This is a genomic window from Frateuria sp. (genome assembly GCF_035944355.1).
In the GTDB taxonomy this organism is placed as follows: domain Bacteria; phylum Pseudomonadota; class Gammaproteobacteria; order Xanthomonadales; family Rhodanobacteraceae; genus Frateuria_A.
Map to the genome: position 1 here is coordinate 111,150 of NZ_DASZBH010000016.1, position 57,216 is coordinate 168,365.

Annotated in this window: 47 protein-coding genes and 1 riboswitch (2 of these 48 running past the window's edge); of the genes, 33 read left to right on the forward strand and 14 right to left on the reverse strand. The window is 68.6% G+C overall.

The annotated features are described in order from the left end of the window. The 3 genes from aroE to VGU03_RS13460 form a co-directional block, all read left to right on the forward strand. Positions 1-278, forward strand: the 3' portion of a protein-coding gene (aroE, locus tag VGU03_RS13450) for a shikimate dehydrogenase (RefSeq protein ID WP_327481334.1). The gene continues 559 nt to the left of window position 1, outside the view; 278 of the gene's 837 nt are visible here — the last part of the coding sequence; its start codon lies off the left edge, out of view; the stop codon is at positions 276-278. 107 nt (positions 279-385) lie between these two features. After that, the gene (locus tag VGU03_RS13455) at positions 386-2,146 is read left to right on the forward strand and encodes a peptide-N4-asparagine amidase (protein ID WP_327481336.1); all 1,761 of its coding nucleotides are present in this window, start codon (positions 386-388) and stop codon (positions 2,144-2,146) included. A gap of 129 nt (positions 2,147-2,275) precedes the next feature. Then, positions 2,276-2,779 (forward strand): energy transducer TonB, encoded by a 504-nt coding sequence (locus tag VGU03_RS13460; protein ID WP_327481338.1) that lies wholly within the window; start codon positions 2,276-2,278, stop codon positions 2,777-2,779. On the opposite strand, the gene VGU03_RS13465 is transcribed toward VGU03_RS13460, so the two are convergent. Next, on the reverse strand, positions 2,761-3,294 hold the full coding sequence (locus VGU03_RS13465) for a gamma carbonic anhydrase family protein (RefSeq protein WP_327481340.1): 534 nt from the start codon (positions 3,292-3,294) through the stop codon (positions 2,761-2,763). The two genes, VGU03_RS13460 and VGU03_RS13465, sit on opposite strands and share 19 nt — an antisense overlap. A 78-nt stretch (positions 3,295-3,372) precedes the next feature. Between VGU03_RS13465 and VGU03_RS13470 the strand changes: the two genes are divergently transcribed. Continuing rightward, positions 3,373-5,430, forward strand: a complete 2,058-nt coding sequence (locus tag VGU03_RS13470; RefSeq protein ID WP_327481342.1) for a M3 family metallopeptidase — start codon at positions 3,373-3,375, stop codon at positions 5,428-5,430. 14 nt (positions 5,431-5,444) lie between these two features. Here VGU03_RS13470 and VGU03_RS13475 read toward each other — a convergent pair whose 3' ends face one another. Beyond that, positions 5,445-5,657 (reverse strand): hypothetical protein, encoded by a 213-nt coding sequence (locus VGU03_RS13475; protein ID WP_327481343.1) that lies wholly within the window; start codon positions 5,655-5,657, stop codon positions 5,445-5,447. Between the two features lie 153 nt (positions 5,658-5,810). On the opposite strand from VGU03_RS13475, the gene xth reads away from it, so the two are divergent. The 3 genes from xth (at position 5,811) to VGU03_RS13490 (ending at position 8,326) form a co-directional block, all read left to right on the forward strand. Next, positions 5,811-6,581 (forward strand): exodeoxyribonuclease III, encoded by a 771-nt coding sequence (gene xth, locus VGU03_RS13480; RefSeq protein ID WP_327481345.1) that lies wholly within the window; start codon positions 5,811-5,813, stop codon positions 6,579-6,581. Positions 6,582-6,587: 6 nt separating this feature from the next. Then, positions 6,588-7,268: a YecA family protein gene (locus VGU03_RS13485; protein ID WP_327481347.1), complete on the forward strand. Its 681-nt coding sequence runs from the start codon at positions 6,588-6,590 to the stop codon at positions 7,266-7,268. A gap of 224 nt (positions 7,269-7,492) precedes the next feature. Then, a complete protein-coding gene (locus VGU03_RS13490) occupies positions 7,493-8,326 on the forward strand; it encodes a pirin family protein (RefSeq protein WP_327481349.1) in 834 nt (277 codons plus the stop codon). A gap of 72 nt (positions 8,327-8,398) precedes the next feature. Here VGU03_RS13490 and VGU03_RS13495 read toward each other — a convergent pair whose 3' ends face one another. Beyond that, positions 8,399-8,968, reverse strand: coding sequence for a gluconokinase (locus VGU03_RS13495; RefSeq protein ID WP_327481351.1), 570 nt, complete (start codon positions 8,966-8,968; stop codon positions 8,399-8,401). Between the two features lie 258 nt (positions 8,969-9,226). On the opposite strand from VGU03_RS13495, the gene VGU03_RS13500 reads away from it, so the two are divergent. From VGU03_RS13500 to VGU03_RS13525, 6 genes are all read left to right on the forward strand, one after another. Beyond that, positions 9,227-9,682: an SPFH domain-containing protein gene (locus VGU03_RS13500; protein WP_327481353.1), complete on the forward strand. Its 456-nt coding sequence runs from the start codon at positions 9,227-9,229 to the stop codon at positions 9,680-9,682. Positions 9,683-9,744: 62 nt separating this feature from the next. Next, positions 9,745-10,371 (forward strand): 16S rRNA (guanine(527)-N(7))-methyltransferase RsmG, encoded by a 627-nt coding sequence (gene rsmG / locus VGU03_RS13505; RefSeq protein WP_327481355.1) that lies wholly within the window; start codon positions 9,745-9,747, stop codon positions 10,369-10,371. A gap of 155 nt (positions 10,372-10,526) precedes the next feature. Beyond that, positions 10,527-11,372, forward strand: coding sequence for a ParA family protein (locus VGU03_RS13510; protein WP_327481357.1), 846 nt, complete (start codon positions 10,527-10,529; stop codon positions 11,370-11,372). A gap of 2 nt (positions 11,373-11,374) precedes the next feature. Next, a complete protein-coding gene (locus VGU03_RS13515; protein ID WP_327481359.1) occupies positions 11,375-12,244 on the forward strand; it encodes a ParB/RepB/Spo0J family partition protein in 870 nt (289 codons plus the stop codon). Positions 12,245-12,434: 190 nt separating this feature from the next. Beyond that, positions 12,435-13,151 carry a glycosyltransferase gene (locus VGU03_RS13520; RefSeq protein WP_327481361.1) on the forward strand — a complete coding sequence of 239 codons (717 nt, stop codon included), beginning with the start codon at positions 12,435-12,437 and terminating at the stop codon, positions 13,149-13,151. 70 nt (positions 13,152-13,221) lie between these two features. Further along, the gene (locus VGU03_RS13525) at positions 13,222-13,590 is read left to right on the forward strand and encodes a DUF488 domain-containing protein (RefSeq protein WP_327481363.1); all 369 of its coding nucleotides are present in this window, start codon (positions 13,222-13,224) and stop codon (positions 13,588-13,590) included. A gap of 61 nt (positions 13,591-13,651) precedes the next feature. Here VGU03_RS13525 and VGU03_RS13530 read toward each other — a convergent pair whose 3' ends face one another. Beyond that, positions 13,652-14,548, reverse strand: coding sequence for a patatin-like phospholipase family protein (locus tag VGU03_RS13530; RefSeq protein ID WP_327481365.1), 897 nt, complete (start codon positions 14,546-14,548; stop codon positions 13,652-13,654). Between the two features lie 219 nt (positions 14,549-14,767). Here VGU03_RS13530 and VGU03_RS13535 point away from each other — a divergent pair, with 219 nt between their 5' ends. After that, a complete protein-coding gene (locus VGU03_RS13535; protein ID WP_327481367.1) occupies positions 14,768-16,534 on the forward strand; it encodes an SLC13 family permease in 1,767 nt (588 codons plus the stop codon). A gap of 179 nt (positions 16,535-16,713) precedes the next feature. On the opposite strand, the gene VGU03_RS13540 is transcribed toward VGU03_RS13535, so the two are convergent. Further along, positions 16,714-17,685, reverse strand: coding sequence for a YafY family protein (locus VGU03_RS13540; protein WP_327481369.1), 972 nt, complete (start codon positions 17,683-17,685; stop codon positions 16,714-16,716). A 126-nt stretch (positions 17,686-17,811) separates the two neighbouring features. Here VGU03_RS13540 and VGU03_RS13545 point away from each other — a divergent pair, with 126 nt between their 5' ends. Together VGU03_RS13545 and VGU03_RS13550 are read left to right on the forward strand one after the other, a co-directional pair. Then, positions 17,812-18,723: a hypothetical protein gene (locus VGU03_RS13545; protein ID WP_327481370.1), complete on the forward strand. Its 912-nt coding sequence runs from the start codon at positions 17,812-17,814 to the stop codon at positions 18,721-18,723. A 99-nt stretch (positions 18,724-18,822) separates the two neighbouring features. Continuing rightward, complete coding sequence (locus VGU03_RS13550) at positions 18,823-19,638, forward strand: DUF481 domain-containing protein (RefSeq protein WP_327481372.1); 816 nt, start codon at positions 18,823-18,825, stop codon at positions 19,636-19,638. Between the two features lie 198 nt (positions 19,639-19,836). On the opposite strand, the gene hemC is transcribed toward VGU03_RS13550, so the two are convergent. From hemC to VGU03_RS13570, 4 genes are all read right to left on the reverse strand, one after another. Further along, a complete protein-coding gene (gene hemC, locus VGU03_RS13555) occupies positions 19,837-20,751 on the reverse strand; it encodes a hydroxymethylbilane synthase (RefSeq protein ID WP_327481374.1) in 915 nt (304 codons plus the stop codon). A 105-nt stretch (positions 20,752-20,856) separates the two neighbouring features. Continuing rightward, positions 20,857-21,561 (reverse strand): LytTR family DNA-binding domain-containing protein, encoded by a 705-nt coding sequence (locus VGU03_RS13560; RefSeq protein WP_327481376.1) that lies wholly within the window; start codon positions 21,559-21,561, stop codon positions 20,857-20,859. After that, entirely contained in the window at positions 21,561-22,610 is a 1,050-nt protein-coding gene (locus VGU03_RS13565) for a sensor histidine kinase (protein WP_327481378.1), read from the reverse strand. The genes VGU03_RS13560 and VGU03_RS13565 overlap by 1 nt, the downstream gene beginning before the upstream one ends. 77 nt (positions 22,611-22,687) lie before the next feature. Beyond that, positions 22,688-23,353 (reverse strand): alpha/beta hydrolase, encoded by a 666-nt coding sequence (locus VGU03_RS13570; protein WP_327481380.1) that lies wholly within the window; start codon positions 23,351-23,353, stop codon positions 22,688-22,690. A 236-nt stretch (positions 23,354-23,589) separates the two neighbouring features. On the opposite strand from VGU03_RS13570, the gene VGU03_RS13575 reads away from it, so the two are divergent. Then, a complete protein-coding gene (locus VGU03_RS13575; protein ID WP_327481382.1) occupies positions 23,590-26,010 on the forward strand; it encodes a S9 family peptidase in 2,421 nt (806 codons plus the stop codon). A gap of 118 nt (positions 26,011-26,128) precedes the next feature. Further along, on the forward strand, positions 26,129-26,365 hold the full coding sequence (locus tag VGU03_RS13580) for a hypothetical protein (RefSeq protein ID WP_327481384.1): 237 nt from the start codon (positions 26,129-26,131) through the stop codon (positions 26,363-26,365). A 16-nt stretch (positions 26,366-26,381) separates the two neighbouring features. Here the strand turns inward: VGU03_RS13580 and VGU03_RS13585 are convergent, their stop codons facing one another. Then, positions 26,382-27,236 carry a helix-turn-helix transcriptional regulator gene (locus tag VGU03_RS13585; protein ID WP_327481386.1) on the reverse strand — a complete coding sequence of 285 codons (855 nt, stop codon included), beginning with the start codon at positions 27,234-27,236 and terminating at the stop codon, positions 26,382-26,384. Positions 27,237-27,520: 284 nt separating this feature from the next. Here VGU03_RS13585 and VGU03_RS13590 point away from each other — a divergent pair, with 284 nt between their 5' ends. From VGU03_RS13590 to VGU03_RS13610, 5 genes are all read left to right on the forward strand, one after another. Next, entirely contained in the window at positions 27,521-27,763 is a 243-nt protein-coding gene (locus VGU03_RS13590) for a hypothetical protein (protein WP_414655964.1), read from the forward strand. A 74-nt stretch (positions 27,764-27,837) separates the two neighbouring features. After that, positions 27,838-28,296 (forward strand): MarR family transcriptional regulator, encoded by a 459-nt coding sequence (locus VGU03_RS13595; protein ID WP_327481390.1) that lies wholly within the window; start codon positions 27,838-27,840, stop codon positions 28,294-28,296. A gap of 23 nt (positions 28,297-28,319) precedes the next feature. Then, positions 28,320-29,777, forward strand: a complete 1,458-nt coding sequence (locus VGU03_RS13600; RefSeq protein WP_327481392.1) for an efflux transporter outer membrane subunit — start codon at positions 28,320-28,322, stop codon at positions 29,775-29,777. Positions 29,778-29,787: 10 nt separating this feature from the next. Further along, entirely contained in the window at positions 29,788-30,984 is a 1,197-nt protein-coding gene (locus VGU03_RS13605) for an efflux RND transporter periplasmic adaptor subunit (protein ID WP_327481393.1), read from the forward strand. A gap of 107 nt (positions 30,985-31,091) precedes the next feature. Next, complete coding sequence (locus VGU03_RS13610) at positions 31,092-32,615, forward strand: DHA2 family efflux MFS transporter permease subunit (RefSeq protein ID WP_327481395.1); 1,524 nt, start codon at positions 31,092-31,094, stop codon at positions 32,613-32,615. Positions 32,616-32,650: 35 nt separating this feature from the next. On the opposite strand, the gene VGU03_RS13615 is transcribed toward VGU03_RS13610, so the two are convergent. Beyond that, positions 32,651-33,184, reverse strand: a complete 534-nt coding sequence (locus VGU03_RS13615) for an acyloxyacyl hydrolase (protein ID WP_327481397.1) — start codon at positions 33,182-33,184, stop codon at positions 32,651-32,653. 271 nt (positions 33,185-33,455) lie between these two features. Between VGU03_RS13615 and VGU03_RS13620 the strand changes: the two genes are divergently transcribed. Together VGU03_RS13620 and VGU03_RS13625 are read left to right on the forward strand one after the other, a co-directional pair. After that, the gene (locus VGU03_RS13620) at positions 33,456-34,058 is read left to right on the forward strand and encodes a DUF2239 family protein (RefSeq protein ID WP_327481399.1); all 603 of its coding nucleotides are present in this window, start codon (positions 33,456-33,458) and stop codon (positions 34,056-34,058) included. A gap of 53 nt (positions 34,059-34,111) precedes the next feature. Further along, positions 34,112-35,395, forward strand: a complete 1,284-nt coding sequence (locus tag VGU03_RS13625) for an MFS transporter (protein WP_327481401.1) — start codon at positions 34,112-34,114, stop codon at positions 35,393-35,395. 12 nt (positions 35,396-35,407) lie between these two features. Here the strand turns inward: VGU03_RS13625 and VGU03_RS13630 are convergent, their stop codons facing one another. Both VGU03_RS13630 and btuB read right to left on the reverse strand, forming a co-directional pair. Next, positions 35,408-38,593: an efflux RND transporter permease subunit gene (locus VGU03_RS13630; protein ID WP_327481403.1), complete on the reverse strand. Its 3,186-nt coding sequence runs from the start codon at positions 38,591-38,593 to the stop codon at positions 35,408-35,410. 241 nt (positions 38,594-38,834) lie between these two features. Continuing rightward, complete coding sequence (gene btuB, locus VGU03_RS13635; protein WP_327481405.1) at positions 38,835-40,685, reverse strand: TonB-dependent vitamin B12 receptor; 1,851 nt, start codon at positions 40,683-40,685, stop codon at positions 38,835-38,837. Positions 40,686-40,818: 133 nt separating this feature from the next. Continuing rightward, positions 40,819-41,036: riboswitch (cobalamin riboswitch) on the reverse strand. 219 nt (positions 41,037-41,255) lie between these two features. On the opposite strand from btuB, the gene VGU03_RS13640 reads away from it, so the two are divergent. From VGU03_RS13640 to VGU03_RS13660, 5 genes are all read left to right on the forward strand, one after another. Further along, the gene (locus VGU03_RS13640; protein WP_327481407.1) at positions 41,256-44,459 is read left to right on the forward strand and encodes a TonB-dependent receptor; all 3,204 of its coding nucleotides are present in this window, start codon (positions 41,256-41,258) and stop codon (positions 44,457-44,459) included. Between the two features lie 436 nt (positions 44,460-44,895). Further along, positions 44,896-47,961 carry a TonB-dependent receptor gene (locus VGU03_RS13645; protein ID WP_327481409.1) on the forward strand — a complete coding sequence of 1,022 codons (3,066 nt, stop codon included), beginning with the start codon at positions 44,896-44,898 and terminating at the stop codon, positions 47,959-47,961. Between the two features lie 167 nt (positions 47,962-48,128). Beyond that, positions 48,129-49,721 carry a tetratricopeptide repeat-containing sulfotransferase family protein gene (locus tag VGU03_RS13650; protein ID WP_327481411.1) on the forward strand — a complete coding sequence of 531 codons (1,593 nt, stop codon included), beginning with the start codon at positions 48,129-48,131 and terminating at the stop codon, positions 49,719-49,721. 57 nt (positions 49,722-49,778) lie between these two features. Continuing rightward, positions 49,779-51,467 carry a tetratricopeptide repeat-containing sulfotransferase family protein gene (locus VGU03_RS13655; RefSeq protein ID WP_327481413.1) on the forward strand — a complete coding sequence of 563 codons (1,689 nt, stop codon included), beginning with the start codon at positions 49,779-49,781 and terminating at the stop codon, positions 51,465-51,467. A 99-nt stretch (positions 51,468-51,566) separates the two neighbouring features. Continuing rightward, a complete protein-coding gene (locus tag VGU03_RS13660; RefSeq protein WP_327482114.1) occupies positions 51,567-53,174 on the forward strand; it encodes a tetratricopeptide repeat-containing sulfotransferase family protein in 1,608 nt (535 codons plus the stop codon). A gap of 41 nt (positions 53,175-53,215) precedes the next feature. Here the strand turns inward: VGU03_RS13660 and VGU03_RS13665 are convergent, their stop codons facing one another. Further along, a complete protein-coding gene (locus VGU03_RS13665) occupies positions 53,216-53,968 on the reverse strand; it encodes a GntR family transcriptional regulator (protein WP_327481415.1) in 753 nt (250 codons plus the stop codon). A 160-nt stretch (positions 53,969-54,128) separates the two neighbouring features. On the opposite strand from VGU03_RS13665, the gene zwf reads away from it, so the two are divergent. The 3 genes from zwf to edd all read left to right on the forward strand — a co-directional run. Further along, on the forward strand, positions 54,129-55,595 hold the full coding sequence (zwf, locus tag VGU03_RS13670) for a glucose-6-phosphate dehydrogenase (protein ID WP_327481417.1): 1,467 nt from the start codon (positions 54,129-54,131) through the stop codon (positions 55,593-55,595). A 76-nt stretch (positions 55,596-55,671) separates the two neighbouring features. Next, the gene (gene pgl / locus VGU03_RS13675) at positions 55,672-56,367 is read left to right on the forward strand and encodes a 6-phosphogluconolactonase (protein WP_327481419.1); all 696 of its coding nucleotides are present in this window, start codon (positions 55,672-55,674) and stop codon (positions 56,365-56,367) included. 52 nt (positions 56,368-56,419) lie between these two features. After that, positions 56,420-57,216, forward strand: partial view of a phosphogluconate dehydratase gene (gene edd, locus VGU03_RS13680; RefSeq protein WP_327481421.1) — the beginning only. The gene runs 1,018 nt beyond the window's last position; only the first 797 of its 1,815 coding nucleotides appear in the window; its start codon is at positions 56,420-56,422; its stop codon lies beyond the right edge, outside the window.

Below are 57,216 nucleotides of genomic sequence, written 5' to 3' on the forward strand. Positions count from 1 at the left end.
GCGGCTTCGACCTCATCGTGCACGCCACCTCGGCGGGGATGCTCGGCCAGCAGTTGGAGCTGCCACGCAGCCTGGTCGGTCCGCGCACGGTCGGCTACGACCTTTCCTACGGCGCCGGCGCGCAGGGTTTCCTCGACTGGGCCCGCAGCGCGGGTGCCCGGGCCGCCTGCGACGGCCTGGGGATGCTGGTGGAGCAGGCCGCCGACGCCTTCGCCCTCTGGCACGGCCGCCGACCGGACACCGGGCCGGTCTACGCTCGGCTGCGCACGGCCGCCTGAGGGCCGGGCCGCCCTGTCCGTTCCGGTGCGCCGCTCACACCCGGGCGCCCGAGCGCGTGCTAGCGTCCGCTCGCACAGGGGGGTTACTCGCATCAGCGGAGTTACCCATGACGCAAATAGGGATGCTCGGCCGTGGCCTGTGCGGCCTCGGCCTGGTCGTAATGCTGTCGGGCACCGCGCAGGCGGCGCCGGCCGCCGCGGGATTCACCATCGGTTCGCCCAATGTGGCGGTCGCCGATCCGGCCGTGCCGCGGCCGCCCGGCAAGGCCTGCACGGTCGAACTGTTCAATGACGTGAGCTTCGACGACTTCGGCACCCGGCCTTACAGCTATGCGCCGCCTGCCGGCTGCGGCACGCACTGGAAGAAGGTGGTGCTCGAGGCGGACTTCTCGGTAACCGCCGGACGCCAGTACGACCGCACCGCCACGCTGTGGCTGGGCGGCGTGAACCTTTACTTCGGCACCACCCAGGAGCCCTCTGCCGCGGTGTCGCCGCAATGGCACGTCGAGCGCGACCTGACCGACTACAGCGCCCTGCTGCGCCAGGCCGGACAGGGCCAGGCGATCATCGGCAACCTGGTCAACAGCACCTATACCGGCGTCATCCACGGCAGCGCGCGGCTGGTGTTCTATCCCGGCGGCGGCCAGGGCGACGTGCCCGATGCGGTCTACCCGCTGGGCGCCGACCCGGTCGGCAACACCACCGTGCTCAACAGCGGCAGCGACCAGCTGGCCAAGACCTTCACGCTGCCACGCAACGTCGAGCGGGCCTACCTCGACGTGTTCACCCAGTCCCAGGGCGGCGACGAGTTCTGGTACACCTGCGTGCCCGATGCCTACGCCGCGCAGACCTCCGAATGTGGCGGCGGCAACTTCCGCGAGGCCGAGGTGAGCATCGACGGGCAACCGGCGGGCGTGGCGCCGGTGATGCCGTGGATCTACACCGGCGGCATCGATCCGTACCTGTGGCGCCCCACGCCCGGCGTGCAGACGCTCAACTTCACCCCCTACCGCGTCGACCTGACCCCGTTCGCCGGCCTGCTCAGCGACGGCGCGCCACACCAGGTCGCGCTGAGCGTGGCCGGTGCGCACGGCTACTTCTCCGCCACCGCGGCGCTGCTGATCTACCGCGACCCGCAGGCGGCACAGGTGACCGGCCGCATCGTGCGCAACACGCTCGCCGGCCAGCCGCCCACGCCGACCATCGGCAGCACGTTGGCCACCGACGCCAACGGCACCCTGAGCGGCGACATCACCACCCAGCTCAGCCGCCAGTTCACCATCGAAGGCTATGCCGACACCTCGCGCGGGCGGGTGCGCAGCACGGTGACGCAGACGGTCGGCTTCGACGACACGCAGAGCTTCCTCATCGACCCGTCCACCTACGACCAGCACAGCGTGCAGCTGACCCGCGTGGACAGCCTGAGCACTCGTCAGCGCGGGCCGCTGGCGGAAACCTACGAACAGCACGTGCGCTACCCGCTGGACCTGGACTATCGCCAGGTGACCGCCGCCGACGGCAGCCTGAGCGCCGCCACCACGGTGCGCCAGAGCCAGGAGTCGAACACCGCCCGCGGCCTGGCCGGCATCCCGCTGTACACCACGCGGCTCTCCAACCAGGTGGAAGCGGCCGACACGCTGCAATTCGACGCCAGCGGCGCGTTCACCGGCCACACGGGGCAGCACAACACGCAGCACTACCGCTTCGATGACGATCTCGGCAGCTGCTATGAGGCGTCGGTCGCCAGCACCGGCGGCCTGCTGAGCGGCTACACGCAGGGCCAGGGCTGTGCCGGCGGGCGCAACCGGCTGAGCTGGTTCAGCCGTCCGGACGGCTCGCCCGATTCGCGCGAGCACGCGCCGCTCTGACCTGACGACCTGACCTGCACGACGCGAGGGGCGAAGGAGCGTCCCTCGCGATTCCGGTCACGCCACTGACACACCCGCCCGCTACGGTGCGCGCGCCGCGCCGGAGCGCGGGTCACTGGCGATGCATGCATGTCCGTTTCCTTTGCGCCGAAGCGCCTTCCCCTGCTGGCGGCAGGCGCCCTGCTGCTCCTCGCCTGCGTGCTGCTGAGCTTGCGCTGGCCCCGTTCCGCACCCGCCGCGCCGGCCGACGACGACGGCCGCGGCCTCCTGCTCGGCTTGGCCGAGCAAGCCGAGCGCGACCATCGCCTGGTGGCGCCGGCCGGCAGCAACGCCTACGAGTTCTATCTGAGCGCGCTCGAACTGGCGCCGCAGGACGCGGCCACGCGCGAGGCGCTGCACCGCTTGTTTCCCGCCGCCACGCAGGCCATCGAGGAGACGATCGACCGCGACGAGCTGGACGAGGCCGAGCGCGAGCTGCGCCTGCTGCGCGACTTCGACGGCGACAACTACACCGTGGCGCTGCTGGCCGGCAAGCTCGCCGCCGAACGCGGGCTTGCCACGCGCCGCCACGAAGCCCGCGCGGCGATGATCCGCGCGCGCATCGCCGATGCCGCTCAGCCGGCGGCCAGGTAGTCGTCCTTCAGCCGCATGTAGTGCGCCGCCGAGTAGTGCAGCTGCTCGACCTGCTTGTCGGTGAGCACGCGCATGCACCGGGCCGGGTTGCCCAGCCACAGCTCGCGCTCGCCCACCACCTTGCCCGGCGAGACCACCGCGCCGGCGCCGACGAAGCCGTGCTTTTTCACCACCGCGCCGTCGAGCACGGTGGCATGCATGCCGATCAGGCAGTAGTCCTCGATGGTGCAGGCGTGCACCACGGCGGCGTGGCCGATCGTCACGCCCTCGCCGATCACGCAAGGGAAGCCCGGCCCGTACGGGCCTTCGTGGCTGACGTGCACGATGGTGCCGTCCTGGATGTTGGTGCGCGCGCCGACGCGGATGTAGTGCACGTCGCCGCGCAACACCACGCCCGGCCATACCGATACGTCGTCGCCGAGCGACACGTCGCCGATCACGCTCGCGGCCGGGTCGACGTAGACGCGCTCGCCGAGGGTGGGGCCGATGCCCTTGTAGATGCGCAGGTGGTTCATGCACGCATTGTAGGCGAGCGTGCGGCTTGAATTCGTCCAGGCCGGTCGCCACGCTTCGACTGAGCAAAGGAGCAACCCATGGACTCATCCAACCCGCTGCTGGCCGACCAGCCGCTGCCTGCCTTCTCGCAGATCAAGCCCGAGCACGTGACGCCGGCGATCGACGCGATCCTGGCCGATTACCGCGCCGGCATCGAGGCGCTCACCGCCGCCGATGCGCCGAAGGATTTTGACACGGTGATGCTCACCCAGGAGCGCCTGGAGCAACGCCTGGCGCACGCCTGGGCGCCGGTGGGGCACCTGCATGCGGTGGCCGACAGCGAGGCGCTGCGCGCGGTGTACGGGCCGGCCGAGGAGAAGCTCACCGAACATGCCATCGAACTGGGCCAGAACCGCGCGCTGTACGCCGCGGTGCGGGCGCTGGCCGATGCGCCCGCGTTCGCCACGCTGCCGCGCGCGGAGCGCGCGCTCGTCGAGCACGCGCTGCGCGACTTCAAGCTCTCCGGCGTGGCGCTGGAGGAGCCAGCGCGCAGCCGCTACCGCGAGATCGGCGTGGCGCTGTCGCGCCTGTCCACCGAGTTCTCCAATGCCGTGCTCGATGCCAGCGAGGCCTGGCACGAGCACATTACCGACGAGCGCGACCTGGCCGGCGTGCCCGAATCAGGCCGCGCGGTGCTGCGCCAGTACGCGGCCGAGCAGGAGCTGGAAGGCTTCCTGGTCACGCTCAAGCAGCCCAGCGTGCAGGCGGTGCTCACCTATGCCGACAACCGCAGCTTGCGCGAGCGCGTCTACTGGGCCTACCAGACGCGCGCCTCCGACCAGGGTCCGGACGCGGGCAAGTTCGACAACAGCGGGCGCATCGAAGAGATCATGAAGCTTCGGCACGAGGCCGCGCGGCTGCTGGGCTTCGCCAACGCGGCGGAGGAATCGCTGGCCACCAAGATGGCCAGCTCGCCGACCGAGGTGATGGAGTTCCTGCACGACCTGGCCCGGCGCGCCCGCCCGGTGGCACAACAGGAACTCGACGAACTGCGCGCCTGGGCGCAGGCCGAGCTGGGCCTGGACAACCTCGAGCCCTGGGACGTCGCCTACGCCTCGGAAAAGCTGCGCGTCCAGCGCTACGCCCTGGACGAGGAACAACTCAAGCCCTACTTCCCGCTGCCGGCGGTGTTGGAGGGCTTGTTCGGCCTCACCGGCAAGCTCTACGGCATCACGCTCGCGCAGCGCGACGACGTCGACGTGTGGCATCCGGACGTGCGCTACTACGACGTGCGCGATGCCGGCGGGCGCGTGTTCGCCGGCGCCTACGTCGACCTCTACGCGCGCAACGGCAAGCGCGGCGGCGCCTGGATGGACGTCTGCCGCGCGCGCTTCGACGATCAGGCGCAGCACCAGCTGCCGATCGCCTTCCTGACCTGCAACTTCGCCCCGCCCACCGAGGGCAGGCCCGCACTGCTCAAGCACGACGACGTGCTGACCCTGTTCCACGAGTTCGGTCACGGCCTGCACCACCTGCTCACCGAAATCGCGCTGCCCTCGATCGGTGGCATCGACGGCGTGGAATGGGATGCGGTGGAACTGCCCAGCCAGTTCATGGAGAACTTCGGCTGGAACCGCGAGGCGCTGGACCTGTTCGCGCGCCACTGGCAGACCGGCGAGCCGCTGCCCGAGGAGCTCTACCAGCGCATGCTCGCCGCGCGGCACTACCACGCCGGCTTGTTTCTCGTGCGCCAGCTCGAGTTCGCGCTGTTCGATTTCCTGCTGCACCTGGAATACGACCCGGCGCGCGGCGCGCGCACGATGGAGGTGCTGGAAGAAGTGCGCAACCAGGTCGCCGTGCTGCATCCGCCGGCGTGGCAGCGCTTCCCACACGCGTTCACGCACATCTTCTCCGGCGGCTACGCGGCCGGCTACTACAGCTATCTGTGGGCCGAACTGCTGTCGGCCGACGCCTTTGGCGCGTTCGAGGAACTGACCGAGCATGGCGGCAGCGCGATCGACCAGGCCACCGGCGAACGCTTCCGCCGCGAGATCCTCGCCGTCGGCGCCAGCCGCCCGGCGCTGGAAAGCTTCGTCGCCTTCCGCGGCCGCAAGCCCGAGCCGGAGGCGCTGCTGAAGAGCCACGGGCTGGCCTGAAACGGGTACCGTCCTTACGCAGGCAGGTGCTGCGGCGCCCGATGCTCGCGCGCGATGAGGCGACGGAACGCCTCGCTGGCATTGGCCCATTCCACGATGTCCACCCATGCGGGCGGTCCGACTCGGCGAAGGCCGTCGGCCAGTGGGGCACCCTGGGCGAGGATCGGCTCGGCCAGCCACTGGCGCAGGCCGACCTGCGCGCGCTGGGTCGGGCGATCGGCGAACACTGCGCCGCCGGCCAGACCGTGGCGGTCGGCTACGCGCCGGTCGCCGGCGCGCAGCGGCTGGATCCGAGCTCACCTGTCGCCGGCACTACCCACGTTCCCCCCACTGCTGCGGCTGCGGGCGTCTGGACCGGAGCCATCCCCTACAATGGACCGATGAAGATCGCCTCCTGGAACGTGAACTCGCTGAAGGTGCGCCTGCCGCAGCTGACCCAGTGGATGGGCGAGACCCGGCCGGACATCGTCGCGCTGCAGGAAACCAAGCTGGAGGACGCCAAATTTCCGGTCGACGAGCTGGCCGCGGCCGGCTACCGCGCGGTGTTCTCCGGGCAGAAGACCTACAACGGCGTGGCCATCCTGGCCCGTGGGCACGCGCCCAGCGACGTGGTCACCGACATCCCCGGGCTGGACGATCCGCAGCGGCGCATCCTGGCCGCCACCGTCGGCGATCTGCGCGTGATCGACCTGTACGTGGTCAACGGCAAGGCGGTGGGCGATCCGAAGTACGACTACAAGCTCGACTGGCTGGCCAAGGTGCGTGAGTTCATCGCGCGCGAGCACGAGCGCCATCCCAACCTGGTGGTGCTGGGCGACTTCAACATCGCGCCGGAGGACCGCGACGTGCACGATCCGGCCGCCTGGCGCGATAGTGTGCTGTGCTCGGTGCCCGAGCGCGCGGCGCTCGAGGCGATCACCGGTCTGGGCCTGCACGACAGCTTCCGCCTGTTCGAACAGGACGCCGGCCACCACAGCTGGTGGGACTACCGGCAGGCCGCCTTCCGCCGCAACCTTGGCCTGCGCATCGACCTGATCCTGCTCGGCGATGCGCTCAAGGGCACCGCCCGCGCAGCCGCGATCGACCGCGTGCCGCGCGGCTGGGAGAGGCCGTCCGATCACACCCCGGTGACGCTCGATCTGGATATCTGAGAAACGATGAATACGCCTCCCACCGAATGGCCCAGTTCCCTCACCGACGACGAGCTGGACGAGCTTGACCGCTACCTGCGCGGCCACGCCGAGGAAGGCCGCCTGCTGCTCGACGGCGTGCACGGCATGCTCTCGGCGATCGCGGTCGGCCCGCTCGAAGTGCTGCCGGACGAATGGCTGCCCGAGGTGCTGCACGACCCCTTCGCCGACGAGGCCGAAGGCAACCGCGTGCTGGAGCTGCTCGCCAAGTTGAACGATTCGATCCGCGTCGAGCTGGACGTGGATGCCTACGAGCCGATCCTGGGCGAGGTCGACACCGACACTGGCCCGGTGCTGTCGGCCGCGGGCTGGTGCGAGGGCTTCAGCCGCGGCATCGACCTGCGCGCCGGGCTGTGGGAGAAGCGCCTGGCCGACGACCCGCAGCTGATGGAGCTGCTCGGGCCGGTGATGGCGCTGGCGGTGGACGAAGGCATCCTTTCGGCCGAGACCGAGTTCGAGAAGCTCAGCGACGAGGAGTACGACCAGTGCCTGGCGCAGGTCGCGCCGGTGCTCGATGCGGTCGACCAATACTGGCACGAGCATCCGGCCACCGAGGCGGAGCTCGCCGCGCTAGCCCGCGAGCCGGCGCCCGAGGGCGCGGACGCACCGACCCCGCCGCGCCAGCGCAGCGGCCATTGGGTGCACTGAAAAGGCGGACGGCCGATCCGGCGCTCTACCCGCCGATCGACACGCTCAAGCCGGTCGCCCCGGCGCTGTGGATCGGGCTTTCGCCTGGCTGCTGCGGTAGGGCAAGCCCGCCGGCTCCTCCATTTTCCGCCACGCCGAAACGCTGCGTTCACGCCGCGGCGCTTGGCCCCGTTCCGCGCGGGCCCCATGCTGATGCAGGTTCCTTATCAAGCCGGAGGCTTTCCATGAGCCAACGCACCATCACCCGCCGCGTGCGCGGCATCGACACCAACGACGGCGCCGGGGTGAAGCTCAAGCGCATCATCGGCCAGCCGAACCTGGACATGCTCGATCCGTTCCTGCTGTTGGACGAGTTCCGCTCCGACCAGGCCGGCGACTACATCGCCGGTTTTCCCGAGCACCCGCATCGGGGCTTCGAGACGGTCACCTACATGCTGGCCGGTCACATGCGCCACGGCGACAACCACGGCAACCAGGGCGACCTCGGTCCCGGCAGCGTGCAGTGGATGACCGCCGGCCGCGGCATCCTGCACTCGGAGATGCCGCAGCAGGAGAACGGCCTGATGTGGGGCTTCCAGCTATGGGTGAACCTGCCGGCGACGGACAAGATGACCGCGCCGCGCTATCAGGACATCGCGCCGGAGCGCATTCCGCGCGTCGAGCCCGCGCCCGGCGTGGAGGCAAGGGTGATCGCCGGCCGGCTGGGCGATGCGGTGGGCCCGGTGCAGGGCGTCGCCACCGCGCCGGTCTATCTGGACATCACGCTGGCTGCCGGCGCGCGCTTCGAACTGGATCTGCCCTCTGGCCACCATGCCTTCGCCTACGTGTTCGAGGGCGAGTCGGCCGAGGTGGGCGGCTCATCGCTGTCACGCAACGAGCTGGCGGTGCTGTCCGATGGCGATGAGCTCAGCCTCGCCGCGGGTACCACCGCTGCACGCCTGCTGGTCGTCGCCGGTCGCCCGCTCAAGGAAAGCGTCGCACGCTACGGGCCGTTCGTGATGAACACCCCCGAGCAGATCCACGAGGCGATCGCCGACTTCCGCGCCGGGCGTTTCTGACTTGGCGCCCTCTGCCAAGGCATCGGTAGAGGGTCGGCCGGGGCGCTTAAGCAGGCAGTCCCGCCTACGCGTTCACTCTTCGCCCGGGCGCACCGGCGCACGTGGGTCCTGGGAGCGCTCCCGCGCAAGGCCCTGCAGCACCCGCGCCACCACCACCGCCACCGTTCCGTTCGCGTCCACCCGCAGCGCCTGCTCGTCGCTGTCGGGCACCTCCAGTGTGGCCAGCTGGCTGCCCAGCAGTTCCGGCGGCATGAAGTGCTCGCGGGCGCGCATGCGCCGCGCCAGTTCGTCGTACTTCACTTCCAGGTAGACGAACCGCACCGTCGGCCCTGCCTGGCGCAGGCGCTCCCGGTAGACCCGCCTGAGCGCAGAGCAGGCAACCACGCCGCTACGCCCGTTCGCCAGCTCGTGGCGCATCCAGGCGGCGATCGCGTCCAGCCAGGGTGCGCGGTCGGCGTCCTGGAGCGGGACGCCGGCGCTCATCTTGGCGATATTGGCCGGCGAGTGCAGATCGTCACCGTCGAGGAAGGCGTAGTTCAGCGACTGCGCCAGACGGCGCGCGATGGTGGTCTTGCCCGAGCCGGACACACCCATCACCACCAGCATCCGGGGCCACGCCGGCTCTGCCCGGTACGCGCTCACGCTCGCTCCCGCCAAGGTCGAACGCCGACCTTAATCCTTCGGCGGAGGACGCGCGATCCACTGGCTCGGCGGCCACGGCGGATGTCCGCCGCGCTCAAGCCAGCCCCGCCCTCGCCGATGTTTTGATGAAGACCATGTGATTTTGTGCGCCAGAACCCGGTTTGTCTCGTTAAAACGCCATTAATATGAAGAAGAGCAAGATCTTGCAATGCTTGCCAATCATGTTGTCGAACTAAGCCACCCAAGCTACTGATATCTATGACCGTCGCGCTGCTGACCATGATCACCTGCCTGGCCCTGATCGCCGGCGCGGTCAAGCGCGTGCCGGAAGGGCGGGTGCATAGCGTGTACCGCCACGGCAAGCTGCAGCGCCTGCTGCAGCCGGGCGTGCACTTCGTGCTGCCGGGCCTGGAACGGGTTGGCCATCGCATCGATCTGGCCGGTCAGATCCTGCGGTTCCAGGAGCCGCTGGCCGCCTCGTCCCGGCTGCACGGAACGGTCTATTGGCAGGTGCTGGAGCCGGAGCGCGCCGACGCGGTGATCGACCAGGCCGAGCAGCTGATCCGCGGCGGCACGCTGGATGCGCTCAAGGCCGAGCCGGACGTGGCGCAGGAAAACCGCCGCGACCTGGGCAGCCGCCTGAAGCAGCGCCTCAACGCCGTGCTGCGCGAGCGCGGCGTGATCATCACCCGCGTCGAGCTCGACTTCGCCTGAGCCAGCTGGCGTCGCCGGCGCGCGCGCCGGATACTGCGCGGCTCCTCGCCGCGAACCTGCCGATGAACCGCGCTGCCCTGCACGATCGCCTCGAACACGGCGTCGCCGCCCTCGGTCTGGCCTTGCCGGGCGATGCCGTGGCGCGCCTGCTCGACTACCAGGCGCTGCTGGAGCGCTGGAACGGCGCCTACAACCTCACCGCCGTCCGCGATCCGGCGGAGATGGTCACCCGCCACCTGCTCGACTCGCTGTCGATCCTGCCCTACGTGCGGGGCGCCACGCTGGCCGACCTCGGCACCGGCCCGGGATTGCCCGGCATCGTGCTGGCGATCGCCGCGCCAGGGCGGCAGGTCCTGCTGGTCGACTCCAACGGCAAGAAGGTGCGATTCCTGCGCGAGGCGATCCGCGCGCTCAAGCTCGAGGGCGTGCGTGCGGTGCAATCGCGGGTGGAGGACGTCCAGGGCCAGTTCGAGTGCGTTACCGCCCGCGCCTTCGCCAGCCTGGCCGACATGCTGGGCTGGGGCGGCCATCTGCTGGCGCCCGACGGCGTCTGGCTGGCCATGAAGGGCAAGCCGGCCGAGGACGAGCTGCCGGGGATCCCCACGGGCTTCGAACTGCGCGCCCGGCATGCCCTGCACGTGCCGGGACTGGACGCCGAGCGGCATCTGCTGGTGCTCGGCAGGGCCTAGCTGCCGCCCGGCTTGTGCCGGCGCGGCGCTTCACCTCGATCGCCCGCATTCCTGGGGCGACGGCAGGCGCGGATCGCGTGACCGCGGCCGGGGTCGACCGGCGTGCCGGACCCACTACACTAGGCCCCTTTCCGCATCTCGGTAGCTATCGAGCCATGGCCCGCATCATCGCTGTCGCCAACCAGAAGGGCGGCGTCGGCAAGACCACGACGGCAGTCAATCTCGCCGCAGCGCTGGCGGCCGCCAAGCGCAAGGTGCTGCTGGTCGATCTGGACCCGCAGGGCAACGCGACCATGGCTTCGGGCGTGGACAAGCGCGAGGCCAAGCCCAACGGCTGCGAGGTGCTGCTGGACGAGGCCCCGATCGAACGCGCCATCGTTTCCACCGAGGCGCACTATGACCTGCTGCCCGGCAACGGGGACCTCACCGCCGCCGAACTCAAGCTGATGGACGCGATCGCCCGCGAGAACCGGCTCAAGGAACAGCTGGCCAAGATCTCGGACAGGTACCAGACCATCCTGATCGATTGCCCGCCCTCGCTGCACCTGCTCACGCTCAACGCGCTGGCCGCGGCCGATGGCCTCTTGATCCCGGTGCAGTGCGAGTACTTCGCGCTGGAAGGGCTCTCCAGCCTGCTCGACACGGTCAGGGCCGTGCGCCACCGGCTGAACCCGAAGCTGGAGATCGAAGGCCTGCTGCGCACCATGTACGACGTGCGCAACAACCTGGGCAACGAGGTCTCCGCGCAGCTCACCCAGCACTTCGGCGACAAGGTGCTGCGCTCGATCATCCCGCGCAACGTGCGCCTGGCCGAGGCGCCCAGCCATGGCCAGCCGATCCACCTGTACGACAGAAGCTCGCGCGGCGCGATCGCCTACATCGGCCTGGCCGGCGAGATCATCCGCCGCGAACGCGGCGCGCAGGCCGCCGTGGCCGCGCTCAACGACATGCACGACGACGGCGAGGCGCTCGACGCGGCCGCCGACATCCACCAGGAGTAATCATGGCCGCCGCGAAGAAACGGGGACTCGGCCGCGGGCTGGACGCGCTGCTCGGCGGCGACGGCGCCGGCACCGCCTCGCCGCTGGAGCAGGAGGGCGAGCTGCGTAGTCTGCCGATCCAGCAGATCCAGCCGGGCAAGTACCAGCCGCGTCGGCACTGGAACCAGGAAGCGCTGGAGGAGCTGGCCGCCTCGATCAAGGCGCAAGGCCTGATCCAGCCGGTGGTGGTGCGCGCGCTGGGCAGGAACAGCTACGAGCTGATCGCCGGCGAACGCCGCTGGCGTGCCGCCCAGCTGGCGCAGATGAGCGAGATCCCGGCGCTGGTCAAGGCGGTCGACGAAGCCGCCGTGCCGGCGATGGCGCTGATCGAGAACATCCAGCGCCAGGACCTCACTCCGCTGGAAGAAGCCGACGCGCTCAAGCGCCTGATCGAGGACTTCGAGCTTACCCACCAGCAGGCCGCCGACGCGGTCGGCCGCTCGCGCGCGGCCGTATCCAACCTGCTGCGCCTGACCGAGCTGCCCACGCCGATCAAGAAGCTGCTCGACGAAGGCAAGCTGGAGATGGGCCATGCCCGCTGCCTGCTCACGCTGGACGAGGCGATCGCCCTGCCGTTGGCGCGCCAGGCCTCGACCCTGGGCTGGAGCGTGCGCGAACTGGAAGATGCCGCGCGCCGCGCGCAGAACCAACCGAAGGGCAAGGCCAAGGCCGCCGGCGCGCGTGATCCCAACGTCGACGCGCTGGAACGCGAGCTGGGTGAGCGCTTCGCCACCCGGGTGGAACTGGCGCAGGGCCGCGGCGGCCGCGGCAAGCTGGTCATCCACTTCCATAGCAACGACGAGCTCGACGGCATCCTCGGCAAGCTGCGCTGAGGCGCTGCCTTCGCCCTGCGGGGCCAGAGCCCGCAGGGCGGACAAGGGTCCGCCCGCAGCGTGACGATCCATATCGGTGCAAGTTCCGCACCCTCACGCCAGCCTGTCCGAGGAAGAGCGGGCAGAGCCGCCTGCGCCCGCTGCCCGCATCGGCGATAATCGCCGCCCATCGTTCCGCCGGACTGGCCCCATGCCCGAGCTTTCCGTCGTCGTGCCCGTGTTCAACGAGCGCGACAACATCCCGCCGCTGCTTGCCGAGATCGCCACCGCCCTGCGCGGCAGGGTCGATTTCGAGATCGTCTACGTGGACGACGATTCTAGCGACGACAGCCGCTCCGTGCTGGCCGCTCAGAAGGCCAGCTACCCGGAGTTGCGCGTGCTGCACCACGTCAGCCGCAGCGGCCAGAGCACGGCGGTGTGGAACGGCGTGCGCGCCGCGCGCGGCGCCTGGATCGCCACGCTGGACGGCGACGGCCAGAACGATCCGGCCGACATCCCCAAGCTGCTGGCCGCCCGCGCGAGCGCCGCACCGGAGATCAGGCTGTTCGCCGGCTGGCGCACCACCCGCCGCGACAGCTTCAACAAGCGGATCTCCTCCAAGATCGCCAATGCGGTGCGTTCGCGCATGCTCAAGGACGCCACGCCCGACACCGGCTGCGGCCTCAAGCTGTTCGAGCGCGAGACCTTCCTGCGCCTGCCCTACTTCGACCACATGCACCGCTACCTGCCGGCGCTGGTGCGCCGCGCGGGTTACGCCAGCCAGAGCGTGCCGGTGGGTCATCGTCCGCGCACCGCCGGCACGTCCAAGTACGGCATGCTCGACCGCCTGTGGGTGGGTCTGGCTGACCTGCGCGGCGTGGCCTGGCTGATGCGCCGCGCCAAGGTGACGCGCGTCGAGGAACTCTGATCGGGTCGCGCCCTACGGGGTGTTCACCGCGGCGGAGTAAGCTGGGCGGCGGTTCCTGCAAGGAGGCGCCATGAGCCTGGCCGTCAAACGCGTCTATGACCCGCCGTCGCCCAAGGACGGCTGCCGCGTGTTGGTCGACCGGCTGTGGCCGCGCGGCCTGAAGAAGGAGGATGCCGCGCTGGACCTCTGGGCCAAGGATGTGGGCCCTTCGCGCGAGCTGCGCCAGTGGTTCGGCCACGAGCCGACGCGCTGGGAAGGCTTCCGCCATCGCTACGCCGGCGAGCTCGATGCCGTGCCCGACGCCTGGCACGCGCTGGCGGAAAAGGCCCGCCGCGGCCGCGTCACGCTTCTGTTCGGCGCGCGCGACGAGGAGCACAACAACGCCGTGGCGCTGAAGGCCTACCTGGAAAACTACCTGGCCGCGCACGGCCCGCATTGACGCCGCCGCCGCCGCCGGCGCGTCCCGACCGCGCGGGCGGCCTGAGGATCTGCGCCGCCGGTCAACCCGTCGGACGCCAGCGCTGCAGCGCTTCGCGGGTGCGCAGCCGGCCCAGTTCGATCAGCTCGTCCGCGCGGTAGAACTCCCACACGGCTGCCGCGTCGCGCGGGATCTGCACCAGCAGGTCCGGCTCGTAGGCGGCCAGGCGCACCCGCGATAGGTTCGATTGCATCAGGTCCATCGACTGGGTCAGCAGCTCCAGCGCGCGCGGCTCGCGTATCCGCGGCGGGACGGTTTCGCCGCGCCCGAACAACCGGCCGAGCCATCCGGGCTTTGCCTCGGGCGTGGCTGCGGCGTCCTGTTCGGGGCTGGGGCGCGCGATCGGGCCATCCAGGCTCACGGCGACCAAAAAATCGGCGCGCTCGCGGATCAGCGGCGTCATCGGCACCGGGTTGAGCAGGGCGCCGTCCACCAGCCGGCGCCCATCCAGCACGTGCGGCCGGAACACCGTGGGGATCGCGATCGAGGCGCGGATCGCATCGAACAGCTGCCCGCGTGTCAGCCACACTTCGCGTTCGCGGTCGATGTCGGTGGCCACCGCGGTATAGGCCAGCGGCAGCTCCTCGATGCGCGCGTCGCCGATCAGCTGGCGCAGCGTCTCGATGATCTTTTCGCCCTTGATCAGGCCGCCGCGGAAGGTCCAGTCGACCAGCCGCAGCACGTCGAAGCGGGCCAGCGTGCAGACCCAGTCGCGGTAGACCGGCAGCTTGCCCATCGCGTAGATGCCGCCGATCAGCGCACCCATCGAACTGCCGGCGATGGCGGTGATGCGGTAGCCCTGGCGTTCCAGCTCCTCGATCGCGCCGATGTGCGCCAGGCCCTTGGCGCCGCCGGCGCCCAGCGCGAGTGCGACGGTCGGCGGGCTTGGCGCGTCCGGTGCCGGAGAGGAGAGAGTCATGCGGCGGGCCTTGGTGGGCAAGCCCTCACGATACGTTGGCACGGGGCTGTGGTGAAGTCGTCCTTCCGGGCGGAGGCGGCCGCGGCCGCTATGATGGCCGCATCGGCACCTACGCCACGACGGGCCAGCCCCAGGAATCATGCCAGCCGATACTCGCCTCTACACCTCGTTCCGCCTGGCGGCTCCGGTCCACCCCCGCCGCCCGCACGGAGCGCGCGCATGAGCTGGCAGGCCTGGGCCACGGTGGCGGTGATCGCCGGTGCGATGGGCCTGTTCGCGAGCGAGAAGGTGCGCATCGACCTGGTCGCCCTGCTGGTGCTGGCGGCGCTGGTGGTGCTGGGCATCGTGTCTCCGGAGGAGGCGTTGTCGGGCTTCAGCAACGAGGCCACCGTGACCGTGGCGGCGATGTTCGCGCTGAGCCTGGGGATCGAGCGCTCCGGCGCGCTGGAGCCGCTCACCCGCATGCTGATGCGCATCCGCAGGCCATGGCTGTTGACCCTGGCGATGATGCTGGCGATCGCCCCGTTGGGTGCGTTCGTCAAGAACATCGCGCTGGTCGCCACCTTCCTGCCGTTGGCGCTGCGCGTGTGCCAGCGCACCGACACCTCGCCCGCGCGCGTGCTGATGCCGATGGCTTATGCAGCGCAGATGGGCGGCGTGTGCACGCTGATCGGCACCTCCTCCAACCTGCTCGCCGACAGCCTGGCGCAGAAACACGGGCTGCCGCCGTTCGGCGTGTTCGAGTTCACCAAGATGGGTGCGCTGCTGGCGATGGCCGGCATGGCCTACCTGATGCTGATCGGCCGCCGCCTGCTGCCTCGCCACATCGATGCGGCGCTGCCCGAGGGCGGCGAGGTGGGCAAGTACGTCACCGAGCTGGTGGTGGGCGAAGAATCGCCGCTGCTGGGCACGCGCATCGCCGACGCGCAGCTCGGTGAGAAGTACGGCGTCTACCCGCTCGAGCTGCTGCGCGGGGAGCGCCGCATGTGGTCGCCGCGCGAACAGCAGCTGGCGGTCGGCGACGTGCTGCTGGTGCGCGGGGACTGGGACAAGATCGAGGAGTTCCAGCGCCGGGCGCGGTTGCGCAACGCTCCCGAGCAGCACTATGCGCGCGAGGACGGCAGCACCCGCGTGCTGGCCGAGCTGATGGTCGCGCCGGGCAGCCCCGCCGAAGGCCGCCGCATGTCGGAGCTGGGCCTGGACTGGCGTTACCGCGCCACCGTGCTGGCGGTGCATCGGCGCGGCCAGGTGCTGCGCGACAAGCTCAGCAACACCGACCTGGCCGTGGGCGACGTGCTGCTGGCGCTGGTCGACGAGGGCGGCATGCCCAAGCTGCGCACCGATGACGCTTTCATCGTGCTGTCCGAACGCGACGACGCGCGCGGCAGCATGCGCAAGGCCTGGGTCGCCGCGACGATCATGGCCGCGGTAGTGGTGGTCTCGGGCATGCACTGGCTGCAGATCCCGGTCGCCGCGCTGTGCGGCGCCACCGCGATGGCGCTGACCGGTTGCTTCGGCCGCAGGGACGTCTACGAGGGCATGGACTGGAAGATCATCATCCTGCTCGGCGCGATCCTGCCGCTGGGGCTGGCGATCGAAAAGACCGGGCTGTCCGCGGTGGTGGTGCAGGGCGCGATGAGCCTGGTCGGCAGCCACGGGCCGCTGGCTGCGCTGTTGATGGTCTACCTGCTGACCGCGCTGCTCACCGAGCTGATGGGCCACAACCCGTCGGTAGTGCTGATGGTGAGCATCGCAGTGACGGTGGCGCACGCGGCGCACGCCGATCCGCGGCCGTTCGTGGTGGCGGTGGCCTTCGCCGCGGCGACCTCGTTCGCCACGCCGGTCGGCTATCCGACCAACACGATGGTGTATTACGCCGGCGGCTACCGCTTCACCGATTTCATGAAGGTCGGCATCCCGCTCATCGCGCTGTTCTGCGCGATGTCGATGTGGCTGATTCCGCAGTTCTGGCCGTTCCATCCATAGGAGAGCGGGGAACGGGGAACAGGGAACAGGGAACGTCGGGGATTTCGGTGGCTGGGTGCTCGGCTCTGACGGGCATCAAAGCGACGGGCAGCCGAAGGTACGAAGCTTGTTCCGTTCCCCGTTCCCCGTTCCCCGTTCCCCGTTCCCCGTTCCCCGTTCCCCGTTCCCCGTTCCCCGCCTTACTGGTAGCCCCCCAGCGCCATGTGCAACAGGCTCTTCATCTCCTCGCGCAGTGGCAGCGGCGCCACGACCTCGGCGTCCGGCCCGTACTTGAGCACGTCCATCAGAAGCTCGCGCGACTTGGAGTAAGGCACCTTCAGCTCATAGTGGCCGTCGGGCAGCCACTCGCCCTTCTGCTGCGAGTGCCAGTGCTCGTCGGCGACCCAGCGCGCGGCGTGGGCGGAGAAGCGGATCGTCGCCCAGGCCTTGGGCTTGCCGGCGAAGATGCCGTAGCTGGAGGCGAGCCATTCGTTGAGGTCGGCCTCGGGCACGTCGATCGCCGCTTCGTCCAGCGCATGGGCATCGCGGATGCGATCCACCGCGAAGCTGCGCAAGGCGTCGCGGTCGTGGTCCCACACGTCCAGGTACCAATTGTCGCGGTAGTGGGTGAGGCGTTGCGGCGACACCGTGCGCTTGCTGTCCGAGTCGGTCGTGCGCGCGCGGTAGGAGAAGCGCAGCCGGCGGCGCTCCAGCACCGCGCCGGCGACCACGCGGAACACCTGCTGGTCGAGCTTGCGCTCGCCCCAGGGGATCACGCGGATGCGCTCGATCGGCAGTGATTTCTCCTTCTCCTGGCCGGTCAGCAGCCGCTCGATGCGCTGCTTGAACGGCGCCAGGGCGCCGGCCAGCACGCCGGGGCCGGAACGGCCGATCAATTCATTGAGCGCCAGCAGCGCGGCCAGCTCGTCGGAGGTCAGCCACAGTCCGGGCAGCTCGAAGCGCTCGCCCTCGCCCAGTTCGTAGCGGAACGCCGCCTGGTCGGTGCCGGCGCTCTCGATGGGCGCGCCCAGCGCGTCGCGCAGGAAGGCCACGTCGCGGTAGAGGGTGGCGCGCGAGCATTCCAGCTCGTCCATCAGCCGCGCCAGCGGCACCGGGTAATGCGCCGATTTGAGAAGCCGGTGCAGGGTGAGGATGCGTTCGTAGCGGTCCATGTCATACCGTTGGGGGCCGGGCTTTGTGTAGCATGGGTACGGCCAGCGACGGCCGCAAGCCCGTTGCCCGGCCCGGTCGTGCGCCGGGTCGCGGTTTTTCCCCAACCGCCGAGCCTTTCGATCCTGATGCAGCCATCCAGCGACACGCAGGCCTGCATACCCGCGTCGGCGGGCGAACAAGCCTGCCCCGCGCCCCCGGCCTATCCGGCCAGCCTGCTCCGGGTGCTGGCGCTGTCGGGCCACGGCCTGTGGATGCTGCTGGGCCTGGCGCTGGCGCTCGGCATCTACCGCGTCGGGCGCAGCGAGGCCTTGCTGCCGCTGGCGCTGGGCGCGGTATTCATCAGCACCGGCCTGCTGGCGGCCTGCCTGCGCCTGCCGGGACTGTCCGAATGGCACGGCTGGCATCCGGCGAGGCGCAGCCGACCCACGCGCGACGCCCTGCTCGCGTTGGCGGCCTACCTCCCGATGCTGGCGGTGGGCGGCCTGGTGCGCGGCGACAACGCCTTCTGGGCCACCCGCGTGGCAGGCACCGCGCTGGCGCTGTGCAGCGCCGCCAGCCTGGCCTATACCGTGCATCGTTACCGCAGGCAGCTTTCCTCTGGCGCGCTGCGCTGTACGGCGCAGCTTCCGCTCAGCCGGATGGTCGCCGCCTGGTATGCCGGCGGCTTGTGGATGTGGCTTTGTCTGGCCGTGCAGGACGGTGCCGTGCATCCGGCCGGTACGCGGCCCTGGATCATGGTGCTGCTGGTGCTGGCGTTGCTGCTGGGGTTGATCGAGGGACTTCGCTGGCAGGCGCTGGCCCAGACCGACAAGCGGCCCGCCGGCACACGCGGCCGGACCGACCGCTTCGTCGCCGCGCTGTTCACCTATGCCATGCCCAGCCTGGCCTTGCTGGTGGTGGACCTGTCCGACGCCGGCGTGCCGCTGGTGGCGCTGGCGGCGGTCAGTTGCCTGCTCGGGCGGGCCATCGAGCAGCGCGCCTACGAGGGCATGCTGGCGCGGCTCTGCCTTGCCGAACGGGCCGGGCACGGGCCCTAGCCCGGCTGTCCCGGCAACCTGCGTGTTCACTGCAAGTTCCGAACCGTCGCATTAAGGTAACGATTTTATTTGCTCCCATCCCATCTCATGGATCGCCCGATGAACAAGACCCTGATCGTCGCCGCGTGCCTGCTGGCCTTCGCCGGCATCGCGCAGGCACAGGATGCCGGCGCGCCCGGCAACAGCGCCGCCGACAACGGTGGCTGGACCGGCTCCGGCGAGTTCGGCTTCGCTTCCGCGCATGGCAATTCGCGCACCGAGAACATCAACGCCAAGCTCGGCCTGAACCAGGAAAACGAGTACTGGAAGAACAACTTCTTCCTCAACGGCATGCGTTCGAAGGGCGAAGTATCGGTGCAGGATGCCGCCGGCAACACGATCAACCGTTTCAGCACCACCGCCAATCGCTACGATTCCGGCGCCTCGGTCGGCTACAAGCTCGACCCACGCAGCTACATCGTGAGTGCGGCCCGATACGAGCACGACGACTTCGGCGCCAACCTGTGGCAAGGCATCGTTTCGCTGGGCTACGGCTACATCGCGCTGAAGAACGAGCGCACCGAGCTCTCCTTCGAAATCGGCCCCGGTTACAAGCGCTATCGCCCGGCCAACTCGACGGTGCAGATCAACGGCGTGAACACGGTCGTGCGCCGGCCTACCGAGAGCGAGGGGGTCGCCCGCGGCCTGATCAACTACAAGTACCGCCTGACCGACAACACCGCCTTCGAGGACACCCTGCTGCTCGAAGCCGGTTCGAAGAACAAGTACTACCAGAACGACGCCGGCCTGTCGGTCAGCATGACCAAGAAGATGGCGCTCAAGCTCGGCTTCCAGGTGCGCTACAACTCCGACACGCAGCCGGGTACGAAGAGCACCGACACGCTGACCACCACCAACCTGGTCTACAACTTCTAGCTTCAATAAAGGCTTCGCGGCGCGAAGCGCCTCCTTCGCATCCTCTCCCCCGGCTCTCATCCAGGACGGGGGAGAGGATCGAGGTGGGGGGCCACTCTTGCGAAGGGCCAGCAACAGTGTAGGGCTCCGAACCCGCGCTCCCGGCGAGCCCCGGCCCCTCATCCCGGCCTTCTCCCCGGCGGGAGAAGGAGCAAGCGATCACCCCAGCATGTCGCCCGCGCCCTGCGCCAGCAGGGCGTCGGCCACCGCGCGGCCGAGCGCCTCGGGCTGGTCGGCCATGCCCTGCGCTTCCGCGCGCAGCAAGCGTCCATGGGTCGCATCGCCCACCAGCCCACGCAGGTGCAGACCGTGTTCGCCCAGTACGCACCAGGCCGCGACGGGCACCGTGCAGCTGCCGCCGAGCGCGTGGTTCATGGCGCGCTCGGCGCTCACCGTCACGCGCGTGTCGGCATCGTCCAGCGCGGCCAGCAGCGCCAGCACGGCCGGCTGGTCCGCGCGCGCCTCGATCGCGATCGCCGCCTGCCCCGGCGCCGGCAGCCAGTCCGGCGCGGCCAGGCGCTGGCGGATGCGCGAGGCCAGGCCAAGGCGTTCGAGCCCCGCGCAGGCGAGCACGATGGCGTCGTAGTCGCCGGCGTCCAGTTTGGCCAGGCGCGTGTTGACGTTGCCGCGCAGGTCGAGCAGTTCCAGGTCAGGCCGCGCCGCGCGCAGCTGCGCCTGGCGGCGCAGCGAGGAGGTGCCCACACGGGCGGCGTGCGGCAACGAAGCGAGCGTGGCGTGGTGGTTGCTGACGAAGGCATCGGCGGCGTCCGCGCGCGGCAGCATCGCCGGCAGCACGAAGCCCGGTTCCAGCTCGGCCGGCACGTCCTTGAGCGAATGCACCGCCAGGTCGGCGCGGCCTTCGAGCATCGCCACTTCCAGTTCCTTGAGGAACAGCCCCTTGCCGCCGATGGTGGCCAGCGGGCGATCGGCGATCTCGTCGCCGCGGGTGGTCATCGGCACCAGATCGACGGCCAGGCCCGGATGAGTTTCGCGCAGGCGCGCGGCAACGTGCTCGGCCTGCCACAGTGCGAGTGCGCTCTTGCGGGTGGCGATGCGCAGGAGGGAAACGGCCATCGGGGTTCCGTGAGAGTGGACAGCGGTGCGCATTGTCGCGCAGGAGCGGTCTGAGCGTGCCCGCCCGCGACGATTTTGCAGGGCGCGTGCGGTGGGGAGCGTGCTTCAGCCGCTGCGCAGCAGCTTGCGCACCGCCGGCAGGTTGCGCCGGCTCACCTCGGGGCTGAGATCGGTGCCGGCCAGGCGCGCCAGCACGCGGCCGTCGGCCAGGGTCTTCAGGCCCAGCAGGCGCGGCGCCGGTACCAGGCAGTTGCGGTGCAGGCGCACCAGCTGGATCGGGTAGGCCTCCTCCAACTGCCGCAGCGATTCCTCGATCAGCAGTTCGCCGCCGGCGTGGCGCACCACCACGTATTTTTCCTCGGCCAGCAGGCAGACCACCTCGGTGAGCGCGATGCGCACCTGCTCGCCGCGCAGGCGTCCGCGCAGGTAGCCGACCGCTTCGGCAGGCGCCGCGGCCAGGCGCAGGCGGGCGCGCTGCAGCGCCTCGCGCAGGCGTTCCAGCCGCACGGGCTTGAGCAGGTAGTCGACCGCGCCCAGTTCGAAGGCGGTCAGCGCATGGTTCTCGTAGGCGGTGCAGAACACGATCTGCGGGCGCGCCTGCCCCGCCAGCCGGGTCGCCAACGCGGCGCCGTCCAGGCCGGGCATGTTGATGTCCAAGAGCAGCAGGTCCGGCTGCGTCTGGCCGATCGCCGCCAGCGCGGCCTGGCCATCACCCACGCTGCCGGCCACGGCCACGCCCTCGCATTCGCCCAGCAGCGCGGCCAGGCGCGTGCGGGCGAGCGGTTCGTCGTCGACGATCAGCACGCGCATCAGGCGGCCACCGCCGGCGGCGCGTCGAGCGGCAGACGCAGCGCCACCACGAAGCGGCCCTCGCGCGGCCCGGCCTCGACCGTGGCGCGCGTGCCGTAGCGATAGGCCACGCGCTGGCGCACGTTGGTCAGGCCGTGGCCGTGGCCGGGCGAGGTGGGCGAGGGCGGCAGCGGGTTGTCGATCTCGATGTGCAGCGTGCGTGCCTCGTGCCAGCCGCGCAGCCGTACTTCGCCTCCCTCGCGCAGCGGCTGGATGCCGTGGCGCACGGCGTTCTCCACCAGCGGCTGGAGCAACAGGCGGGGCAGCGGGTAATCGGGCGGCAGGGGGTCCAGCTCGCGGCGCACGCGCAGCCGTTCGCCCAGGCGCAGCTGTTCGATCGCCAGGTAGCGCTCGATCAGCGCCAGCTCCTCGCCCAGCGTGCCTTCGTGCGTGCCGGTGGCGCCGAGCGCCGCACGGAACAATTCGCACAGATCTTCGATGGTGCGTTCGGCCGCCGCCGGATCGACTCGCACCAGCGCGGCCACCGTGTTCATGCTGTTGAACAGGAAGTGCGGCCGGATGCGCGCCTGCAGCGCGTCGACCTGCGCGTGCGCCACCGCCGCCAGGCGCGCCTGCCACTGCGCCAGCACATAGAAATAGCGCAGCATCGCCGCGCCGAGCAGGGCGGTGACCAGCAGGTTGTCGCGCACGAACGCGGCCGGCGGGACGCGCACCAGCTCCAGTTGCAGCGCCAGGTCCATCCAGCGCGCGCAGGCGCTGGCCACGGCCACCACCAGCATCATCACCAGCCACACGCCGGCATAGGGCATCCAGCCGCCGAGGCGCTGCAGCCAAGGCCGCGCATAGCACAGCGCCAGCGCGATCAGCACCGACAGCCAGCTGACGAACAGCATGCCTACGCTGTAGCCGCGCCAGCCGTGCGGGTTGTCCGGCGCCAGCCACATCAGCGTGACGGTGAGCGCGCCGACCGCGAACAGCGCGGCCACCGCCGGCAGCCGGCAGAAATCCGGCAGCGGGCTGGGCGTGCGGGCTGGGCGAGGATCGCTCATGCGCGCCAGTATGCCGTAGGGGTGGGGGCTGGCGGTTCCGTCCCTCCCCCGCGTCGGCGGAAGGCCCGGCACGCGGATCAGACGAGGCGGGCGCCAAGCCAGCGCCGCAGGTCGGCGATCTCCTCGGCGCACACCGAGTGCGGCATCGGATAAGTGTGCCAGTCGATCGTGTAGCCCAGTTCTTCCAGCAGCCGTCGCGAATCCAGCCCGCGCTGCAGCACCACCACCGGATCGGCCGTGCCATGACCCCAGAAGATCGGCACGCGGGCGTTGGCCGCGCTGCGCTCGGACGCCAGCGTGGCGGCGATCGGCAGATAGGTGGACAGCGCGACGATACCGGCCAGCGGCTGCGCGTGGCGCAGCCCGGCGGCGAGCGCGATGGCGCCGCCTTGCGAAAAGCCGGCCAGCACGATGCGCTCGCTCGGCACGCCGCGTTCGTGCTCGCGCGCGATCAGCGCCTCCACCGCCTCGATCGTGCGGCGGATGCCGGCCTCGTCCTGCGGCGCGCGTGCGTCGAAGCCGACGATGTCGTACCAGGCTCGCATCGGCACGCCGCCGTTGATGCTGACCGGCTGCACCGGCGCATGCGGGAACACGAAGCGCAGCGCCGGCCAGTTCCTGTCCACCAGCTCGGGCACGATCGGCGCGAAGTCGTTGCCGTCCGCGCCCAGGCCGTGCAGCCAGAGGACGCTGTGGCGGGGAGCGGGGCCGGTTTCGCGTTCGATGGCCGGTAGGTGTGTCATGAGAGTCCAGCAGAGCAGGGGAGTGGGCAGTGTCGCCCATGCGTCATGGTGCTGCCAGCGCGAATGGCGGGTTCTCGCAAGATCGGCCCCACAGATCAATCTTTCCCCCGCCTTCGACAGAGCCAATGGGCAGGAGGCAAAGGTGCGCTTCGTGCGCGACGGTTTTCATAACGGCGGGCTTGCGGCCTCTGTGGGCTTGGCTATGCTCGACACTTTTGCGACCGCGGAGTGCTTGCATGCGTCGACTTCTCCTGGCGGGCCTCGTCGCCCTCACCGCCCTGCCGGCAGTGGCGGCCACCGCGGCCGCCCCGCTCGACCTGGAAACGGTCATGGCCAATCCGGACTGGATCGGGCAGCCGGTGGAGTCGCCGTACTGGAGCGTGGACGGGCAGGCGATCTACTACCGGCTCAAGCGCGACGGCAGCGAGGTGCGCGACCTGTACCGCGTCGATCCGGCCACTGGCCGCAGCGAAAAGCTCGACCCGGCGGCGGTGGCGCAGGCCGACGGCCCGGCGGTTTACGACCGCACGCATCGCTACGCCGCCTTCGTGCGCCACGGCGACGTGTTCCTGCGCGGGCTGGCCGACGGCCGCACCGTGCAGGTCACGCAGACGGCCGAGGAGGAATCCTCGCCGCAGTTCTCCGCCGACGGCCGCGCGCTTCAGTACCGCGCGGGCAACGACTGGTACAGCTACGACATCGCCCGCGCGGTCAGCGCGCCGGTGGCGATCCTGAAGTTCGCGGAGGACCCGCAGCAGGAAAAGTCCGACGCGCTGGAGGACGAGCAGCTGAAGCTCTTCTCCACCCTGCGCCAGCTCAAGGCGCAGAAGGAGGCCAAGCGCGCCAACGACAAGGCGCTGGCCGAGGCCGATCCCAGCCGCGCGCCCGAACCGTTCTGGCTCGGCGACAAGATCGTGGCGCTCGACACCGAACTCTCGCCCGACGGCCGCTGGCTGCTGCTGGTCACGCGGGCGAAGGACTACGCGCCCGGCCGCCATCCCAGCGTGACCCACTACGTGACCGACTCCGGTTACGCGGAGGGACAGGAGGCGCGCGTCTACGTGGGCCGCCACGATCCGGCGCCGCAGTCGCTGCTGCTGCTGGACCTGCGCGAGCACAAGTCATACGCGCTGCCGACCGACGGCCTGCCCGGCATCAAGGACGATCCGCTGGCCGCCATCCGCGCACAGACCGTCGCGGCGCTCACCCAGGCCGGCAAGGCAGACGCGGCCAAGGCGCTCGAGGCGCCGGCGGTGCGCGCGGTGCGCATCATCTCCAGCGCCGAGGACGGCGGTGGCGGCGGCATCGTATGGAGCGGGGACGGCAGTCATCTGGCCATCCAACTGCGCGCGATCGACAACAAGGACCGCTGGATCGCCAGCGTCGACTTCGCCCGCCACGCGCTCGTCAACCAGCACCGCCTGCACGACGACGCCTGGATCAACTGGAACTTCAACGATTTCGGCTGGCTCAAGGACAACCGCACGCTGTGGTACCTGTCCGAGGAGAGCGGTTACTCGCAGCTCTACACCAAGGCGCTGGACGGCAGGGCGCGCGCGTTGACCTCGGGCCGGTTCGAGGTCAGCCATCCGCAGCTGTCCGAAGACGGGCGCTGGTTCTACCTGCGCAGCAACGAGGTCGCGCCCTACAGCTACGACGTCTACCGCGTGCCGAGCACGGGCGGCGAATTCGCGCGCGTGACGCAGTTCCAAGGCATGGACGAGTTCGCGCTCTCGCCCGACGGCAGCCGCCTGGCGGTGCTGCATTCCTCGCCCTACGTGCTCGCGCAGCTGGCCGTGCAGCCGGCCGGCGGCGGCACGCCGCGCGAACTGACCGACACCATGAAGAGCGCCTTCACCGCACACGCGTGGATCGCGCCGCAGATCGTCCAGGTGCCTTCCAGCCACGGCGCCGGGACGATCTACGCCAAGTACTACGGCCCGGCCAACGAAAGCGGCGCATCGAAGCCCGCAGTGATATTCGTGCACGGCGCCGGCTACCTGCAGAACGTCACGCTGTCCTGGTCGAACTACTTCCGCGAGCAGATGTTCCACAACCTGCTGGTGAGCCAGGGCTACGTGGTGCTGGACATGGACTATCGCGCCTCCGAGGGCTACGGCCGCGACTGGCGCGACGCGATCTATCGCCGGATGGGCCATCCGGAGCTGGAGGACCTGCTCGACGGCAAGGCCTGGCTGGTCAAGCACCACCGGGTCGACCCCAAGCGCGTAGGCATCTATGGCGGCAGCTACGGCGGCTTCATGACCGAGATGGCGCTGCTGCGCGCGCCCGGCGAGTTCGCCGCGGGCGCGGCGCTGCGGCCGGTCAGCGACTGGAGGCTGTACAACCACGAGTACACCTCCGACATCCTCAACGACCCGCAGCTGGACCCGCACGCCTACGCGATCAGCTCGCCGATCAGCTACGCCGACCAGCTGGCCGATCCGCTGCTGATCCAGCATGGCCTGATCGACGACAACGTGATGGCGGCCGATTCGGTCCGCCTGTATCAGCGCTTCATCGAGCTGCACAAAAAGAACTTCTGGATCTCGCTCTATCCGATGGAGCGGCACGGCTTCGTGCACGCCGACTCCTGGTACGACGAGTACCGGCGCATAGACGAACTGTTCGGTACCTACGTGAAGCCGGTCCGGTGACTTGCGGCGGGCCCCTCTCCCGGCGGGAGAGGGGCCGATGGGCGAGTCCGCGTCGAGATTAGCCTGTGCTGCCCGACGTCATGGTGCGTACCCCGCGCATCTTCCGAGGAGCTCTTCAATGCTGCCCCATGCCACCACCCAGGCCCTGCCGCTGTTCGTCCAGTACGCGCGACAGATGCTCGATGAGGCTACGCCCGAGGCGCGCCGCCGCGAACTGGAAACGAAGCTGCTGGCCTTGTTGCCGGTGGCGCACGCGCTGGGCTTGTTCGAGCTTTTCGAGGTGCGCGACCGCGCGCTGGCGGCGCTGCTGCGCGACGAACTGGCCGCGCGCCATGAGTTGCCGGTAGCGGCCTGAGCTGGAGCGTCCGCGCTCAGGCCGGCAACGCCGGCCTCTGCAGCTCGGCGGCGATGCGCGCGAAGCTCGCCCGGGTTGCGGCGTCCTGCGGCACGAAGAAAAACGCGGTGGCGCCGTCGGCGTGCCCGTCGCGCAACGGCAGGCGCACCGAATGGGCGCGCACGTCGCCGAAGTCCGGATGGAAGAAATGCGCCATCCAGGCGCTCAGCGGCGCCACCCGCTGGTGCTGCCAGAGTTCGACGAACTCCGTGCTGGCGCGGCCCAGGGCGTCGATCAGCTGCTCGAAACGCGGATCGTGCGGATGCGCCGCGTGGTTCACTCGGAAGATGCCCAGCAGGTTGAGCATGCCCGGTTCGAAGCAGGGCGCGTACAGGCGACGGCGCGCCGGGTTCATGAAGGCGTTCCACAGGTGGTTGTGCGCCAGCGGCCCGTGGAACTGGCCGAAGTCGTAGAGCCGCTGGGCCATGCGGTTGAAGGCCAGCACGTCGAACACCGGGTCGATGACGAAGGCCGGCGCCCGGTACAGCTCGAGCATGTCCTGCATCGCCGGCGGCAGCACCGGCTGCGTGGCCGGCGGTTCCGCGTGTGGCACACCGGCGAGGGCGAACAGGTAGGCCTCGTCGGTAGCGTCCAGCGCCAGCGCGCGGGCGATGCGGGTCAGTGCCGCGGCCGAAACGTTGATCGCGCGACCCTGTTCCAGCCAGGTGTACCAGGTGATGCCCACTCCGGCCAGGGTGGCGACTTCTTCGCGGCGCAGGCCCGGCGTAAGCCGGCGCAGGCCGCGCGGCAGGCCGGCCGCCTCCGGTGTCAACGCAGCGCGACGGGCGCGCAGGAAAGCCTTCAGCTCGGAACGCTGCCGGGAAAGTTCCATGGACGATTCCAGCGGATGGATCTCGGGCCGGTGAACCCTGAGTGGTTGGGGAGCCTGGGGTAAAAGCCTGGGGTGGAAGCTTGGGTGGAGCTCGGGGTGGTAGCGAGAGTACCAGCAGTGGGAACTGCCTTCCGCCGGAGGCTGCGGCGGACGTACGTTGGAAGCTCCCCCGTACCAGACCGCGCGCAATGCGCGGGTTTTTGCCGGCGTCACCAAGCCGGCGCGTCACGCCGCGGCCTCGCCGGGCGTCCTCGCATATCCATACAAGGACCAGGAGTATGCCGATGCCACCGCTATCCCTTCCCGCTCCCGCGCCGGAAACCGACGCGCTCACCGATTTCGTGGTGCACGCACAGCTGATGCTCGACCCGGCCACCCCCGAAGCGCTGCGGCGCGAGGCCGAGCCGCGCCTGCTGGCGCAGTTGCCGACCCTGCGCGCGCTCGGCGTGTTCGAGCTGTTCGCCGTCCGCAATCCGGCGCTGGCCGCGCTGGTGCGCGACGAACTGGCCACGCAGCCAGCCGGCTGATTGTTTGCAGAGGCAATGGCATCCTGCGAGATATTTGCCTTGACAAATATACTTGCGGCAATAGAATGCGCGGCATGGACACCGACTCCCCTGCCTTCGCAGCTCCCCAGGAAAGCCTGGGCGTATTGCTCGGCCTGGTGCGCTCGGAGATCGTGCGCGCCATGGAGGCGGAGCTCGCCGCGCTGGGCGTGGATCTGCGTTTCACCCAGTTCCTGATACTCAAGCGGCTGGCCCGGCTGGGCCCGATGACGGCGTCCGAATTGGCCCGCTCGGTGGAGCTCGACGGCGGCGCGATGACCCGCCAGCTCGACCAGCTCGAACGCAAGGGCTACCTGCGCCGCTGCCCGCACGAACAGGACCGCCGCGCGCTGCGCATCGAGCTGACCGACGCGGGCGACGCCCTCTGGCAGCAGCTGACCGACTGCAACGAGCGCGTGCTGGATGCGGCGCAACGCTCGCTCAGCGAAACCGAGCGCAAGCGCCTGCACGACTACCTGTCGCGCGTACTGCACGCGTTGCGCGACAAAGACTGACCCTCACCCGGAATCCCCAAGCCATGCGTCTGCAACTCCTTGCGGCGGCTACCGCACTGACTCTCGTCTTGGCCGGCTGCGCCAGCAGTGGCGGCCTGCACCCGGACGGCACGCTGCTCGACCCGTCCGCGCTGAAGGCCCAGCGCAGCCTGGGCAGCAAGGCGCTCACCCCGGCGGCATGGCCCGCGCAGGCCTGGTGGAGCGGCTTGGGCGATCCGCAACTGGACGCGCTGATCGACGAAGCGCTGGCCGGCAACCCCGGCCTGGCCGCTGCCGATGCGCGCGCGCGCGGGGCGCAGGCCGCCGCCGGCGCCGCCGACGCCGCGCGCAAGCCGGAACTGGGCCTGGGTGCCAGCATCGCCGGTGCCAAGCCGCCGGCAGGCCTGTTCGGCGACAAGGCGCATTTCTCCTTGGCCAAGTTCGGCTACCTCAGCTTCAACTGGGGGCTGGACCTGTGGGGCGGCCAGCGCGCGGCATGGGAAGCCGCCGTGGGCCAGGCCCGCGCGGCCGAGGTCGAGGCGCGCGCCGCGCGCCTCGAGCTGTCCGGCAACGTGGCCCGCGCCTACACGCAACTGGGCTACGCCTATACCCAGCACGACCTGGCGCAAGCGGAACTGGAGCGCGCCGGCAAGGCGCGCGAACTGACCGCCCAGCGGGTCGCCGCCGGGCTGGACAGCCAGCTGCAGCTCAAGCAGGGCGACGCCGAAGTGGCCAGCGCGCAGCAGCAGCTCGCGCTGGCGCAACGCGCGATCGATGCCGCGCGCTCGGCGCTGTCGGTGCTGCTGGGCAAGGGCCCCGATCGCGGCCTGGACATCGCCCGGCCGCGCCCGCTCGCGCCCGAAACGCTGGCCGTGCCGGCCAACCTGCCGATCGACCTGCTCGGCCACCGCGCCGACCTGGTCGCCGCGCGCTGGCGGGTGGAGGCGGCCGGCCACGACATCGCCGCCGCCAAGACCGAGTTCCTGCCGAACGTGAAGCTCGGCGCCATGGCCGGCCTGCTCAGCATGGGCGGCAACAACCTGTTCCGGGCTTCCTCGCTGTTCTACCAAGTGGGCCCTTCGCTGAGCCTGCCGATCTTCGACGGCGGCCGCCTGCGCGCCAACCTCGCCGGCAAGGACGCGCAATACGACCTGGCGGTGGCGCAGTACAACCAGGCCCTGGTCGGCGCGCTCAACGAAGTGTCCGACGATTACGCCGCGCAGCAGTCGCTGGCCAACCAGATCGAGGCGCAGCAGCGCGCGCTCGATGCCGCCGGCGACGCCTGGCGCCTGGCCGAGCAACGCTACCGCGCCGGCGTGGGCAGCTACCTCGAGGCGCTCAGCGTGCGCCAGCAGCTGCTCGTGGCCGAGCAGCGCATGGCCGCGCTCAAGGCGCAGCAGGTCGATCTCTCCGTGCAGCTGATCCAGGCCCTCGGCGGCGGCTATCGCCCGCAGCCCACGGACCAGGCCGCTTCCAACTCTTCCACCCCCGCTCATTCCTGAAGGCTCTTCCATGTCCAGCCAGCCTGCTTCCCAACCGAACGGCGCCGCGGCGCCTGACCAAAACCGGCCGGCCGCCAAGACCAAGCGCGGCTTCCTGCTGCGCGCGCTCGGCGTGGTGGTGCTGCTCGCCCTGATCGGCTGGGGCCTGTGGTACTACTTCGACGGCCGCTGGTACGAAGGCACCGACGACGCCTACGTCAATGGCAATGTCGTGCAGATCACGCCGCAGCTCCCGGGCACCGTGGTGTCGATCGGCGCCGACGACGGCGACCGCGTGAAGGCCGGCCAGGTGCTGATCAAGCTCGACCCGAGCAACACCGAAGTGGCGCTGGCCGAAGCCAAGGCCAACCTCGCCAGCACCGTGCGCAAGGTGCGCGGCCTGTACAGCACGGTGAGCGGCGCGCAGGCCGACGTGACCGCGCGCAAGGTAGCGGTGGACAAGGCCCGTGCCGACTTCGAACGCCGTCGCGACCTGGCCAAGTCCGGCGCGATCTCCGCCGAGGAGCTGGCGCACGCCCGCGACGAGCTGACCGCCGCGCAAAGCGCGCTGGCCGCTGCCACCCAGCAGTACCAGACCAGCAAGGTGCTGGTGGACGACACCGTGGTCGCCTCGCATCCGGACGTCCAGACGGCCGCGGCGAAGCTGCGCGCCGCCTACCTGGACGAGCTGCGCACGACGATCGTCGCTCCCGTCGATGGTTACGTGGCGAAACGTGCGGTACAGCTGGGCCAGCGCGTGGCGCCTGGCACGCCGCTGATGGCGGTGGTGCCGCTGCACGAGGTCTGGCTGGATGCCAACTTCAAGGAAACCCAGCTCGCCCACATGCGCATCGGCCAGCCGGTGGACATCCATGCCGACGTCTACGGCGGCGACGTGACCTACAAGGGCATGGTGCAGAGCCTGGGCGTGGGCACTGGCAGTGCCTTCTCGCTGCTGCCCGCGCAGAACGCCACCGGCAACTGGATCAAGATCGTGCAGCGCGTGCCGGTGCGGGTGGTGTTCACCGACCCGCAGCAGCTGGACAAGCATCCGCTGCGCATCGGCCTGTCCACCGACGTCACGGTCAGCCTGCACGACCAGAAGGGTCCGATGCTGGCTCTGGAGCCGCCGACCAAGCCGGCCTTCAGTACCGAGGTCTACCAGAAGCAGCTCGACCAGGCCGACAGCCTGATCAACCAGATCATCCATACCAACATGGGCCGCTGAAAGCGCAGCGGGGGCTCTCCGACGAGGCGCGCGCCTGAGGCCCACGGCCGCGCCCCTGCCCCGATCCGCACCGCGCGCCGCCCGCCCTCGTCGCCAGGCTCCGTCCGATGACCACACAGTTCCGTCCACCCAGCATGGCGATCACCACGATCGGTCTGTCGCTGGCCACCTTCATGCAGGTGCTGGACACCACCATCGCCAACGTGTCGCTGCCGACCATCGCCGGCAATCTCGGCGTGAGCGTCAACCAGAGCACCTGGGTGATCACCTCGTTCGCAGTCAGCATGGCGATCTCGCTGCCGCTGACCGGCTTCCTCACCCGCCGCTTCGGCGAGGTGAAGCTGTTCATCTGGTCGACCCTGCTGTTTGCGCTGACCTCGTTCCTGTGCGGCGTGTCCCAGAGCATGGGGATGCTGATCCTGTTCCGCGCGATCCAGGGTGCGGTGGCCGGGCCGATGTACCCGATCACGCAGAGCCTGCTGATCTCGATCTACCCCCCTGCCAAGCGCGGCATGGCGCTGGCGCTGCTGGCGATGGTCACGGTGGTGGCGCCGATCGCCGGGCCGATCCTGGGCGGCTGGATCACCGACAACTATTCCTGGCCGTGGATCTTCTTCATCAACGTGCCGATCGGCATCTTCGCGAGCTTCGTGGTGGCAAACCAGATGCGCGCGCGGGTAGACAAGACCGAACGTCCCAAGATCGACTACGTCGGGCTGATCACGCTGATCATCGGCGTCGGCGCGTTGCAGGTGGTTCTGGACAAGGGCAATGACGAGGACTGGTTCAATTCCACCTTCATCGTCGTCACCAGCATCGTCTCGGCGATCAGCATCGCGATCTTCCTGATCTGGGAACTGACCGACAAAGACCCGATCGTCGATCTCAGGCTGTTCCGGCACCGCAACTTCACTTACGGCACGGTCGCGCTGATCCTGGCCTACGCCGCGTTCTTCGCGATGAGCCTGCTGATGCCGCTGTGGCTGCAGCGCAACCTCGGCTACACCTCGACCTGGGCGGGCTTTGCCACGGCGCCGCTCGGCGTGCTGCCGGTGATGCTGACCTTCTTCGTGGGCAAGTTCGCGCCCAAGTTCGATCTGCGCGCAGTGGCATCGATCGCCTTCATCGTGCTGGGCATGACCTGCTTCATGCGCTCGGACTTCTACATCGGCATCGACTTCTACCACGTGGCGCTGGTGCAGCTGATCCAGGGCCTGGGCGTGGCGCTGTTCTTCATGCCTATCCTGACCATCCTGCTGTCGGACCTGCAGCAGAACGAGATCGCTTCCGGCTCGGGCCTGGCCACCTTCCTGCGCACGCTCGGAGGCAGCTTTTCCGCCTCGCTCACCACGCTGATGTGGGAGCGCCGTGCGGTGACCCACCACGAGCAGCTGGTGGAGCACATCACGGCCTACGATCCGGCCACCCGCGCGACCATGCAGTCGATGGGCGATCCGCAGACCGCCGCGGCGATGATCAACCAGATGGCGACCCAGCAGGGTTACCAGATCTCCTTCAACGAGGTCTTCCACGTGCTGGGCTGGGTTTTCTGCAGCCTGGTACTGGTGATCTGGCTGACGCGGCCGCCGTTCATCGCCAAGGCCGGTCCGGCAGCCGGCGGCGGGCATTGAGAAAGCGAAGGCGCCGTTCGGCGCCTTCGTTGCGTTCAGAGGTCGAAACCTACGCCGACCAAGGCCATGGTCTCGCCACGATTGGGCCTGTGCAGGCTGCCGTTGGAAATGTGGCGGATCTGGAAGCTCAGGTGCTCGCCCTGCCAGCCCAACGTGCTGACGAACTGGTAATGCGTGGACAAGGCCTGCGTGGTCTGGCTGGCGCCGGCGAGCTGGAAGCTGAAGAACAGCGGGCGGTACCAGGCGCCGGCGTCGCCGTAATGGAAGCGCGCGCCCGCGGCGACCAGCGCCACCGCATGGTCGGTGCCGTAGGCATCGTTTCGGTAGCGGCGCACGTCGCGGCTGTCGATCCAGCCGGCCGACAGGTCAGGCGACCAGTCGAGCCGGCCACTGGCGCCGATCGGGTGCGGCGCGAAGGTCGCTTCGACGAAGGCGGTGTTGGCGCCATAGCTGTCCATGTAGCTGCGGCCGCCCTGCAGTTCGAGATGGGCGGCGGTGGCGGGCAGCGCGGCTACGGCCGGCAGGAGCGCCAACGTGCCGCGGAGCAGTCGGGAAGGAGCGGGGAGCATGGGGAGACCTTTCTTTGGGGGAAGGGAAGGTTTGTGTACTCCATAGTTTAGTTTATCTGGCCGCCAGGGGGGTGAAGCGGGCGTCCATGGTCATGAATGCCTTGTCGCGTGGATGAAAAAGCGGGGGCCATGGCCGGGCTCGACGCATTTCCCGGGGCGTACCGGCGTCGCCGCGGGGCCAAACGCCGGCGACCGAGAGGGGCCGTCCTAGGGTGCTTGACGAAGTATTTAATCCGGGTAAATTATGCGCTCTTCCTCCTGGCTCCCTGCCATGCGCGCCCTTCCCAACGCCAACTGCACCGCCTTCGCCGGTGACCGCCTGCTCGCATCCGGTCCGTGCGCGGAGGTGGCGCTGGCCCTCAAGCGCGCCCAGGAGGCCGGCGTGGGGCCGTTGCTGGCCTTCGACGACGGCAGTGGCCGCACGGTCGAATTCGACCTGCGCGGCAGCGAAGCGGAGGTTCTTGCGCGGCTGCAGCCGCCACCGCCCGCGCCGCGCGGTCCCGGGCGCCCCCGGCTGGGCGTCACCGCGCGCGAAGTGACCCTGCTGCCGCGTCACTGGGACTGGCTGGCGGCGCAGCCGGGCGGCGCTTCTGCCGCGCTGCGGCGGCTCATCGAGCACGCCATCCGCGAAGGCGGCGCGGCGCAGCGCGCACGCGAGTCGGCCGAGGCGGTCGACCGCTTCATGCTGGCGATGACCGGCGACCTGCCCGGCCACGAGGAGGCCAGCCGCGCATTCTGGCGCGGCGAGCGCATGCGCTTCGGCCAGCTGATCGAACCTTGGCCGGCCGACGTGCGCGAACACCTGCGCCGCCTGGCAGCCATCGCCTGGGACGAGGCCGGTGCCGTCAAGCCCGGTCGCGGGCCGTCCGCCTGAAAGCCAAGCCGGCGCTCGCCGCCCACATTCCCCAATTCAAGGAACAGCCCCCGATGGAAAACCAAAGCCGTGCTCCGGCGTCGCTGTTCGGCAATCGCGACTTTCGCCTGCTGTTCGGCGGCAGTTCGATCTCGGCACTGGGCGACCAGTTCACCCTGGTCGCGCTGCCGTGGCTGGTGCTGCGGCTGACCGGCAGTCCGGCGGCGCTCGGCCTGGTGCTGGCGGCGATGGCGCTGCCGCGGGCGATCTTCATGCTGATCGGCGGCGCAATGGTCGACCGGCTTTCCGCGCGGCGCATCCTGCTGCTGGCCCGCGGCGCCAATGCGCTGCTGGTGGCGGTGCTGGCCGTCCTGGTGCTCGGCGGCGCCATCGCCATGCCGGCTGTCTACGCGATCGCCCTGGGTATCGGTATGGCCACCGCGTTCGCCTACCCGGCCGGCTCGGCGCTGCTGCCCCAGCTGGTGCCGTCGCCTCAGCTGGCCTCGGCCAATGCCCTGTTCATGGGCGCACGCCAGTTGAGCCTTTTCATCGGCCCCGCGCTGGCCGGTCTGGTCATCGGCGCCCATGCGGGCCACGGCGCCGCCGAGGCACGCGGGCTGGGCCTGGCGTTCGCCATCGATGCGGCCAGCTTCGTCTTTTCGCTCGCTTCGCTGTGGCTGATCCGTACGCCGGCCGATCGCGCGCCACGCGCCGCGGGCCGGGGCGTGCTGGCCGACGTGGCGGCGGGCGTGCGCCAGGTCTGGGCCGACCAACCGCTGCGCGCGTTCATGCTCTATGCGGCGGTGGTCACGGCGTTCGTCGGCGGACCGATCCAGGTCGGCCTGCCGGTGCTGGCCAACAGCCGCCTGGACCTGGGCGCCGCCTCGCTGGGCATCCTGATGACCGCCAACGGCGGCGGCATGCTGGTGGGCGGGTTCCTGTCGCGGGCCGTCGCGCGCTGGGCGGGCGGACGGCTGGGCATGCTGGTGCTGTGCATGGATACCCTGGCCGGCCTCGCGCTGGCTGCGCTGGCGCTGGTGCACGGCACCGTCTACGGCGCGCTGTTGCTCGCCGGGGTGGGCGTGCTGGCGGGCATCGCGCAGATCGCGATCGTCACCTGGATCCAGCAGCGCGTGCCGCCGGCCATGATGGGCCGCACCATGAGCCTGCTGATGTTCACCTTCATGGGCATCGGACCGGTGTCCGCCGCGTTGGCCGGCAGCCTGCTCAAGCTGATCTCGCTCGGCGCGCTGTTCGCCGGCGCCGGCCTGGCGCTCAGCATGATTGCATTGGGCTGCCTGGCCAACCCTGCCCTGCGCGCCATCGGCACGGCGCGCACGGAGGGCGCGCCCGCCTGAAGACCGGCCGCGTCAGCTTGCCATCTGCTGCTTGCCCAGCGCCTTGAGCCGCCGTTTTTCCTCGCGGCGCTGTCGGCGCGCGGCCTTGCGGATCCCGCGGTCGTAGCCCCACAGGTAGATCGCCGGCGTGCTGAGCAGGGTGAGCAGCTGCGATACCAGCAGGCCGCCGACGATCGCGATACCCAGCGGCTGGCGCATCTCCGAGCCGATGCCGAAGCCGATCGCCAGCGGCAGCGCCGCGCCCATCGCCACCAGCGTGGTCATGGTGATCGGGCGGAAGCGCACCAGCGCGGCCTCGCGGATGGCGTCCGGCGGCGACTGGTTGCGCTCGCGCTGGCCGACCAGCGCGAAGTCGACCATCAGGATCGCGTTCTTCTTGACGATGCCGATCAGCATCAGGATCGCGATGATCGCCATCAGCGAGAGCTGCGTCTGCGTCACCAGCATGGCCAGGAACGCGCCCATGCCGGCGGCGGGCAAGGTCGAGAGGATGGTCAGCGGGTGGCCCAGGCTCTCGTAGAGGATGCCCAGCACGATGTACATCGCCACGATCGAGGCCAGCAGCAGGATCATGCCGTTGGACTTGGCCTGCTGCAGGCGCTGGTTGGCGCCGGTGAAATCCACCCGCATGCCGTCGGGCAGGTGCGCCGCGAAGGCGGCCTGCTCGACCAGCTTGACGCCGGTCTGCTGGTCCACGCCCTCGGCCAGGTTGTAGGTGATGGTGGCCGCCTGCAGCTGGTTGTGGTGGCGGATGCGCATCGGCGCGATGTTGGGCTCGATGTGCGCCAACGCCGAGAGCGGAATCATCTGGCCGGTGCTGCTGCGCACGTGCACGTTGAGCAGCGATTCCGGGCTGATCGTCTCGGCGCCGGCGGAGGTCAGCACCACGCGGTACTGGTTGATGTCCGAGTAGATCACCGAAACCTGGTTCTGACCGAAGGAGTTGTACAGCGCCGAGTCGACCGCGCCCAGGCTCACGTGCAGCCGCGCGGCGTTCTCGCGGTCGACCTTCAGCATCTGCTGCTTGCCGGTCTGGTCGAAGTCGCTGCCGACGTCGCGGAATTCCTTCTTCTCGCGCAGCTGGCGCACCATCTTCAGCGCCCAGGGCTGCAGGTCATCGCCGTTGTCGCTGATCAGCTGGAACTCGTACTGGCCGCCGCGATCGCCGCTGCCGCCGCCGCTGAGGAACTGCGCCACGCTCAGCTCGACCCGCACGCCAGGCAGCTTGTCCAGCTGCTTGGACAGCCGCTCGACCACCTTTTTGGAACCCACGTCGCGCTCCCCCGGCCCGTCGCCGCGCGGCTTGAGGTCCATGAACATCTGCGCGGCGTTGCCGACCGCGCCGCCGTCGCCGCCGCCCTGCCCGCCGAGCATGGTCAGCATGTCGGCCACCGCCGGATCGGCCTGGATGATCTGCGCCACCTGCTGCACCCGCTCGGTGAGCAGGGCCGGCGAGACGTTCGCGTCGGCGGTGAGCTGCGCCTGCAGTTGGCCGGTGTCTTCGTCGGGCATGAAGGTGCCGCCGGCGGTCTTGCCCACCGCGATGCCCAGCACCACGGTCAGCGCCAGCAGGATCAGCGGCTGCCAGCGCATCAGCCGGCGATGGCGCATGGACCAGTCCAGCGCGCGCTCGTAGCGGTGCAGCAGGGCGCGGTCGAAGCGCTCCACCGCGCGCTCGATGCGCCCGGGCGGCTGCGGGTTGGCCGCCTCGGGCTTGAGCAGGCGCCCGCACAGCGCCGGCGTGAGGGTGAGCGAAACGATCGCCGAGATGACCACCGCCGCGGTCAGCGTCACCGAGAACTCGCGCAGCAGCATCACCAGCATGTTGTTGCCGAACAGGAGCGGCGCGAATACGGCCACCAGCGACAGCGTGATCGACACCACCGTGAAGCCGATCTCGCGCACGCCGGTCAGCGCCGCCTGCAGCGGTGGCATGCCGTGCTCCATGTGGCGCACGATGTTCTCGATCACCACGATCGCGTCGTCGACCACGAAGCCGATGCACAGCACCAGCGCCACCAGCGACAAGGTGTTCAAGGTGTAGCCCAGCGCCCACATCGCCACGAAGGCGCCGGCCAGCGACAGCGGCACGCTCAGCGTGGCGATCAGCGTGGGACGCAGGCGGCGCAGGAACACCAGCATCACCAGCACCACCATCGCGATCGAGATCAGCAGCGCCACCTCGACCTCGTGCAGCGCCGACTTGGTGGTCTGGGTGAGGTCGAACACCGCGCTCATCTGCACGTTGGCCGGCAGCACCGCGCGCAGCTGCGGCAGCTTGGCGCGGATCGCCTCCACCGTGGCCACCGCATTGGCTTCCGGCCGTTTGGTGATCTGCATGCCGACGGCGCGCGCATTGCCCTGGGGCGTGCTGAACCAGGCGGCCTGGTACTTGTCCTGCTGGCCGCCATAGACCCTGGCCACGTCCGACAGGCGCACCGGCACGCCCTTCTTCATGGCGATCAGCAGGCGGGCGAACTCCTCCGGCGTCTGCAGGCCATCGGTGGCGGTCACCGTCATCTGCGTGCGGCCGTCGCTGAGCGTGCCCTGCGGCGAGGTGACGTTGGCCGCGCGCAGCGCGTTGGCCACATCGTTGGCGGTCAGGCCCTTGGCCGCCAGCGCGTCGTTGTCCAGCTCGATGCGCACCGCGTGCGGCGTGCCACCGAACACCTGCACCTGGGCGACGCCGGGAATCTGCGCCACCGCCGGCTTGAGCAGGGTGTCGGTGAGGTCGAACAGCTGGTCCTGCGGCAGGCCCGAGGAGGTCAGCGTGATGAACAGGATCGGGATCTGCGAGGTGTCGAACTTGAAGTACTGCGGTGGGCTGGGCATGCCCGAGGGCAGGTCGGGCGCGGCCGCGTTGATCGCTGCCTGCACGTCGCGTGCGGCGCTGTCGGCCGTGCGGTCGAAAGTGAAGCGCACCATCACCGAGGCCGAGCCTTCGCTGGCATTGCCGTACATCTCGTCGACGCCCGGGATGCGCCCCAGGTGCCGCTCCAGCGGCGCCAGGATGGTGCTGGCCATGGTCTGCGCGCTGGCGCCGGGCTGGCTGGCGACCACGTACACGCCCGGGAAATCCAGCGAGGGCAGCGCCGCCACGCCCAACAGCAGGTAGGCCCAGAAGCCGGCCAGGGTCAGGCCGAGCGCCAGCAGCGAGGTGCCGATCGGGCGGCGGATCAGGGGAGCGAAGATGTTCACGGGGTGTCCGTACCGCGGGGAAGTCGCGCGGCCGTGGCCGCGCCGGGGGTGCCAGCGTAGCGCACGGCCGGCGCCGTGTTGGTGGGCCAGGGGATGGGCGAGCTCATGCCCACCTTATGCCGCGCATGCCCCATCGCGGGATGTGCCTGAAGTCCGGCCCCTGCCGAAAGGCAGGGCCATGGCGGCGCATGGCACGAGCCCTATCCGCCTCTCCTGGCGGATGGGGCACCGCGTCCGGGGTTCAACCGCCGGGCGTATAACGCAACGTCAGGTACCAGCTGCGGCCCGGCTGGTTGTAGTAGTAGACCGTTTCGTAGCGGCGGTCGAACACGTTGGCCAGCCGCGCCTCCACCTGCCAGCCGGGGGCGAAGGCGTAGCTCGCGCGCAGGTCGGTGGTGGCGTAGCCGCCCAGCCGGTGCAGGTTGGCCAGGTCGTCATAGCGCGCGCCGGCGGCGAACAGGCTGGCGCCGATGCCGAAGGCGCCGAAGCGCCGGTCCAGGTCGATCCGCGCGGTGCGTTCGGCGCGGCGCGGCAGCAGGTGGCCGTCATTGGCGCCGCCGTCGCGGTTCAGCGGGCGCTGCAGCGTCAGGTAGCTGTCCAGCTGCCAGCCCGCCAGCTCGGTGCCGAACTGCGCCTCCAGGCCGCCGATGCGCGCGCGGCTGATGTTGCGCGGAAAGTAGATGGCATCCAGCGCGATCAGCTGCTCGATGGTGGTCTGGTAGGCGTTGAGCGCCCAGTGCCAGCCGGCCTGCTTCTGCGCCAGCCCCAGCTCGACGCTGCGCGAGGTCTCCGGCTTGAGATCCGGATTGCCTATGCCGAAGGGGTAGTAAAGGTCATTGAAGGTCGGCGCATGGAACGCGCTGCCCCAGCTGGCCGAGAGCTTGAGGCCGTGGTCGAAGGCATAGCCCCAGGCCGCCGCGCCGGTGGTGTGGCCGCCGAACTGCTGGTTGTCGTCGCGGCGCGCCGACAGCTGGATCTCGTGGCGGCCGAAGCTGCCCTGGTATTGCGCGTAGCCGCCGGTATCGTCGCGGCTGCTGGCGAGGTAGCCGGTGTCGCTGGACAGGTGCTCCTGCTGCCAGTCCACGCCCAGCGTGAGCAACTGGTTCTGGGCCAGGCTCAGGTCGTTCTGCCACGAGGCCTGGTTGCGCCGCGAGTTGCCGTAGCGCATGAACACGCCGTCGTTGTAGGTGCGCGACTCATCCAGGCTCTGGCCGGCGCCGAGGGTCACGTGCCAGGCCGACAGCGGATCGAAGCCCAGCCGCGCGCCGGCGACCTGTTGCAGGTTGTGGTTCTGGTTGCCGTAGGGCGCACCGTCGAAGTCCACGTGGCCGGCGCTGCGCAGCCAGGTCGCCGCCAGCTCGGTGCCGTTGTCCCAGCGGTAGCCGGCGTTGGCCAGGGCATTGCGGTTGCGATAGGGATCGCGGTCCGGCTCGTCGACGAAGCAACCGGCGAAGGCTTCGGCCGCGCCGACCCGGCAGGCATTGATGCCACGGGTGTATTGCCCGCCCACACTCAGGTTGTACCAGGCATGTTTGTCGCCGCCGGAGAGGCCGAACTGGCCATCGGCGTAGCCGCGGCTGCCGACGCCCAGGCGCAGTGACGGCGTCAGCTGGCCTTCCTGCCGGCCGTGCCGGGTGAAGATCTGGATCACGCCACCGATCGCATCGGCGCCGTAGAGGCTCGAACGCGGCCCACGCACCACCTCGATGCGTTCGATCTGGTCCAGCGACAGCTGGTCGAACGCCGGTATGCCCGCGCTCACGGTGCCCACGCGCACGCCGTCGATCAGCAGCAGGGTATGCGACGAGTTGGTACCGCGCAGGAACAGCGAACTCTGCTGGCCCAGGCCACCGGCCTGGGTGAAGCTCACGCCGGGCAGCCCCTGCAGCAGGTCGATCAGCGACACCGGCTGCAGCCGGTCGATGTCCTCGCGGGTGATCACGGTGACTGACGACAGGGCGTCGTCCACCGTGATCGCGGTGCGCGTGGCGGTGACGATCACGGGCGAGAGCGTGGCCGAATCCTGGGGGGCTGCGGCCAAGGCGGCCAGCGGCACACCGCACAAGGCGGCGGCGAGCAAGGTCTTCTTCATAGGTATGACGAGCGTTCCTTCGGCCGGGCACCCACGCACGGCCATGCGATGGAGGAGCTGGCCGATCGGGCAGGGGGGAAGGAACGCCGGGCAGGCACGCGCCGCACGAGCTCCGGCCCGCCCACCGCAGGTCCGCCAGGTAGCGCTCCGGGCCGGTCTCCGGGCTCGCGAGCGCAGGCTGACCTGCCGGGCGGCGCCTTCCCATGCATCAAGCACAGTGGCGTGGGGCCGTCCGTATCACTCGCTTACCGTTGCGGGGGCAGCGCCGGCCTTGTCGCGCATTGCGACGCACCGGCTTCCCGTTTCATCCCACGACGATGGTCGCGGAACACCCAGAACGGGACGATCTTACCTAGCGCCATGCGCAAGCGGCAAGGCACGGCCTGGCGCGGAAACCCTGCCGACAGCGGCCAGCGTCGTTGACAAGGCTGTTAGCAAAACGTTACGGTCACTCGTGAGAACTTGCGAATACCGCACGAAAAAGCGGGGATTTTGCAGTTCGAAACGTCGTCTCTGGAGGAAGAGGCGATATCTGTCACTTGCCCAAATTTGGGCTGATGGGGGAGATTCATGAGTTCACGTAACTTCTATGCAGGTCGGCCGCTGCGCCGTACGTCCCTGGCCGTCGGACTGGCGGTGACCTTGGGCTTGCTCAATGGCGGCGCGATGGCGCAGTCCAACAGCTCCGGCGCCATCTTCGGCCAGGTTTCCGGGCAGACTGCGACCACGGTCGTCATCCAGAACCTGGATACCGGTCTGTCTCGCACCGTGCCAGTGGACGCGTCGGGCCGCTATCGCGCTTCGTCGCTGCCCACCGGCCGCTACAAGGTCGCTCTGCAGAACAACGGCACCGAAGTCGGCACGCGCGACAATGTCGTGGTGAGCATCGCCGGCGCCACTGATGTCTCGTTCACCGGCACAGTCAACGCCACGAATCTCGAAGGTTTGACCGTAGTCGGTTCCGCGCTGCCTACCATTGACGTGTCCTCGGTGGACACGCGCACCGTGCTTACGGCCGAGCAACTGGCCAAGATCCCGGTGGCCCGCAACGCGATCTCCGCGGCTCTGCTGGCGCCGGGCGTGGTTCGCGGCGACAGCCGTTTCGGCAACAACGTCATTGCGATGGGTGGCTCGGGCATTTCCGAGAACTCCTACACCATCAACGGTTACAACATCACCGATCCGCAGTCGAACGAAACATTCTTCCAGATGCCGTTCTGGGCGATCGATCAGGAACAGGTTCTGACCGGCGGCATGGGGGCCGAATTCGGGCATTCGACCGGTGGCGTGATCAACGTTGTCGGCAAGCGCGGCGGCAATACCTGGAAGGGCGGCATCGTCATGAACTGGGCGCCCGATTCGCTGCGCGCCCAACGCGGCAACCTCTACTACCCGAGCAATCCCGACGCGCAGTCGCTCGCCATCGGCACGGGCCCGTTCGGCCATGGTGGCCCGGGCATCACGCAGCCGTTCGGCTCGAACGGCAAGCTGTACTCGTATCGCAACGGCAACAAAGAGGACCAGCTGAGCACGTCAGTGTATGTGAGCGGTCCGCTGATCAAGGATCGCCTGTTCCTGTATGCCGCGGCGGATGTTACCCGCACCACCAGGAGCGGTGTCGGCGGCCTGGCCGCCTACAACAATGACGGCACCCTGACGGCCAGTTCGATCAACGCACCCACCGGCGCCAATACCTATTGGGACAAGGCCACCAAGTGGTACAGCAAGATCGATTGGAACATCACGGACAGCCATATCCTCGAATTCACCGGGATGGCCGACAACGACCGCGATCACACCAACTACTACCAATACAACTATCAGACGCTCACGCAGGGCGCTTACCGTGCCGGCTCCGACGGCAATACCAAGAACAGCAACAAGTTGTGGTTGGGCAAGTACACCGGCTATATCACGGACGACTTTACGATCAGCGCGCTCTACGGCCATACGAGCAACGAGCAGCCGCAGTTGACGCAGATACCCGACTTCCCGCTGGTGCGGGCGGCCGCGACTGCTCCGCAGTTCGTGCGTAGCGCCATGAAGAACCTGCAGCCGTACGGCAACCTCTCCAACGGCACCTCGAACAGTACGGACGGCTGGCGTGTCGACCTTGCGTACAAGCTGGGCGACCACGACCTGCGTGCCGGTGTGGACCGCCAGGAACTGAAGACCACCACGAGCAGCAACTACGCCAATCAGACCAAGTATGGCGAGGGCGAGGGCCAGAACGGCGGCTACTGGCTCTACGACGGCGACCCGGGCTATGGCACGGCCAACGGCGCCATCGTCACCCGCATCCTGCTGCGTTCGGGCGGCGACTACAAGGAAAAGCTCAACGCGTTCTATCTGGAAGACCACTGGCAGGTCAGCGACCGTTGGCTGGCGTACATCGGCCTGCGCAACGAGTCGTTCGAGAACTACAACAGCTTCGGCAAGGTGTTCATCAAGCAGAGCAACCAATGGGCGCCGCGTCTTGGCGTCAGCTGGGACGTAAATGGCGATTCCACGACGAAGGTCTACGCCAACCTCGGCCGTTACTACCTCGCGTTGCCCAATGGCGTGGCAGTGCGCGGCGCCGGTGGCTCGCTCTACACGATGGAGGACTATTCCTTCACGGGCATCGATCCGACCACCAACCTGCCGATCGGTCGCGTCTCGCTTGGCCCCCCCTCCTCGTCGAATGCCGAGTTCGGCCAGGAACGCGAAGCGCGGACCGCACGCATCAACAACCTGAAGTCGCATTATCAGGACGAGTTGATCCTCGGCTTCGATCAGCAGCTGACGACCGGCTGGACGGTCGGCGCCAGGGGTATCCTGCGCCGCCTCGAATCGCAGGTAGACGACACCAGCGATCCGCGTCCGGTCTGCCGCTTCATGGCCGCGAACAACCTGTTCGACGGGCAGTACAGCAGCGTGGCCGATTGCGTGGCCAACATCCCGTACCCGGGCGTGATCTTCAACCCGGGCAAGGGCGCGGACTTCTACACCGCGCCATACTACGATGCCGATGGCATCAATCCGGATACGTCACGGCTGATCCACGTCACGCTCAGTGCCGCCGATCTGGGCATGCCCAAGCCCAAGCGTAAGTACACCCAGTTCAACGCCTATCTGCAGCATTCGTTTGACGGCAAGTGGTTCGGGCGACTTGACTACACCTGGTCTCACAGCTACGGCAACACCGAGGGCCAGATCAAGTCCGACATCGCCCAAGGCGATGTGGCCGCGTCGCAGGATTGGGATTTCCCGGAGTTCATGCAGTTTGCCAACGGCAACTTGCCGAACGATCGGCGCCACCAGATCCGTGCGCTGGGCTATTACCAGCTCAACTCGGAATGGATGGTCAGTGCCACCGCACAGGCGAACTCGGGACGCCCGAAGAACTGCATCGGCCCCTGGTTCGCGGACCCCACCACCGGCCTGTACACCGATCCGGACGGGTACATGGGTCGCGCCGGCTCCAACGGTGCGTTCCACGTCTGCTATGGCAAGGCCTCTCCGCGTGGCGAGCTGGGCAATCTGCCCTGGACCTACACGCTCGACCTGGGCGTGCAGTACAGCCCGAACTTTGCCAAGAACCAGCTGACCTTCGGCGCGAACGTCTTCAACGTGTTCGATCAGCAGCGTCCGATCACGATCAACGAAACGTCGGTGGGCGGTGCGGTCAACGCCAGGTCGGGCGGTCAGCCGAACAACCTGTATCAGGCCACGCTGCAGACTTCGCCGGGTCGGTACTTCCGTTTGTCTGCCTCGTACGAGTTCTCCCTGTAAGGAAAACAACCGCGGCGATCGCCCGCCGCGGTTACTACTTGCCGCCGGTTTTCCGGCGGCTTTTTTTTGCCTCGCGTGGACTCGCTGCGTCCGGATGCCGGTTGAGGTACCACTCTCGGCCCCAGCCCAGGCAGGAGGGTTCGAAAGAAGTTGGCGATACGCAATAACTTACGTTCGTCCAAGTTGCTAAAAAATAGTTGACGCTGCGTTAGGCGGGCGGTAGGTTCGCCGTGAGAAGACGCCGGGGTTGGACTCGTGGGGCGGACGTGCCGCCCAGGAGCAGGAAGGCGTTGGACCGTCTGGACGTGGGCTAATCCACGATCCGACTTTTTTCAGGCCCGGCGATGGGTCGATCTGGGGAGATCTCTCGATGAATAAGCGTTACATGCCGCACGGGGCCCAGCCTCGTCGCACTGCCCTGACGGTGGCACTTGCCATGGGGCTTGGCTTCACCGGCTTCGCCTACGGCCAGGCCACCACCGGCAACATCTTCGGCACCGCTCCGGCCGGCGCCGGCGAAACCGTGGTGGTCAAGGGTGCCAACGGTACCGCCCGTGAAGTGACGGTGGGTGCGGATGGCCGCTACTCGGTCAGCGGCCTGCCGGTAGGCCGCTACTCGGTCAGCCTGCAGAAGGGTGGCCAGGTACTGGCTTCGCAGGACAACGTTACCGTTACTCCGGGCGGCGGCACTTCGGTACCTTTCGCCGCGGCCAGCGCAACCAATGCGCAGAACCTGGGCGCCGTGCAAGTGGTCGCCAGCGCGTTGCCGGCCATCGACGTCACCAGCGTCAATTCCAGCACCATCATCACTGCGGCCGATTTGGCGAAACTGCCAGTGCAGCGCAGCGCCGAGTCCATCGCGCTGCTCGCTCCTGGCACCGCCAGCGGCAGTAACTACTTCACCGGCCCGGGCAATCACTCGCTGGTGTCGTTCGGCGGCTCGAGCGTGACCGAGAACGCCTACTACGTGAACGGCTACAACACCGGCGAGCCGTACAAGAACCTCGGCGGCTTCCAGTTGCCCTACGGCGCGATCGACCAGCAGGAAACGCTTACGGGCGGATACAACGCCAAGTACGGTCGTTCCGACGGCGGCGTGATCAACCAGATCGGCAAGCGCGGCACCAACGAATGGCATTTCGGTGCCCAGGTTGCCTGGGAGCCGCGGTTCCTGGAATGGAACCCGGTCAACAACTACTACGGCCACCCGGCCGTCCCGGCCTCGACCAGCCAGGTCAACTACGCGCTGGAAAATCCGGCGCTGGCGGGCACGCTGCACCAGTACCGCAACGACAACAAGAAGTGGGAAACGATCTACTCCGCCTACGTGGGCGGTCCGCTGATCAAGGACAAGCTGTTTATGTTCTTGGCAGCCGAGACTACGAAGACGCAATCCAACAATGTGGAGCTGGCGTCTGCGGCGAAGGTTCAGTACAACACCGACAAGGACACCAAGTTCTACGGCAAGTTGGACTGGAACATCACGGAAAACAACGTCCTGGAACTGACGGCGCTAAAGAACCGCAGCAGCCTCGGGGCGGGCAGCACCTACAATTTCGACTACAGCACGCTGAAGTCGGGTGCGTTCTCCACGAACAATGACGTGACCAAGGACAATGCGCAGTTCTATGTCGGTCACTTCACCAGCTACATCACCGATGCCGCCACGCTGAGCATCCTGTACGGCAAGGGCAAGTTCCAGGATCCGACGGTCTACGCCCGGAGCGCCGACAGTGCGCTGCCGTTCATTTCCCGTCCTTACAACGAGGACCCGACCCTCTTGCCGCCGGGCACGGGGCCGAACGGCATCAACAACGGCCAGCCCAACACCAGCTGGCTGTCGAGCAGCGCCAGCAACGGCACCCATGGCTTGCGCGTCGACTTCGACTACAAGCTGGGCGACCACGACCTGGCCGTCGGTATCGACAACATGTCGTACAAGGCCCGCAATCAAGGGCCGAACCAGCAGAACCCGTTCAACCCCGCGTTGAACTACTACTGGCGCTACCTCCCCGGCACCGTTGTGGAGAAGCGCGAGATCGGCTGGCAAACCAGCATGACGATGAACCAGAAGGCCTACTACCTGCAGGATACTTGGCAGGTCACGTCCAACGTGTTGCTGGAGGTCGGTGTCCGCAACGACCACTTCACCAACTACAACGACGTCGGCCAGGCATTCGTCGACGAGAAGAACCAGTGGGAGCCCCGCATCGGCGCCAGCTGGGACGTGAACGGGGACTCCTCGTTCAAGGTCTACGGCAACGTGGGTCGCTACTACCTTGCGCTGCCCGACAACGCGGCCGAGCGCGCGGCGAATATCTCGACCTACCTGACCACCGATTACAGTTACACCGGCATCGACCCGGCTACTGGTGTCCCGACCGGCCTCACCGCGCTCGGTCCGACGACCTCGCCTGACGGCGAAAAGGGCGTTCCGAAGGATCCGAAGGAAGTCACCGCGCGCAATCTCAAGCCCGAGTACCTGGACGAGTTCATCGCCGGCTTCGACAAGAAGCTGAACGACAACTGGAACTACGGCGCCAAGGCCATGTGGCGCGACCTGAAGACCGCTATCGACGATGAGTGTTCGCCGGGCCATATCGCGACCAAGATGGCGGCACAGGGTGTAGACCCGGCTACGACTTCCCCGGGTGGCGCCTACTACGATTCGCTCTATGGCGCGTCGTACTGCCGCCTGATCAACCCCGGCCAGACGAACACCATGTTCGTGAAGTCGGCCGACACCACCCATCCTGACCTGCTCGTGTCCATGACCCAGCAGGATTGGGGCTACCAGCAGGGCGTCAAGCGCAAGATCGGTTCGCTGGACCTGTACTTGGAGCACCCGTTCGACGGCAAGTGGCAGGGGCGTGTGGACTACACCTACACCCGCGGCTTCGGCAACACCGAGGGCCAGGTGCGCTCGGACTTCGGCCAGGCTGACGTCTCCAAGACCGAGGACTGGGATTCCTGGCAGCTCATGGACGGCGCGAACGGTGAGCTCGCCAACGTCCGCAAGCATCAGCTCCGCTTCCGTGGCGCCTACCAGATCACCCCGGAGTGGCTGGTGTCCGGTACCTTGCTGGTCCAGTCGGGCTATCCGCAGGAGTGCCTGGGCTACTACGGCCCGGGCGGTTCCGGCAAGGCCTACTATGGCCCCGGCAAGCCGGGTGACCCGTCCGGCTACAACAACTATGGCAGCGGCAATTATCACTGGTGCCATGGTGTGCGCATGCCCGCGGGCACGGTTGGCCATACCCCGTGGACCAAGCTGCTCAACCTCGGCGTGCACTACTCGCCGGCGTTCGCGGAGCACAAGCTCGGTTTCAATCTGGACGTGTTCAACGTGCTGAACGAGCAGAAGGCCGTGCAGACCGATCCAACGGGCGAAAGCGCGTACAACCGCACAACCAACACCATCGGCATCAACAACAGCTACGGGGACGGGATCTTCTTCGAGCCCCCGCGGGCGGTCCGTCTGTCGGTTACTTACGACTACTGATCACCGGCTGATTGACACCTTGAAAGCCACCGGTTTCGACCGGTGGCTTTTTTTTGGCAGGCAAGTTATCAGCCGACTGCGATCGCATTGGCACGGATAGTCGTCCGTGTCACCCAGGAGCAAGACCAACAGCTCGCAAAGGCTTTGCGCGACGTTACCATGCCTTCATGAATCTGCTTCCCTCGGCGGAGGAAGTGCGCCTTCGCAGACTCGCTCGACAGCACGCCGATGGCGGACAGTGGGAGGCCGCGCAAGCGGCCCTGGAGCTGCTTGCCCGGCAAGCGCCGAACGATGTCACCGTGCTGGTCGATCTGGCCGATGTTTTGTTCAGGCGCGGAAGACTGCGCCAGGCCGCCACGGCGGTTATGCAGGTCGCACGTCGCCTGCCACGGGACGGCTTGCTGATCATCGGGGTGGCCAAACGCCTTGTTGCCTTCGGCGAGATCCTGGCTGCCCGCGCCTGCCTGGATCTCCTGGCCCAGGCTCCCGCGCCACCCGCGGATCTGCTCGTTGCGCAGGCGCACCTGCGCTTCAGCCTAGGTGAGATAGCGGCGGCGAAAACCCTGGTCGAAAAAGCCATCGTGGCTGGCGCAGATTCGCCGGAAGCGCTGCAGCTGCACGCGATGCTGCTCCACTTCACCGGCGACATCGAGCAAGCGCAGTGCGTGCTCGAATCATGCCTCGAACGCTGGCCGCATTTCGGCGATGCGGCGATGGCGTTGGTGAACTTGCGCAAGCAGCAGCCGGAAAGCCACAGGCTGGAATGGTGGCGGGGAAGGTTGCGACAGCTGCCCGACAACGAGGCGGATCCGTCGGCCATGTTCATACGTGCGGAGTTCGAATACGCGCAGTTCAAGACGCTGGACGATCTGGAACGCTACGACGAGGCCTGGCCCGCCCTGGCGCGATGCAACGCCATCATGCGCAAGCTCAATCCGTACGACGCAGCTGCCGAAGCCGCCATCACGGACGCGCTAATGCACCTGTCGCTGTCGTCAGGCCAGGCCAATGAGCCCCAAGGTCCAACACCCATCTTCATTGTCGGCATGCCGCGATCCGGTACTACCTTGCTGGATCGCATGCTGTCGGCCCACTCGCAGGTCGCTTCCGCTGGCGAGATCATCGACTTCTGGCGGCAACTTCACTGGGCGGCGGACGTAGCGCCGGCGCAGTCGCAACAATTGCTGGAGGTCATCCGGCGCAGCGCCGGGCTGGACTACGCCGAGCTGGGTGCGCGCTACCTCAAGCAGACGCAATGGCGTGCCCAGGGGCGTGCGTACTACATAGACAAGCTACCGGCCAACATCCAGATGGTCGCCTTCATCCGCAAGGCGTTGCCGCACGCACCGATCCTGCACATGGTGCGCGACCCGGTCGATACCTGCTTCTCCAACTTCAAGGCGATGTTCGGCAACATTTCCCCGTACAGCTATGACCAGCAGGCGTTGGCGCACTACTACGGGCAATATGCCCGCCTCGCTCGGCATTGGCATGCCCGCTTTCCCGGCGCCATGCTGGACGTACATTACGCTGAGTTGGTTCGCGATCCCGGGAACGCGATACGTCGGGTGCTGGCGCACTGTGGATTGGCCATGGAGGAGGGCTGCCTGCGCCCGGAACGCAATGCCGCGCCGGTCGCCACGCCGAGCAGCGCTCAAGTGCGTGAAGCAATCCATACCCGCAGTCTCGACCAGTGGCGCAACTATGAAAAGCAGCTGCATCCCCTTCGCCAGGCGCTCGATGGATACCTCGGTTCCTGAGACGGCCGTACTGCGGCAGCATGCGCCATGCCGTGGCGGCGAGGTACTTCGACATGCATGCGCGATGCTGCAAGCGCCGCGCTGCAGCAGGGCTTGTCGCCGATGAACTCGGATCACGCGGCCCCGGAAAGCCGCCTGCGCCATCGAGCCAGACAATATGTGGCGAATGGTTTATTGGATGCTGCCCAGGTCACTCTTGAGGCGCTCCTGGAACAGGAGCCGGGCGACGGCCACGCGCGCATGGACCTGGTGGACGTGCTGCTGAGGCGGGGGCAATTGCACGCCGCGACCCACCAGTTGCTGCGGCTTGCGACGATGGATGTTCTCGACGTCAGACTCATGGTCCAGGCCGTGCGGAGGCTGTACTTCAACGGGGAGATCCTCGCCGCACGGGCTTGCCTGGATCGTCTTGAACTAGTGTCCAATCCCTCGGCCGCGATGTTGGCGGAGCTGGCACAGCTGCGATGGATGCTCGGGGAGCTGCCGGCGGCAAAGGCATGGATGGACCGGGCCATCGAGGCCGGTATCCAAACGCCCGATGCCTGCTACCTGCAGGCGATGCTGGCGCAGTTCACGGGCGACACCCGCCGAGCCCGCGATGTGCTCGAAGCCAGCTTGCGCCGGTGGCCAGGCTTCGGTGACGCCGCGGTGGCGCTGGCGAATGCCCGCCGGCAGACGGCGCGGGCCAATGATCTGGATCTGTTGTACGAGCAACTGGGGCAACTCCCGGCGGGCGGCAGATCGGTTGAGGTTATGGCGGCCCGCGCATCGTTCGAGTCCGCGTTGTTCAAGGAGCTGGACGATCTCGGGCGCCACGAGGAAGCGTGGCAAGCGCTGGCGCGCAGCAATGCGCTCATGCATGCGGTCAGTCCCTATGACGCGACCGGCGAAGCGGCCGTGACCGATGCCATCCTGCGTGCGGCCGAGACGCTCGCTGCTACCCGAGTCGCCGTGCCACCAGCTTTCGACGGCCCTACGCCGATCTTCATCGTGGGCCTGCCCCGTTCCGGCACGACCCTGCTCGATCGCATGCTTTCGAATCATTCGCAGGTGGCGTCAGCCGGCGAGATCAACGATTTCCGGCGTCAACTGCGCTGGATGACGGACGTGCCCCCGAGCGGAGTTGCCGGGATGGTGCTGGCGCAGCAGCGCAGCACGAAGCTTGATTTCGCGGAACTGGGCGCACGTTATCTGCGCCAGACGCAATGGCGCGCGCAAGGCCGGCGGTTCTACGTCGACAAACTGCCGATAAATATCCGCATGGTTCATCTCATCCGCCGGGCCTTGCCGCACGCACCGATCCTGCACATGGTCCGGGAGCCGATGGACGTGTGCTTCTCCAACCTCAAGGCCATGCTCGGGCCCGCCTCCGCCTACAGCTACGACATGCAGGCCCTCGCCCATTACTACGATCTGTACGCGCGCCTTGCCGAGCATTGGCATGCCAGCATGCCAGGCGCGATGCTCGATGTGCCCTACGACGCGCTGGTGAGCGATCCGGCAGCCACCCTGCACCGGGTTCTGGAGTACTGCAGACTGCACGATGAGGAAGCCTGCCTCTTTCCCGAAAGCAACGCTTCACCGGTGGCGACGCCCAGCAGCGTTCAGGTGCGCGAACCGATTCACACGCGCGCCCTGGGCGAGTGGCGGCACTATGCCAAGCAACTGGAACCGCTGCGTCTGGCACTTGGCGATCGGGCGCGTCTGCTACGGCGCGAACGACTTCCGCATGCCGGCGGTGGTTGATGTTCGCTCGACGCCGCGGCAGTGGAAATTGCTGTCGGGCGTGATGTCGGCCGGACCCCGCCTTGCTACATTGTTCAGCCATCCTCTGCCATGTCGACCATGCATACTGCGGACACCAAGGCGGCCCTCGGGCAGCTTCGCCATCGGGCTCAGCAAGCCATGGGTGCCGGCCAGTGGGCGGAAGCGCAGCTCGCGCTGCAGTCCCTCCTGCATTGCGAGCCTGGCGACGTTCCAGCACGCATGGCCCTCGCCGACGCGATCCTCGCGCAGGGACGGATGCGTGAGGCTACCGGGCAAATGCTGCAAGCCATCCCGTTGCTGCCCAACGATGCCGCCCTGATCGTGCAACTGGCGTGGCGCCTGTCCATGAACGGCGAGATCCTGGGGGCCCGGGCCTGCCTGGAACATCTCGGACGCGCTCCCCACCCGCCGGCCGAAGTCCTCAGCGAGCAGGCGCACCTTTACTGGATGCTGGGGCAGATACCGGAAGCGCGTGCATGCATGGACCGGGCGGTGGCGTTGGGGATCGACACCGATGGCGAGTACTACCTAAATGCCATGCTTTACCAGTTCCTCGGCAGGATCGACGAAGCCGAGGCGGTCCTGAAGACATGCCTGCAACGTTGGCCGGCCCACGGCGATGCGGCAGTCATCCTGGCGAACCTGCGCAGGCAGACGCCAGCGTCGAACCATCTGGACACTTTCCTCCAATCGCTCGGCCGCATTCCGCAGCAGAGCAAAAGCGCCCGCGACCTGTTTGCGCGCGCTGAATTCGAGTCAGCCATTTTCAAAGTGCACGATGACTGCGGCCGCTACGAGGAGGCCTGGTCGGCGCTGGCGCGCAGCAACGCCCTCATGCGCGAGCTCCTGCCCTACGACGCGGCGGGCGAGGAGGCGCTGACCGACGCGTTGATCGCAGCTTCGCAGGTCCTGCCGGCGACGAGCCAGGCGGCCATTGACGGCCCTACGCCGATCTTCATCGTCGGCCTGCCCCGTTCCGGCTCGACCCTGCTCGACCAGATGCTTTCCAACCATTCGCAGGTGGTTTCCGCCGGCGAGATCATGGATCTCCAGCGACAGTTCCACTGGATGGCCGATATCTCGCCGAGAAGCGCGCGAGGCATGCTAACGGCGGTCGAACGCAGCCCCGGCATGGATCTAGCGGAGCTGGGGGAGCGCTACCTGCAGCAGACCCGGTGGCGTGCGCAGGGTCGCCGCTTCTACGTCGACAAGCTGCCAGTCAATGTGCGGATGGTTCCGTTCATCCGCCGCGCGTTGCCGCATGCGCCGATCCTGCACCTGGTCCGTGATCCGATGGACGTGTGCTATTCCAACCTGAAGGTCATGTTCGGCAAGGCGTCTGCCTACTGCTACGACCAGCAAGCGCTCGCCCACTACTACGGCCAGTACGCGCGTCTGACCGACCATTGGCGGGCCAGCATGCCTGATGCCATGCTCGAGGTTTCCTACGCGGCGCTGGTGAACGAGCCGGAGGCGACCATGCGCCAGGTGCTGCAGTACTGCGGGCTGGCCATGGAAGGGGATTGCCTGCATCCGGAGCGGAACCTGGCGCCCGTGGCCACGCCGAGCAGCGTCCAGGTCCGCGAACCGGTCCATGCCCGCAGCCTTGGCCAGTGGCGTCGATATGCGGAGCATCTGGAGTCGTTACGGCTGGCGCTCGCCAAGCAAGGCATCGCTACGGAATAAGCCGGAGCGCGTGGCACGGGCAGGCGGTACCGCGCGTTTGCTCAGTCCGTGTGCAGCTCCGCCACGAAATCGTAGATGTCGCCGCGATACCACGACGTGGTGAATTCCACCACGCGGCCGTCGTCGAGGAAGCTGCGCCGTTCGATGCTCAGGCCCGCGCTGCCGACGGGCACGTGCAGCAGGCGGGCGTGCTGTGCGCCCAGGGAGACGGCGCGCAGGCGCTGCAGGGCGCGCCGTGGGCGGGCGTTGCGCCGTTCCAGCGCCTCGTAGAGCGAGTCGTGCACGAGCAGGGGGTCGGGCAGCACGCTGGCGGGCACCACGCTGCGTTCGATCGCCAGCGGTTCGTCGACGGCGTAGCGCACGCGGTGCAGGCGCACCACCGCGGCTCCGGGCGAGAGGTTCATCGCCATCGCCTCTTCCGGCGTCACCTCGCCGATGCCGCGCTCGAAGAACTCCGAGCGCGGGTTGAGACCGCGCGCGCGCAAGTCCTCGGTGAAGCTGGTCAGCCGCGACATCGGCTTGACGATGCGTTCGGCGACGAAGGTGCCGGCGCCGTGGCGCTGGGTCAGCAGACCCTCTTCGACCAGGCCGGCGATGGCCTTGCGCACGGTCACGCGCGAGAGGCCCAGCACCTGCGACAGGTCGCGCTCGCTGGGCAGCGCCTGGCCTGGCTCGATGTCGCGATGCTCGACCACGGTGCGGATCGCCCGGCGCAGGCGCAGGTAGGCCAGCGGCTGGCGCGTCTCCGGGCTTTCGCAGAGGCGGCGGTATTCGGCGGCGAGCGCGGTCTCCATGCCAGGCACGATACCAATCCAGCACCATTTGCAGCAAGCCGGCATGAAAACGTATGCATGCCATCGACGTAAGGCTGTGTAATCTGGTATTTCACTGGTACGATCCCGGCAACCCAGCGGGCCCCACGGCCCGCCTCCTCCAAGCAATCGAGGTGAACCCGTGACGGCTTCCTCCCCGCCCGTCGATCCGTTCGACCTGGTAATTTTCGGCGGCACCGGCGATCTCGCCCTGCGCAAGCTGCTGCCGGCCTTGTTCCACCGGTTCGCCGAAGGCCAGGTGCCGCCTAGCAGCCGCATCATCGGCGTGGCGCGCGAGGGCCTGGACGATGCCGGCTACCGCGCGCTGGTGCGCGACGTGCTGGCCGACGGCGGCGCCGTGCCCGAGCGGATCGACACGTTCCTGTCGCAGCTCAACTACCTGCCGCTGGATGCACGCAAGGACGAGGGCTGGGACGCGTTCGCCGCGCTGGTGAACGAGCAGCCCGAGCACGTCCGTGTGTTCTACCTGTCCACCTCGCCGGAGCTTTTCGTCGACATCTGCAACCGCCTGGGCGCCCAAGGCCTCAACGGGCCCAACGCGCGGGTGGTGCTGGAAAAGCCGATCGGCCGCGACCTGGCCAGCGCGATGCGGATCATCGAGGCGGTCGGGCGCGTGTTTTCCGAGGCGCAGACCTTCCGCATCGACCACTACCTGGGCAAGGAGACGGTGCAGAACCTGCTGGCGCTGCGCTTCGGCAACGCGTTGTTCGAGCCGCTGTGGAACGCTGGCCACATCGACCACGTGCAGATCACCGTGGCCGAAACTCTCGGGCTGGGCCGCCGCGCCGGCTACTACGACCATGCCGGCGCGCTGCGCGACATGGTGCAGAACCACATGCTGCAGCTGTTGTGCATGGTCGCGATGGAGCCGCCGGCGTCGCTCTCGCCCGACGCCGTGCGCGACGAAAAGCTCAAGGTGCTGCATGCGCTCAAGCCGATCGACATGCGCAACGCCTCGCAGCTGACCGTGCGCGGCCAGTACAAGGCGGGCGCGATCGACGGCGAGCGCGTTCCCGGTTACCTGGAGGAGCTGGAGAACGGCCAGTCCAACACCGAGACCTTCGTGGCCCTGAAGGCCGAGATCGCCAACTGGCGCTGGGCCGGCGTGCCGTTCTACCTGCGCACCGGCAAGCGCCTGGCCACGCGGCTGTCGGAGATCGTGGTGGCGTTCAAGTCGGTGCCGCATTCGATCTTCGACGCTTCCGCCGGCCCGCTCGCGCACAACCGGCTGGTGCTGCGGCTGCAGCCGGACGAAGGCGTCAAGCTGTGGCTGACCATCAAGCATCCGGGCCCCGGCGGCCTGCGCCTGCGCCACGTGCCGCTGGACATGAGCTTCGTCGAGGCCTTCGGCGTGCAGCAGCCCGATGCCTACGAGCGGTTGCTGCTCGACGTGGTGCGCGGCAATCCCACGCTGTTCATGCGCCGCGACGAGGTGGAGGCGGCCTGGCGCTGGATCGACCCGATCCTGGGAGCGTGGGCCGCCGTCGGCGAGCCGCCACGGCCCTATGCCGCCGGCAGCTGGGGGCCGAGTGCAGCGGTCGCGCTGATCGAGCGCGACGGGCGGACCTGGAACGAGGACAGCGAATGATCCGGGGCATGCCGTGTAGCCGCACCGTGGCGGTGCGCCCTGCCGTTCGCTGCATCCCATGCCGGGCCGCCCGCCCGTGAACGCCCCCGGCGCCACCCTGCACGACTTCGCCGATGGCCGCGCCCTCGCCGCGGCCCTGGCCGAGCGCGTCGCCGGTTGCCTGCGTGAGGGGCTGCGTGAGCGCGGGGGCGCGCTGCTCGCCGTTTCCGGCGGCCGCACGCCGCTGCACTTCTTCGAGCAGCTCGCGCAGTCGCCGCTGGACTGGTCGAAGGTGCAGCTGACCCTGGTCGACGAGCGCTGGGTCGACGAAAACGATCCGCGCTCGAACGCGCGCCTGGTGCGCGAACACCTGCTGCGCCACGCGGCGGCCACCGCGCGGTTCGTGCCGCTGTATACCGGCGCGGCTACGCCCGAGGACGGGCTGGCCGAGGCCGACCGGCGCGTGCGTGCGCTGCCGCTGCCCTTCGACGCAGTGGTGCTCGGCATGGGCGCGGACGGCCACACCGCCTCGTTCTTCCCCGGCGGCGATCAGCTCGAGGCGGCGCTCGATCCGAACCTGCCCACAGGCGTGGTGCCGATGCGCGCGCCCGGCGCGAGCGAGCCGCGCATCACGCTGACGCTCGCCACCCTGCTCGCTACGCGCCACCTGTTCCTGCACATCGAAGGCAGGGACAAGCGCGAGGTGCTGGACCGGGCGTTGGAGAAGGCCGCGCCCTACCCGATCCGTGCGGTGCTGGAGCGCGCGCCGGTGGCGGTGTACTGGTGTCCCTGATCGTTGTTGATGGCCGGCCTGCGTTCGCCGGCATTTGCCGGAGTCGTTTGCCATGAGTTCGCTGCATCCCGTCCTCGCCGAGGTCACCGCACGCATCGCCGAACGCAGCCGCGCCAGCCGCGCGGCCTATCTCGCGCGCATCGACGCCGCGCAAAGCGATGGCCCGCATCGCGCGCAGCTCTCCTGCGGCAATCTCGCGCACGGCTTCGCCGGCTGCAGCGCGCCGGACAAGGCGGCATTGCGCGAGGGTCGCGCGCCGAACCTGGGGATAGTCACCGCCTACAACGACATGCTTTCGGCGCACCGGCCCTACGAGCGCTACCCGGCGCTGATCCGCGAGCTTGCCCGCGCCGCCGGCGCCACCGCGCAGGTCGCCGGCGGCGTGCCGGCGATGTGCGACGGCATTACCCAGGGCCGCGCCGGCATGGAGTTGTCGCTGTTCTCCCGCGACGTCATCGCCATGGCCACCGCCGTCTCGCTCTCGCACGACATGTTCGATGGCGCGCTTTACTTGGGTATATGCGACAAGATCGTGCCGGGCCTCTTGATCGGTGCGCTCAGCTTCGGCCATCTGCCGGGCGCCTTCGTGCCTTCCGGCCCGATGCCCAGCGGCATTCCCAACGAGCAGAAATCCAAGGTCCGCCAGGCCTACGCCGAGGGCAAGGCCACGCGCGCGGAATTGCTGGAAGCCGAGGCCGCCTCCTACCACAGCCCCGGCACCTGCACTTTCTACGGCACCGCCAATTCCAACCAGATGCTGATGGAGATCATGGGCCTGCAGCTGCCCGGCTCGAGCTTCGTCACGCCCGACACGCCGCTGCGCGACGCGCTGACCCGCGCGGCGGTCGA

What these genes read in the sequence shown, in the direction of transcription:
- VGU03_RS13455 (WP_327481336.1), top strand. Translation starts at nt 386, where the DNA reads ATGACGCAAATAGGGATGCTCGGCCGTGGCCTGTGCGGCCTCGGCCTG.
- VGU03_RS13460 (WP_327481338.1), top strand. Translation starts at nt 2,276, where the DNA reads ATGTCCGTTTCCTTTGCGCCGAAGCGCCTTCCCCTGCTGGCGGCAGGC.
- VGU03_RS13465 (WP_327481340.1), bottom strand. Translation starts at nt 3,294, where the DNA reads ATGAACCACCTGCGCATCTACAAGGGCATCGGCCCCACCCTCGGCGAG.
- VGU03_RS13470 (WP_327481342.1), top strand. Translation starts at nt 3,373, where the DNA reads ATGGACTCATCCAACCCGCTGCTGGCCGACCAGCCGCTGCCTGCCTTC.
- xth (WP_327481345.1), top strand. Translation starts at nt 5,811, where the DNA reads ATGAAGATCGCCTCCTGGAACGTGAACTCGCTGAAGGTGCGCCTGCCG.
- VGU03_RS13485 (WP_327481347.1), top strand. Translation starts at nt 6,588, where the DNA reads ATGAATACGCCTCCCACCGAATGGCCCAGTTCCCTCACCGACGACGAG.
- VGU03_RS13490 (WP_327481349.1), top strand. Translation starts at nt 7,493, where the DNA reads ATGAGCCAACGCACCATCACCCGCCGCGTGCGCGGCATCGACACCAAC.
- VGU03_RS13500 (WP_327481353.1), top strand. Translation starts at nt 9,227, where the DNA reads ATGACCGTCGCGCTGCTGACCATGATCACCTGCCTGGCCCTGATCGCC.
- rsmG (WP_327481355.1), top strand. Translation starts at nt 9,745, where the DNA reads ATGAACCGCGCTGCCCTGCACGATCGCCTCGAACACGGCGTCGCCGCC.
- VGU03_RS13510 (WP_327481357.1), top strand. Translation starts at nt 10,527, where the DNA reads ATGGCCCGCATCATCGCTGTCGCCAACCAGAAGGGCGGCGTCGGCAAG.
- VGU03_RS13515 (WP_327481359.1), top strand. Translation starts at nt 11,375, where the DNA reads ATGGCCGCCGCGAAGAAACGGGGACTCGGCCGCGGGCTGGACGCGCTG.
- VGU03_RS13520 (WP_327481361.1), top strand. Translation starts at nt 12,435, where the DNA reads ATGCCCGAGCTTTCCGTCGTCGTGCCCGTGTTCAACGAGCGCGACAAC.
- VGU03_RS13525 (WP_327481363.1), top strand. Translation starts at nt 13,222, where the DNA reads ATGAGCCTGGCCGTCAAACGCGTCTATGACCCGCCGTCGCCCAAGGAC.
- VGU03_RS13530 (WP_327481365.1), bottom strand. Translation starts at nt 14,548, where the DNA reads ATGACTCTCTCCTCTCCGGCACCGGACGCGCCAAGCCCGCCGACCGTC.
- VGU03_RS13535 (WP_327481367.1), top strand. Translation starts at nt 14,768, where the DNA reads ATGAGCTGGCAGGCCTGGGCCACGGTGGCGGTGATCGCCGGTGCGATG.
- VGU03_RS13540 (WP_327481369.1), bottom strand. Translation starts at nt 17,685, where the DNA reads ATGGACCGCTACGAACGCATCCTCACCCTGCACCGGCTTCTCAAATCG.
- VGU03_RS13545 (WP_327481370.1), top strand. Translation starts at nt 17,812, where the DNA reads ATGCAGCCATCCAGCGACACGCAGGCCTGCATACCCGCGTCGGCGGGC.
- VGU03_RS13550 (WP_327481372.1), top strand. Translation starts at nt 18,823, where the DNA reads ATGAACAAGACCCTGATCGTCGCCGCGTGCCTGCTGGCCTTCGCCGGC.
- hemC (WP_327481374.1), bottom strand. Translation starts at nt 20,751, where the DNA reads ATGGCCGTTTCCCTCCTGCGCATCGCCACCCGCAAGAGCGCACTCGCA.
- VGU03_RS13560 (WP_327481376.1), bottom strand. Translation starts at nt 21,561, where the DNA reads ATGCGCGTGCTGATCGTCGACGACGAACCGCTCGCCCGCACGCGCCTG.
- VGU03_RS13565 (WP_327481378.1), bottom strand. Translation starts at nt 22,610, where the DNA reads ATGAGCGATCCTCGCCCAGCCCGCACGCCCAGCCCGCTGCCGGATTTC.
- VGU03_RS13570 (WP_327481380.1), bottom strand. Translation starts at nt 23,353, where the DNA reads ATGACACACCTACCGGCCATCGAACGCGAAACCGGCCCCGCTCCCCGC.
- VGU03_RS13575 (WP_327481382.1), top strand. Translation starts at nt 23,590, where the DNA reads ATGCGTCGACTTCTCCTGGCGGGCCTCGTCGCCCTCACCGCCCTGCCG.
- VGU03_RS13580 (WP_327481384.1), top strand. Translation starts at nt 26,129, where the DNA reads ATGCTGCCCCATGCCACCACCCAGGCCCTGCCGCTGTTCGTCCAGTAC.
- VGU03_RS13585 (WP_327481386.1), bottom strand. Translation starts at nt 27,236, where the DNA reads ATGGAACTTTCCCGGCAGCGTTCCGAGCTGAAGGCTTTCCTGCGCGCC.
- VGU03_RS13590 (WP_414655964.1), top strand. Translation starts at nt 27,521, where the DNA reads ATGCCACCGCTATCCCTTCCCGCTCCCGCGCCGGAAACCGACGCGCTC.
- VGU03_RS13595 (WP_327481390.1), top strand. Translation starts at nt 27,838, where the DNA reads ATGGACACCGACTCCCCTGCCTTCGCAGCTCCCCAGGAAAGCCTGGGC.
- VGU03_RS13600 (WP_327481392.1), top strand. Translation starts at nt 28,320, where the DNA reads ATGCGTCTGCAACTCCTTGCGGCGGCTACCGCACTGACTCTCGTCTTG.
- VGU03_RS13605 (WP_327481393.1), top strand. Translation starts at nt 29,788, where the DNA reads ATGTCCAGCCAGCCTGCTTCCCAACCGAACGGCGCCGCGGCGCCTGAC.
- VGU03_RS13610 (WP_327481395.1), top strand. Translation starts at nt 31,092, where the DNA reads ATGACCACACAGTTCCGTCCACCCAGCATGGCGATCACCACGATCGGT.
- VGU03_RS13615 (WP_327481397.1), bottom strand. Translation starts at nt 33,184, where the DNA reads ATGCTCCCCGCTCCTTCCCGACTGCTCCGCGGCACGTTGGCGCTCCTG.
- VGU03_RS13620 (WP_327481399.1), top strand. Translation starts at nt 33,456, where the DNA reads ATGCGCGCCCTTCCCAACGCCAACTGCACCGCCTTCGCCGGTGACCGC.
- VGU03_RS13625 (WP_327481401.1), top strand. Translation starts at nt 34,112, where the DNA reads ATGGAAAACCAAAGCCGTGCTCCGGCGTCGCTGTTCGGCAATCGCGAC.
- btuB (WP_327481405.1), bottom strand. Translation starts at nt 40,685, where the DNA reads ATGAAGAAGACCTTGCTCGCCGCCGCCTTGTGCGGTGTGCCGCTGGCC.
- VGU03_RS13640 (WP_327481407.1), top strand. Translation starts at nt 41,256, where the DNA reads ATGAGTTCACGTAACTTCTATGCAGGTCGGCCGCTGCGCCGTACGTCC.
- VGU03_RS13645 (WP_327481409.1), top strand. Translation starts at nt 44,896, where the DNA reads ATGGGGCTTGGCTTCACCGGCTTCGCCTACGGCCAGGCCACCACCGGC.
- VGU03_RS13650 (WP_327481411.1), top strand. Translation starts at nt 48,129, where the DNA reads ATGAATCTGCTTCCCTCGGCGGAGGAAGTGCGCCTTCGCAGACTCGCT.
- VGU03_RS13655 (WP_327481413.1), top strand. Translation starts at nt 49,779, where the DNA reads ATGCGCGATGCTGCAAGCGCCGCGCTGCAGCAGGGCTTGTCGCCGATG.
- VGU03_RS13660 (WP_327482114.1), top strand. Translation starts at nt 51,567, where the DNA reads ATGCATACTGCGGACACCAAGGCGGCCCTCGGGCAGCTTCGCCATCGG.
- VGU03_RS13665 (WP_327481415.1), bottom strand. Translation starts at nt 53,968, where the DNA reads ATGGAGACCGCGCTCGCCGCCGAATACCGCCGCCTCTGCGAAAGCCCG.